The organism is Arthrobacter sp. NPDC092385 (genome assembly GCF_044755105.1).
GTDB lineage: Bacteria > Actinomycetota > Actinomycetes > Actinomycetales > Micrococcaceae > Arthrobacter_D.
This window is the reverse complement of sequence record NZ_JBIVQL010000006.1, coordinates 225,315-267,934: the sequence shown is the minus strand read 5'-3', so window position 1 is coordinate 267,934 and position 42,620 is coordinate 225,315. Positions and strand designations below refer to the sequence as shown.

Here is a 42,620-nt window from a genome sequence, read left to right as displayed (position 1 = left end):
AAGACCTCTTAGTCGTTGGCGTGTGTGGTAACCACCAACCTAAGAGGTCTTCACCCTTTCACCCTGCAACCAACGTCCTGTCTCAGTACACCTAGTCCCGCAGGAAGCGGGCCGGGGCCGTCTGCGTCATGACCCGCGCCACCGTGTCCTGCTGGCGCTTGGACGCCTCCAGCAGGCGTTCGAGGACCCGGCGGTCGAGGACGGCCTCGCCCGCTGTGGGCGACGCCTCGGGGGACAGGGCGAGCAGCGTGGACCACAGGGCTTCCTTGCCCTTGAGCAGTGACTGCAGGGCCTCGAGTTCCAGCTGGGCGCCTGCGCTCTTCCTGCGCCGCATCGGATTCAGGGGATCGAGGTCGGCGACGACCGACATGGCGCGGGCGAAGACCATCTTCAGGACGCTCGGCCGGTGTCCCAGGGATTTGATGAGCCTCTTGAGGAAGGTGCGTTCCTCGCCGATCTCCTGACGCAGCCCGGCGAAATCCTCCTCGTAGGGCGTTCCCGCCCAGGAGATCCGGGCCGCGTTGAACAGCCGGACGCCGTTCGTGGCGCCGACGAGGTGCAGATCGAGGTAGGGCAGAAGGGTGTCCAGGTCGAGCTGGCGTACCGGGATCCCGTTCGCGGCGCGCATCATGAGAGTTCCTTCCGTGACATGTTCAGCCCATCACCCTACGGCAGCGTGATCGAGCAGCGGTAACGTGATGGCGACGGCCGTCCCGACTCCCAGGCTCGACTCGATCGTGATAGTCCCGTGGTGCGCCTCGAACGTCTTCTTGGCGATGGACAGCCCCACACCGGCGCCGGGCAGCGACTGAGTGGCATTGGCTGCCCGATGGAACGAGTCGAAGAGGCGCGGCAGGTCGTCCGCCGGGATGCCGATCCCGGTGTCGCGCACGACGACGACGACGTGCCCGTGGTCCGGCTGGTAGGTCAGCCCGACGAAGACGCTGCCGTCCTCCTGCGTGAACTTGATGGCGTTCGACAGCACGACCGCGAGCGCCGCCGACAGCTGTTCGCGGTGCCCGGAGACCGTCACCGCCTGGTCGGGCAGCGTGCAGTCCAGCGTGATCCCGCCGGCCGAGGCCTGGAGCACGGCCCGGCTCGTCAGCTCCGAGACGAGGTGGACGATGTCGACCGGGCTGTGTTCGGACGCGTCGGTCTCCCGCGCGGACAGTGCGGAGATGTTCTCGATCAGCTGGCTGAGCTTGGTGGTGTTGCGTTCCACGGCCTGCAGCATGGTGTTCGCCTCGGGCGGCAGTTCCCCACCGACGCCGTCGAGGATCATCTCGAGGTAGCCGGCGATGGACGCCAGCGGCGTCCGCAGCTCGTGGTTGACGGTGCCGACGAAGTCGCTCTTCGCCTGGTTGAGGGCGCGCAGCTTGCGGACGGCCTGCTGCTGCCGTGAGATGAGCTGCGCCTGGATCAGCCCGTGCGCGAGGTTGCCGAGGACGTGCTGCGTCAGCGCGCCCTCCACGCCTGACCACGCCAGGGGGGTCTCCTCGCTGATGATCCACAGGAGGCCGAAGGGCGTGTCTCCCTCGCCCAGTGCCGCGACGACACCGCTGGCCGTCCTTCCCTTCCCGAGGCCCTCCCGAAGCCACTCGGGAGCAGGGACGTCGCCGGCCTCGGGCTCGCCGGCGGGGCCGACCCTGAACGACTCGGTGCGCGAGTCCTCCCACAACGTGAGGGCGAGGGCGAGTGCGGCGTCCTGGTGGACGCGCAGAGGGGCGGTGATCGGCATCCTCGCGACGCCGGGCTCGCCGGTCCAGACACTGCTGCGGGCGGCGACGCGCTCGTCGTCGAAGATCTGCAGTGCGACATGGTGAGCTCCGAGTGCGCGTCCCAGGCCGGGAAGGAACTCGTTGACCATCACGGCCGGATCGTTCGTCGCCCGGATCCTGGCGGAGAGGCCGCGCATCTCCTCGCGCAGTCGAGCCGAGGACGCGCGCTGCACCTGGTGGCGCCGTCGCCGGGAGATGGCAGCGTGCGTGCGGTGCAGCAGTTCCGTGGGGGTGACCGGCCGGAAGAGGACGTCCGAGACGTACGGCGCGATATGGCGTGGAAGGGCGCCTACGCCGCCTTCGGGGAGCAGGAGGATGACCGGGAGTCCGGCCAGGCCCGGATGCGCGGCGACGAGGTCCACGAGTGATCCCGCGTAGGCGACGGCGACGTGCAGGTCCACCAGCAGCACGTCGGGCCGCGTTGCGAGCACCTCCTCGAGGAGGAGATCCGCACTGGTGACCGCGCTGGACAGGTAGCCCCCGTCCCGGAGCATCCGCTCCAGGTCGGCGCAGTCCGCGACGGAGGGACACGCGACGACGGCGAATGATCCACCGCGAGTCCCTGCTGCTTCATCCTGCGCCACGGCGTCCTCTCCGACCCTCTGCTGCGATGTTCATAATATATGCCGCAGTCGGAGGGCCAGGGAGGCCGCCGGAGCGCGTCAGTCGGTCGCGAGCCCTGCGACCGGCGAGAGGCGTGCTGCCCGCCGCGCCGGCAGCACGGAGGCCACGAGGCCGGCGGCGACGGCCACCGCGATCACGGCCCCGATCTGGCCCACCGGTACCGAGGGGCTCACGGGGGCGATCCCGCCCAGGGCCGATTGCGCCCCGAGCCAGCCGTAGAGGACGCCGAGGGCTGTCCCGAGCAGGGCCGCCACCCCTGCGATGAGCACGGCCTCGACGGCGAGCATCCCGCGCAGCTGTGCCCTGGTGAGGCCGAGCGCACGGAGCAGCGAGTTCTCCCGGCGCCTCTCCAGGACGGAGAGTGACAGCGTGTTGGCCACCCCGATCAGCGCGATCAGCACGGCCACGGCGAGCAGCGCCGTCACGATCAGCAGCATGACGTCGATGATCCCGTCGTACGCCGTGCGTTCGATCACCGCTCCCGTCACCTGGTACTCGGAGACGCCCGTCGCCGCGACGATCCGCGACTGCACGTCAGCGACCGCCCCGCCGTCCAGGGCGTCGTCGAGCTTCAGCCAGACGGTGGTGCCGAGGAAGCCGGCGAGGGTCGCGCCCACCGCCTCATCTCCCGCCTCATCTCCCGCGCCGATGGTGCCGAGGTAGGCGGACACGGCCTCCGGCGGGGTGGCGCCGAGCTCCTCCGCGGTCGCCGTGGTGATGAGCGGCAGGAAGAAGGTGGCATCCGTCGGGGTCACGGGCAGGGTCACAGGGCCCCGGCCGGTCTCGAGGGAGACCTCGCTCTGCGTCCAGGTCTGGGGGGCGAGAACCATCCCGTCTGCCAGGACGACCCCCTGGGACCGCAGCACGCGGGCGACCTCCTCCGGATCCGCGGAGTAGACCACCGTGCCCCCGTCCTCGGCGCTCGTGAGCAGGACCGGGGTGAGCTCGACGGCCGACTGCACGCCGTCCACCGCCAGGAGCGTCGGGGCATCGACGCGCGACGGCGCCGCTCCCGGTGTGTCCGGTGCGGCCGGTCCGGCCGGTCCGGCTGAGCCGGTGCCGAGGCCGGCGACCGCGAGGTCGACGGCGTAGTTCTGGTCCAGCTCGCGGTCGAAGGACGTCCGGGCGCTCTGCGCGCCGACCATCATCATGGTCACGAGCGTCACACCGATCATCAGTGCGGCCGATGACGCCGTAGTGCGCGCCGGGTTCCGGACGGCGTTGACGGACGCGAGCGTGCCGGGCACGCCCAGCGGACGGGCGATCCGGCCGACCGCCGCGACGCTGGCCGGCACGAAGAACGGCGCGAGGAGGACGATCCCGAGGAAGGAGATGGCGCCACCGGCGACGGCAGTGCCGATCGCGACCGAGACGGCGCCGAACAGCAGCAGGGCGCCGCCGCCGACGAGCGTCGCCAGGCCGGCCAGGAGCCGCACGCGGCCGCTCCTGCTGCCGGCCGCGGTGTCGGTGGGACGGAGGGCGGCCAGCGGCGCGACGCGGGTGGCTGCCCGCGCGGGGACGAGTGCGGCGAGCAGCGTCATCAGGACTCCGACGGCGATGCCGGCGATCCCGGCCGACGGCGGGACGGCCAGCACGGCGAAGGAGCCGACGTCCGTCTGCCGTGCGAGGCCCACGAGCGCGGCCATGACCGCGATCGCGAGCAGCACGCCGAGCACCGACGACGCCAGGCCGACGACGGCCGCTTCGACGAGCACGGAGGCCCGGATCTGCCGCCGCTCCGCGCCGATGCAGCGCAGCAGGGCGAGTTCCCGCGTCCGCTGGGCCACGAGGACCGAGAACGTGTTCGAGATGACGAGCCCGGCCACGAGGAGCGCCACGGCCGCGAAGGCGAGCAGTATCCCCGAGATCACGTCGTTGCCGTTCGAGAGCTGGGCCACCTCCGCGACCGTCTGGTCGGTGGCCGTCCGCACCACGAGGTCTTCCGCACCCGGCGTCTGCGACGTCCCGAGGGCAGTGGTGGCGGCTGCCGCGACCGCTGCCGGATCGGCCGCGGGCGCCAGGGCGAGCTGGACGTTGCGGAAGACCGCCTCGCCACCGCTGAGCTCCCGCAGCACCGCGGGGGAGGCGAGGACCTGCACCGCGCCGGACAGCGTGGGATCGGCACTCGCCCCGGTGAGGCCCGAGACGGTCAGCGAGCTGCCGATGGCGGCGGAGGTGGAGCCGGGCGAGGACAGGCCACTGGGATCGAGGGCGACCGTGTCGCCGGGCACGACGTCGAGCCGCGCTGCGGAGGCCTCGTCCAGTGCCACCTCGTCAGGCCGCGACGGGTAGGAACCCCTGGTCACCGTCGCGGTCTCCAGGCGCTCCGGAGCCGTCGCGGTCAGTGCGGCGAGCGAGGTCTGCGATCCGGTGGTGAGCTCGGAATAGGCGCGTTCGAGGCCGTGGACGAGGTCCACGCCCGGCACGGCCGCCAGTTCGTCGGCGACGGCGGCGGGTACGGAGCCGCCATCCTGTCCGGCCACCACGAGGCCGGCCTTCGCATAGGAGGCCCCGATGCTCCGGCCCAGGCTGGCACTGGTGGTCGCGCTCACCATGAGTGTCGCCGAGAGGAAGGCGACACCGAGCATCACGGCGAGGCCGACGGCGACGAAGCGGCGGGCATGGACGCGGACCTGGGCGAGGGCCACCTGCAGCACGTCAGGCCCCCAGCTTCGCGAGGGCGCCGAGGATGGCGTCCGGGGTGGACTGCTCGAGCTCGCCGACGAGGGCGCCGTCCTTCAGGAGGACCACGCGGTCGGCGTAGGACGCCGCGACCGGATCATGCGTGACCATGATGATGCTCTGGCCCATCTCGCGGCAGCTGCAGCGCAGGAGGGACAGCACTTCGGCGCCCGTCGCGGAATCGAGGTTGCCGGTCGGCTCGTCCCCGAAGATGACATCGGGCCGCGTCAGCAGGGCGCGCGCGACGGCGACCCGCTGCTGCTGGCCGCCGGAGAGTTCGTGCGGACGGTGGGACAACCGGTCGGCCAGGCCCAGGGAGGCGGAGATCTGCCGGAGCCAGGCGGTGTCCACCGTGCCTCCCGCGAGGGCGACCGGGAGCGTGATGTTCTGTTCCGCCGTCAGGGTGGGTACGAGGTTGAAGGCCTGGAACACGAATCCCACGCGCTCGCGCCGGAGCCGCGTGAGGGCGGCGTCGGGTAGGTCCGTGATCGCCGTCCCGCCGATCCAGAGTTGCCCTGCGTCGACGCTGTCGAGGCCGGCGAGGCAGTGCATCAGTGTCGATTTCCCGGACCCGGAGGGCCCCATGATGGCGGTGAAGCGTTCCTTCCCGAACTCGAGGGACACATCGCGGAGGGCGTGGACGGCGGTCTCACCGCGGCCGTAGCTCTTGGAGACGCCCCGGGCGGCGACGGCCGCGGTGGTGGCGGGCAGGGCAGAGACCGGGAGGCTTTCCGGCAGGGTGGTGGGGACATTCGTGGAAGGTGTCATGCTTCCACGCTATGGATCCCGGCCGCGGGGCGGATCGGCGCCAGGGCCGGGGTTCCCGCGCCGGAACTCATACCGCGGGATGAGCTACAGCGGCACCGCCTACGACCGACCGTGGCGGCCCGTCCTCGCCCGGCAGTCCTGCGCGTCAGGGGCGGACGATTCCCGTCTCGTACGCGATGACGACGGCCTGGACGCGGTCGCGGGCCTCGAGCTTCGCCAGGATGTGGCCCACGTGCGTCTTCACGGTCGCCTCGGACAGGAAGAGCCTGAGGGCGATCTCCGGGTTCGAGAGCCCCTGCGCGATCAGTTCGAAGACCTCGCGCTCGCGGGCCGTCAGGCGTGCGACCGCGGCAGCATGGGCGTGCTGGGCAGCCGTGGGTTGGCGTAGCAGGGGTGCCACGTGGTCGAGCAGGCGGCGCGTGGTCGACGGCGCGATGACGGCGTCGCCCCGGTGTACGGTGCGGATCGCCTCGAGCAGCTCCTCGGGCGGGGCGTCCTTCAGGAGGAAGCCGCTGGCACCGGCGTGGATCGCGGACAGGGCGTACTCGTCGAGGTCGAAGGTCGTCAGCACCACGACGCGCGGCCCCGCGGAGCTTCCGGCGGCCACGGTGGCCCCGGAGTGCGCGAGGATGCGGCGGGTCGCTTCGATGCCGTCCATGCCGGGCATGCGGACATCCATCATGACGACGTCGGCCCGTGTGAGCGCCAGCGCCCGGACCGCTTCCTCACCGTTGGCCGCCTCGCAGACGACGTCGAGGTCGGGCTGCGAGTTGATGAGCATGGCGAAACCGCTGCGCACCAGGTGCTGGTCGTCGACGATGCCGACGCGGATCGGTCCTTCGGGGCCGATCTCCCCGCCGGACCCGGTGTCCGGTGCCTGCACGGCGCCGATGGTTCTGGTGGTGCTCTCCATGGTGGTTGGTCCTCCTGCTCGTCGTACCGGCTGTCGTGTCGTGCTGCCCGCGGTGGCGCTGCCGATGATCGGGAGGTTCCCTAGGCCTCGGTGTACGGGATGAAGGCGTCCACACGGTACCCGCCACCGGCCCGGGGGGCGGCCGAGACGGTGCCGTCGTAGAGGCGCACCCGCTCGGTCATCCCGGTGATCCCCTGGCCCGCGCCCGCCGTGGCGGGATCCGGTGCCGCGCCGCGCCCGTCGTCGTCGACGGTGATGGTCAGGCCACGCGGCCCGTAGTCGAGCACCACCTCCGTGGAGGTGTCCGCCCCGGCATGCTTGAGCACGTTGGTGAGGGACTCCTGCACCACGCGGTACGCGGTCAGCTCGGCGCCGAGGGGGAGCTGCCGCCGCGGGGCACCGACGCGCCGGCAGGCTACGCGCACGCCGGAACGGCGCACCGACTGGATCAGGGCGTCGACGTCCTCGAGTGTCGGAAGGGGCCGCGTGGAGGCATCCTCGTCGCCGCGCAGCACTCCGAGCAGGCGCCGCATCTCTCGCAGGGAGCCGCGGCCCGTCTCGGCGATCGTGCCGAGCGTCCGGACGGCGAGCTCGGGCGCCTGGGCGCTCGCGTACCGTGCGCCGTCGGCCTGCGTGATGATCACCGAGAGCGAGTGCGCCACGATGTCGTGCATCTCCCGGGCGATATGGCTGCGCTCGTCCGCCGCCGCGAGGTCCCGCTCCTGCTGGCGCTCGACCTCCAGCCGGCGGGTCCTGTCCTCCAGCGCCTGGTACGTCAGCCGCCGGGACCGGGCGAGGTCGCCCATCGTCCAGGCCAGGAGCACGAGCGATTCCACGAAGAACAGCAGGATCAGGAAGAGCGGCACGGTGGTGAGGACCGAATCGCCCGCGCTGACGCCCAGGAGCTCCGCGTACCGCACCAGGCCGACGGCGGCGCCTGCGATCGCGAGTCCGAGTCCCCCCAGGCTGGCCCACCTCGGGGCGTAGGCGGCCAGGGTGTAGAGCGTGATCAGGATGACGAACTGGACCGGGACGGGCTCCGTGCCGGTGATGAGCTGCAGCACGGAGATCCCGGCGATGGCGGCGGCGGAGAGGATCACCCGGGAGCGGCGCCAGACCAGGGGGAGGACCAGGGCTGCGGACACGACGACGATCAGGCCGTAACCCTGCACACCGCCGGCGGCGAAGGGCAGGACGAGCAGGACGAAGGCTGCCAGCGCGAGGCAGGCGTCGACGGTTCCCGGGTGTGCGCGCACCCGGCGCGCGAGCCGCAGGTGGAGGTCCATGGGGACCAACTCTAGGCGGGCCCTCGGCCGTCGCACATCCGACCCAGGGTGGAGCACGCGTCTCACCCTGCGGACCGATTGTTGCCCGTCGGGGCGCTTTCCTACGCTGGGACCATGACTGATGCCCCGCACCGTATCGACCTCGCCGTCATCCCGGGAGACGGGATCGGCCCCGAAGTGACCGCCGAGGCGGTCAAGGTCCTGCGTGCGGTGGTGGGCGACGACGTCGAACTCGCGCTGACGGACTACGAGCTCGGCGCCGAGCACTGGCTCGCCACGGGGGAGACCCTGCCGGATGCGACGCTCGAGCAGCTGCGGCGGCATGATGCGATCCTCTTCGGTGCCGTAGGGGCCGCCCCGGGCGACACCCGCATCCCCTCCGGGCTCATCGAACGCGAGTTCCTGCTGAAGCTCCGCTTCTCGCTGGACCACTTCGTGAACCTGCGCCCGTCCCGGCTGTACCCCGGCGTTCCCAGCCCCCTCGCCGATCCCGGCGTCATCGATTTCGTCGTCGTGCGCGAGGGGACGGAAGGCCCCTACACGGGGAACGGGGGGACGCTGCGGGGCGGCACCCCGCACGAGGTCGCCACGGAGGTCTCGCTCAACACGGCGCACGGCGTCGAGCGCGTGGTCCGGGACGCCTTCGTGCGGGCGGCCGGACGCCGAGGGAAGCTGACGCTCGTGCACAAGCACAACGTCCTGGTCTACGCAGGCCACCTGTGGAAGCGCACCGTCGAGGCCGTCGCGGCCGAGTTCCCCGAGGTGACCCACGACTACCTGCACGTGGATGCGGCGATGATCTTCCTCGTCACCGACCCCTCGCGCTTCGACGTGATCGTGACCGACAACCTGTTCGGGGACATCGTGACCGATCTCGCCGCCGCGGTGACGGGGGGCATCGGGCTCGCAGCCTCCGCGAACCTCAACATGGACCGCACCGCTCCGTCCATGTTCGAGCCCGTGCACGGCTCGGCACCGGACATCGCCGGGAAGCAGCTCGCCGACCCGACCGCGGCGATCCTCTCCGCGGCACTCCTGCTCCGGCACCTCGGCCTCGACGAGCAGGCCAGGCGGATCGAGCACGCCGTCGAGGCCGACATCGCGTCCCGGAGCGGTGCACGTCCTACCTCGGCCGTCGGCGATGCTATTGCCGCTGCCGTGTCCTAAGGTGGTTACACATCATTAACCCAGTGCCGGTGCACTGACCAACGACGGGCGACGGCGGGCACGCCGCACGTTCAGCCCGTTCCAGCGCGGAGGAACCATGACAGCCACCGATACCCAGTTCGCCCAGCACCTGTCGACGCGGCGGGCGTCGGTCGAGGAGCGGGAGGCGGTGCTGGCGAACCCGGGCTTCGGCAACTTCTTCACCGACCACACGGCCGTCGTCGACTTCAGCGTGGACGAGTCCGGGGTCGGAGGCTGGCACAGCGCGCGGCTGGAGCCCTACGGTCCCATCGCCCTCGATCCCGCGGCTGCCGTGCTGCACTACGGCCAGGAGATCTTCGAGGGCATGAAGGCCTACCGGCACACGGACGGCTCGATCTGGACCTTCCGCGCCGATGCCAACGCCGCCCGTCTCAACCGGTCCGCCGCCCGTCTCGCACTGCCCCAGCTGCCCGAGGAACTGTTCCTCGAGTCGCTGCGCCAGCTGGTCTCCGCCGACTCCGACTGGATCCCGTCCGGCGACGGCGAAAGCCTGTACCTCCGTCCGTTCATGATCGCCACCGAGGCGTTCCTCGGTGTCCGGCCCGCCCGGGAGGTCTCCTACCGCGTCATCGCGTCTCCGGCGGGCAACTACTTCGGTGGTGAGGTCAAGCCCGTGGACATCTGGGTCTCCCGCAACTACGCGCGTGCAGGGCGCGGCGGTACCGGTGCGGCCAAGGCCGGCGGCAACTACGCCTCCTCGCTCGCGGCCCAACTCGAAGCCGAAGCTCACGGCTGCAAGCAGGTACTGTTCCTCGACCAGTTCAACGACAACGCGGTCGAGGAGCTCGGTGGCATGAACGTGTTCTTCGTGTTCCGTGACGGTTCGCTCGTAACCCCTGCCCTGTCCGGGACCATCCTCGAGGGCGTCACCCGGTCCTCGGTGATCCAGCTCGGACGCGACCGGGGGCTGGACGTCAGCGAGCGCAAGATCACCCTGGACGAATGGCGCGACGGCGTGGCAAGCGGAGATATCACCGAGGTCTTCGCCTGCGGTACGGCCGCCGTCATCACGCCGATCGGCCGACTGCGCGACGGCGACGAGTTCATCGGGACCGCCGATGCTCCCGCGGGCGAGGTCACCATGTCGATCCGCAGCCAGCTGCTGGGCATCCAGACCGGCGCCGTGGAGGATACGCACGGCTGGCTGACGCGCCTGGTCTGAGGCCCGGTCCGAGGATTCCCGGCGTCCGACCGGCCCCTGCGGGGGTCGGACGGGCGCCGGTTTCCGTGGGCGGCGTTTCCGTCGGAGCCGGAGCGGGCCGGTCGCCGTTTCAGCGGGAGGGAGTGGCCTCCGTGCCGTCGATTCCCTCGCCCAGCCGCAGGTGCCGTGTCGTCGCGAGCAGTGCTGCGGTCTCGTCCGCGGGCATCGGGCGGCTGAAGTAGTAGCCCTGGCCGCTCGCGCAGCCCATCGCCCTCAATTGTTCCGCCTGCTCGCGTGTCTCGATGCCTTCGAACACCGCTTCGAGGCCTGCTGCCCGGATGAGCTGCAGGATCGCCGCGACGAATTCGAGCTGCCCCGCCCTCGTGTTGAGCTCGACGAGCAGCGACCGATCCACCTTGACCATGCTGACGGGAAGTTCGCGCAGGTAGCTGATCGACGAGTAGCCGGTCCCGAAGTCGTCGATCTCGATGCCGACACCGAGCTGCTGAAGGCTCAGCAGCGAATACATCTCCACCTCGCCGCGCGTCACGATCGCCGTCTCGGTGATCTCCACCACGAGGTTGTGGGCGGGCAGGTCGAGCTCCCGGAGCAGGCCCCGGATGTAGTCGACCAGGTCGAGCTGCTTGAGCTCGACGGCGGAGAGGTTGACCCTCAGCTGGAAGTCCTCGTCCAGCTCGATGTCCTTGCGCCACCGGGCCAGTTGCCGCAGGGACGCGGACATCACCCAGCGGTCCAGGTCGTGGATGACGCCGATCTCCTCGGCGAGCGGTATGAAGGTATCCGGCGGGATCAGCCCGCGCAGGGGGTGCTGCCACCGGACCAGGACCTCCACGCCGAGGACCCGGTTGGTGGCGAGCTCGACCACGGGCTGGTAGTGCAGCACGAGCTCGTCCGAGCTGATCGCCCCGCGCAGCTCGGTGGCCATCTGGCTGCGGAGCTGCCGTGAGTACAGCATGACGGGTTCGAAGACCTTGATGATGCTGCGGCCCTCGCGCTTCGCCGCGTACATGGCCGTGTCGGCGTCCAGCAGGAGCTCGTCCGCTGTCTGCTCGGGCGTACCGAGGCGCACGCCGATGCTGGCCCTGGAGGTGACGTAGAGCGAGTCGAGGCGGATCTGCTCCCCGAGGACATCCAGGGCGCGCCGCGCAACCTGCATCGCGATGTCCATGGTCGCGCCGGGCAGCAGGATGGCGAACTCGTCGCCGCCGAGCCTGGCCACCAGGTCCGTCTCGCGGACCACTCCGTTCAGCCGGGACGCCACCTCCTGCAGTACACGGTCGCCGGCGTCGTGGCCGAAGCGGTCGTTGACGTTCTTGAAGCTGTCGAGGTCGAGGAGCAGGAGTGCCGGGGGCGGTGCGCCGTTCACGGCCTGGCTGAGTGCCTCCTCGATGCCGTCCATCAACGCGACGCGGTTCGCGAGCCCCGTGAGGGCGTCGGACATCGCCATCTTCATCATGTCCAGGTGTGCCTGGCGGAGCATCGCGGTGCGGCTCTCGACGCGTTTCTCGAACTGCTCGTAGACCTGCTCGAGTTCTTCCGCGAGCAGGTTCACTCCCGTGATGACGGCGTCGACCTCGTCCCGCGCGCTGGACGGCTCGATCCGGCTGCTGAGTTCTCCCCGGGACAGCCGGACGATGCTCTCCACCAGCATCGCGAGCCGGGGGTCCTTCTGGTCAGCGCTCATTGGTTCCAGAGTACATTCCGGAGGGCCACTCGCCGGGACCCTTCGGGGGCGGCGACGTCACGCATGGAGGAGCCCCGGTCGGGGCGGGAGTAATGGGGGAAAACGCCCGGCCCGACCGGGGCCTGTCGATGACGCTACCCCACGTGCTCCACCGATGGCGGCTTTCGACGCGGCCCTTACTTCTCCTTGACTTCCCGGTTTGCGTCCGCCGCTTCAGCCCTGCGGCTCCGTGATGCTCTGGAGAAGAGCCGTTGCCATCGAGGCCCTGTCCTCCGCGCCGGACTGGAGGAAGAGTTCCTCGCTCAGTTCGAGATTCGAGATGGCGTCCGCATCGACGCCGCGCGCGGAGAGCGCCTGTCCCAGGAGGAAGTGGGCCTGTGCTGCGGTGTGCACCGCCAGGAGGTGCTTCTGGTCGATGATCGTGGTGAGTTGCTCCACGGCGGTATCGAACTGTCCGGTGAGGACGAGCCATTGCGCACGAATCAGTTTTAACTCGACACGGTCTCGTTCGGTACCGCCGACTATCGAACTCGCGAGTTCCGCCCGCTCGATGCACTCGAGGGTCTCGGGCTCGATCACCCCGGCTGCGAGGCGGAAATCCGCTGAACCTCGGTTGAAGCGGGCCCAGAGATCGAGGTCGTTCGTCGGGGACAGGGTCTTCGCCGCCAGCTGGTGGTAGGACACCCCCTCGGGGATGCGTTTGAGCAGGAACGCGACATTGCCGATGGCCCAGTAGGACTGTCCCGCGTACTTGTTGTCCGGGTCCCTTTGTAAGAGATCGGCCAGGACGAGGCACTCGTGCCAGGCGTCTTCCAGCGAACCACTCTCGGCTAGTGCGGCGATGAGGGCGTTCTCCGCCTCGATGGCAAGGGCGTTGTGGTCTGGCTCGGTTAACAACTCGGTGACGGCGCGCCGTGCCACCTGCACCGCGGCGGTGAGATCACCGCTGCCCTGCAGGGCGAAGGCGCGCAGCGTCAGGACTCGAGCCCTCAAAGCAGCAGATCCGCGGGTAAGTCGATGGGCCTCGAGCGTTTCGGCCACTTCCCGTGACTCGTGCATGTGGCCCTGTCTGCGAAGGCATTCGGCAGCGAGGAACGAGGCATTCCACCAGCCCTCTTCCTCTCCATCCGAGAGGGACAGGGCAGCCCACTGCTCTGCGAGCTTCTGTGCGCCGGCGTAGTCCCTTTGGTTCCACGCCTCCCGCGCGCGGAACTCGAGGAGCATCCGCTGGCCGGAATCGCCCTGATGTGACATGCATACCTACGACTTTCGGTGACCGATGTGAATACTCCATTTTCCGCTCCAACGCCTCAGCGAACAGTCTGCCGGATAAAACCGGAAAAATATGACCGGAGATGTTACTAAAGTTACCGGTGTGGCTTACGATGATATTCAGATCGCGCATGGTATCGCGCGGCCTGCCTTCTACCACTGTTGCTCGAACCTAAGGACGTACATCATGAAGCGCATCACCTCCGCCCTCCTCCTCGCAAGCCTCCTCGTGACGGGCGGCGCCGCTGCAGCCAATGCGGCGCCCGCCAAGTCGGGAACGACCGCGCCTGTTTCCTCGACCGACCGCGTGGGTTCCTGGCCTTTCTAGGCTTATCTGCGCCTACTGACTTCCTGGTAGGAATGTGAGCCATTCGGCTCGAGCCAGTACCGATACCGCGGGCACCCTCGTCTTTGGGGAGGGAGTGCCCGCGGTATCGGCGTTAAACGGACCCTGATGCCCCTCAGGTGCAGCCGTCCTGGAAGCTGAAGGCTCACGCTAGGCTTGGCCGCATGCGAATTGCACGCTTTGTCCTAAATGATGACCCAATGTTCGGCGTCGTGGAAGGTGCGGCCGGCAGCGAGGAAGTAGCGGTCATCCAGGGTGACCCGTTCTACGCCGGCGTCCAGCTCACCGGTGCCCGTCATGCCCTCGAGGACGTCAGGCTCCTCGCGCCCGTGATCCCCCGCAGCAAGGTGGTGGGAGTGGGGCGCAACTACGCGGATCACATCCAGGAGATGGGCAGTGAGACGCCGGCCGCTCCGCTGATGTTCCTCAAGCCCAACACGTCGGTGATCGGTCCCGGCGATCCCGTCATGCTGCCTTCCTTCTCGGACCAGATCTCCTTCGAGGCCGAACTCGCCGTCGTGATCGGCCGTATCTGCAAGGACGTCCCGCTCGAGCGCGTCGACGACGTCGTCTTCGGCTACACCTGCGCGAACGACCTCACGGCACGTGACGTGCAGAAGACGGACGACCAGTGGGCCCGCGCCAAGGGGTTCGACACCTCGTGCCCCATCGGGCCCTGGATCGAGACGGACCTCGATCCCGAGAACCTCAGCATCCGCGGCTCGCTCGACGGCGAACTGCGCCAGGACGGGTCGACGAGCGACATGATCTGGGGGGCCCGTGAACTCGTGGCCTACGTGTCGCAGGCCTTCACGCTGCTGCCGGGGGACATCATCCTCACCGGCACACCCGCAGGCGTCGGCCTCATCACGGACGGCCAGCGGTACGACGTCGACATCGAGGGCATCGGACGGCTGTCCAACCCAGCGCGCCGCTGACGGTCACCGCACCGCCGGACCTCCGGCCGGCCCGCGACGGCGCGCGCCGGTTGGAGGAGGGCCCATCTTCGGCAGCCGTGGTCCCCACTTAGACTGGGACCACCATGACTACTGCCGCTGATATCCCCACCGTCACTGATGCCACACCCGTCCGGGTCCGATTCTGCCCGTCGCCGACGGGAACGCCGCACGTCGGGCTGATCCGGACGGCGCTCTTCAACTGGGCCTATGCCCGCCACACGGGCGGGAAGCTCGTCTTCCGCATCGAGGACACCGACGCCGCCCGCGACAGCGAGGAGAGCTACCACCAGCTCCTCGAGGCGATGACCTGGCTCGGCATCGACTGGGACGAGGGTGTGGAGGTCGGCGGCCCGCACGCGCCCTATCGGCAGTCGCAGCGAGGGGACCTCTATAGGGACGTGATCCAGCGCCTCACCGAGGCGGGCCACCTGTACGAGTCCTTCTCCACCCCCGAGGAGGTGGAGGAGCGCCACCGCGCGGCCGGCCGCGACGTCAAGCTCGGCTACGACAACCACGACCGCACCCTGAGCGAGGAGCAGAAGGACGCCTTCCGCTCCAGCGGCCGTCCGGCGGTGCTGCGGCTCCGCATGCCGGACGAGGACATCACCTTCACCGACCTCGTGCGCGGGGACATCACCTTCCGCGCGGGCAGCGTGCCCGACTTCGCCGTCGTCCGTGCCAACGGCGCGCCGCTCTACACGCTCGTCAACCCGGTGGACGACGCCCTCATGGGCATCACGCATGTCCTCCGGGGCGAGGACCTGCTCTCCTCCACTCCGCGGCAGGTGGCCCTGTACCGGGCGCTGATCGACATCGGGGTGGCACGCTACATGCCGCTGTTCGGCCACCTGCCGTACGTCATGGGCCAGGGCAACAAGAAGCTGTCCAAACGGGATCCCGAATCGAACCTGTTCCTGCACCGGGAGCGCGGCTTCATCCGGGAGGGGCTGCTCAACTATCTCTCGCTGCTCGGCTGGAGCCTTTCCGCGGACGAGGACATCTTCTCGGTCGAGCAGCTCGTCGAGAAGTTCGACGTGCGGGACGTCCTCGCCAATCCGGCCCGCTTCGACCTGAAGAAGGCCGAGGCGATCAACGGCACGCACGTGAGGCTGCTCGATCCGGGTGAGTTCCGGTCACGGCTGCTGCCCTACCTCGCCGCGGCAGGGGTCATCGGCGCCGATCCGACCTCGGAGGAGCTGCGCACCGTCGCGGAAGCGGCTCCGCTGATCCAGGAGCGCATCACCCTGCTGGGCGAAGCGCCGGAGATGATCGGTTTCCTCTTCAAGGAGGACGACGCGGTGGACATCGCCGACGACGCGCGCAAGGGACTGCCGGAGAACCTGGGCGAGGTCCTCGACGCAACCCTCGAGGCCCTCGAGGGCGTCGACTCGTGGGACACCGAGTCTCTCCAGGCGGCCCTCAGGACTGCGCTCGTCGACACGCTCGGGCTGAAGCCGAGGCTCGCTTTCGGGCCCGTCCGCACCGCCATCTCCGGGCGCAGGATCTCCCCGCCGCTCTTCGAGTCCATGGTGATCCTCGGGCGCGAGTCCTCGATCACCCGGGTCCGCGCGCTGCGGGCCACGGTGGACTGAGATGTCGGATGAGCTGCCGGAGGTACCGGCCCCCGCGAACGAGGTGCAGGGCGAGGGCGTGGACGGCGTTTTGTTCGACATCGACGACACGCTCGTCGACCTCGCCCAGGCCATGGGCCGCACGCTGCAGGCCATCCCCGATCCGGCGCTCAGCCACCTCGGCGACGACGACTGGGTGCGGTACAAGGCGCTGTTCGCCGCCGATCCGCAGCGGCACTACGACCGCTTCCTGGCCGGTGAGCTGACCTTCGAGGAGCAGCGCGTGCACCGGGTGCGCCATGCGCGGGCGGGCTTCACCCCGGAGCCCTTCCTCGGTCAGGTGGCCGAGGCGTGGGTGCGGGAGTACGAGCAGATGCTTCCCCTGCACTTCCGCCCCTACGACGACGTCGTGCCGCTGCTCGACGAGCTCGATGCGCGGGGAATCCCCTACGGAGCCGTGAGCAACAACGTGCACGACTACCAGCGGGCGAAACTGGACCGGGCCGGACTGGAGCGAATCAGGGTGCTCGTCGGCATCGACACCGTGGGGGTGGCGAAACCCGACCCGGGCATCTACCTCGAGGGCGCCCGGCTGATCGGCACCCCGCCGGTGCGGACGCTGTACGTGGGGGACAACCGGCTGATCGATGCCGTCGGGGCGCGCTCGGCCGGGCTGGTCGGCGCCTGGCTGGACCGTGCGGGAACGGGCAGCGGAGCAGGGACCGACTCGGGGACCTGGGCCGGATCCGGAGGCGGGTCCGGAGCCGTCGTGGCTCCGTCGGAGGACGCAGGGGAGGGCGAGACGGAGGTGCCGCGCATCACCGGGCTGCAGGCCGTTTTGCAGTTCCTGCCCTCGGTCCGGTAGAGTTATTTCTCGGCGCGGAGCGGTTACGCGATCGAAACCCAGCAGGATCGGGGCTTCGGAAAGTGCCATTGGGGTATGGTGTAATTGGCAACACACTGGTTTCTGGTACCAACATTCTAGGTTCGAGTCCTGGTACCCCAGCGCACTCCCGTCCTCGCGGACGGGATGGCACGAGCAGTACAAAAGCAGTAGTAAGATGGAAAGTACTGGCCCCATCGTATAGCGGCCTAGTACGCTGCCCTCTCACGGCGGTAACGCGGGTTCGAATCCCGCTGGGGTCACAGCAGCTCGCAAGAGCGCAGGTCCGAAAGGACAGACGGAAATCCCGGACATCACCGATGTCCGGGATTTCCGTTTTTCTGCGTCCTCCTTCGACGAGGTCCCTTCTCCGGGTATCCGATGTCCCCGCTGGCGTTCCTGCGGCGCCCGCTTCGGAGTGCGCCGCCGTCACCAGGACAGGGGACTGGCATGATGGAGCCATGAGCGCACCTTCCCTGGCCGGCGAAGCCCGCGGGCTCTCCCCGCTGTTGCGGGAGGTACGCCTCGCCCTCGAGAACCTCGCGTTCCCCCTGGCCCTGCCGAGTTCGGTCGAAGGCAGGGGGGCGGCCGACGCCGCCCGGGCCCAGCTGAACGACTACATCCTCCCCAGGCTCGCCAGCCTCGACGCACCGCTGGTCGCCGTCGTCGGCGGTTCGACGGGCGCGGGCAAGTCCACGCTGGTCAACGCGCTCGTCGGACGGCCCGTGTCCGTGACCGGCGCCGTCCGGCCCACCACGCGGCAGCCGCTCCTGCTGCACCACCCCGAGGACGCCGCGTGGTTCGACGACACCCGCGTCCTGCCCTCGCTGAGTCGTGTCCGCCTCGCGGACGACAGCGGAGGCCTGGCCGCCGCATCCTCCCAGGCCCAGCACCAGCCGGCAGGCGGAGCGGAAACGCTCCTCCTGCGGCCCACCCCGACGCTGCCTGCCGGCCTCGCCCTGCTGGACGCCCCGGACATCGACTCCATCGCCGACGAGAACCGCAGGCTCGCGGGCCAGCTGCTCGCGGCGGCAGACCTCTGGATCTTCGTGACCACGGCGAACCGCTACGCGGACGCGGTGCCCTGGAAGCTCCTGGCCGAGGCAGGCCGCCGGGACGTCCTGGTGGCGGTCGTCCTGGACCGGGTGCCGCCCGGCGTCGAGGAGGAGATCAGGAGCGATCTGCTGACCCTCCTGTCCGAGGAGAACCTCGGGCACGCTCCCATCTTCGTCATCCCGGAAGTGCCGCTCGGCCCCTCACGCATGCTGCCCGCGGACACCGTGGAGCCGATCACCCGGTGGCTGCAGGCCCTGGCCGCCGACGCCGAGGGGCGGCGCGAGATCGCGCGGCGCACCGTGGGCGGCGCGATGCGGGCCCTCGCCGGACGCATCGATGCCATCGCCGACGCCGCAGGGCAGGAGCAGTCGGTGGGGGACGCGCTGCGCTCCTCCGTGGACGGCGCATACCGTGACGCGCTGGCCGACGTCATGGCCTCCACCGAGGACGGCACCCTGCTCCGTGGGGAGGTCCTCGCCCGGTGGCAGGACTTCGTGGGCACCGGTGAGTTCATGCGGGGACTCGAGACCAGGATCGGCTGGGCACGGGATCGCGTCACCGCCTTCTTCACCGGCAGGCCCGCGCCGGCCGCCACTGTCGCCGACGCCATCGGCAGCGGTCTGCAGACCGTCATCGTGGAACAGGCCGCACGCGCGGACGAGTCGGTCCGCAGGCGATGGCGGGGGGAGCGGGCCGGCACGGTGCTCCTGCAGGACGTGCCCGCCTGGGGGGCCGAGGACTTCGCCGCCGCGGTCGCACGTGAGATCCGGGCATGGCAGCAGGATCTCCTGGAGCTCGTCCAGGCGGAGGGAGCGGACAAGCGCTTCACCGCCCGCATGCTCTCCTTCGGCGTCAACGGGATCACGGTGGCCCTCATGGTGGTCGTCTTCGCGTCGACGGGCGGGCTGACCGGCGGTGAGATCGGAATCGCCGGGGCATCGGCGCTCGCCGGGCAGAAACTCCTCGAAGCCATCTTCGGCGACGACGCCGTGCGGCGCCTCGCCACCACCGCCCGCCACAACCTGTCCCAGCGCGTGGAGGAACTGTTCCGCAGCGAGCGCGCACCCTTCGACGAGTGCCTCGAGCCCCTGGTCCGGCAGACCCCGGCCGAGACGCTCCAGGTCCTGGCACGGCGGCTCCGCCAGGCGCTGCCCACCGGGCAGCGCCTCGCGGAGGACGAGGCGTGAGCCGACACGAGGGAGCGGCGTCCGAGGCGCTGCTCGCCAGTTCCCTCGCGACCGTGCTCGATCAGCTGCGGGCAGCCTGCGAACTCGGTATGGACCGGTTGCCGCAGGACGACCTCGACCGCCTGCACGGGACGCTCGAACACGCCGGAAGCCGCCGGGCGCTGTCGGCGGACCACACGGTGGTCGGCGTGTTCGGGCCGACCGGCAGCGGGAAGTCGTCCCTCGTGAATGCGCTGAGCGGAACCGATGCGGCCCGCGTGGCCGCCAGGCGGCCGACGACGTCGGAACCACTCGCCCTGGTCTGGAGCCGCCGTGGAAGCGAGGAGCTCCTCGACTGGCTCGGAGTCAGCCGGCGCGTCGAACTGCCGGACGGGGCGCCGCTCGTCGGCGGGGTGACCGGCGCTACGCCGCGCGACGGTGCCGCCGGCGCACGCCGTACGGCCGGCCCCGTAGTGCGAGCGGACGACGGATCCCCCGCATCGGGTGGGGCGGCCGCCGAGGAGACCGGCCGCCGTCGCCTGTTCCGCTGGCGACGGCGCCCTCGTCCGGCGTCGCCGGAGGACCGTGCGGAGTCGCCCGCCCCAGCCCTCCCTGCGCCGGGCGGCGACGCCGGCCTGATCCTGCTGGACCTCCCCGACTTCGATTCGACCGCGCTGGCGCACCGCGCCACCGTGGAGCGCCTCGCGGGGCAGGTCGACGTCCTACTCTGGGTGGTGGACCCGCAGAAGTACGCGGACGCCGCCCTCCACCACGGCTTCCTGCGGGGCCTGGCGGCGCACGGGGCGGTGACCCTGGTGGCCCTCAACCAGGCGGACCGGCTGGAGCGCGGGGATCTCGACGCCGTCAGCGCCTCGCTGGGGGAGATCCTCGCAGCCGAGGGTCTGCGGGGGGTCGACGTCATCGCGGTGTCGGCGCGGACGGGCGAGGGCGTGGCCCGACTCGCCGAGGCGATCCGGACGCTCGCCGAGACGCGCGCGGCAGCTACGCGGAGGCTCGCCGCCGACGCCGAGCAGGCAGCGGCAGCGCTTCTCCCGTTCGCCGTGGAGCAGGCGGTGGCGCTGCCGTCGGAGGATGCGCTGGACGCGCTGTCCGGAGAGCTCGGGGCGGCCGCGGGAGTTCCCGTGGTGGTCGACGCGGTCCGCAGTGCCTACCGCAGGGACGCGCACGCGACCATGGGCTGGCCCGTCACCCGCTGGCTGGCCGGGCTCCGTCCGGATCCGCTGCGCCGGCTCAACCTGCGGCAGCAGGACGTCCTGCCCGAACTCCGGAGGTCCTCGCTTCCCGTCGGGCAACCGGCGCACCGGGCGAGGGTGGACCACGCCCTGCGCGTCTTCGGCGACGCAGCCTCCCGAGGGGCTGTGGAGCCATGGCACTCGTCCATCCGGGATGCTGCCCGCGGAACTGCCGGTGAGCTCACGGACGCACTCGATTCCGCCGTCACCGGCACGGACCTGGAGACAGGACGGCGGAGGTGGTGGGGGATCTTCGGAGCACTGCAGTGGATCACCTTCGCCGGGCTCGTCGCCGGACTGGGCTGGCTGGGTGTCCTCGCCGTCCTCGGATTCCTCCAGCTACCCGCCATCGACGTCCCACGGGTCGAGGGATTCCCGGTTCCCACCCTCCTGATCCTCGGCGGGCTGGCAGCGGGCATCCTGCTCGGAGTCCTCGCTGCGCTCCTCGCCCGGCTCGGGGCGTCGAGGCGGGCCGGCAGGGTGCGCCGGCGGCTGCTGGGCGCGTGCTCGCAGGTCGCGCGCGACGTGGTGGTGGGGCCCGTCGCGGTCGAGGTGGCCCGCTGCAACGATTTCAGCACGGCAGTGCTGGCGGCATCGCGCCACCGCTGACGGGAGTCGACCCGGGAGGCGACGTCGCTCTCGACGGCGACGGCCGGGCATGCCTTCGCGTGGCTCAGCCGGCCCGGTCCGCCACCCGGGCGATGGCACTGTGTCCGGAGCAGACCCACTCGACGGAGCCCGTGCGGATGTGCTCGGCCAGGAGCTGGACCGTGCGTGCCGCCACCGGCTTGTCGTTGATGGTGATCGCGTAGAAGTCGCTGACCCCGCCGTCGCGGGACACCTTCGCGGCATCACCGGTGAACAGGACGCCACGCCACTGATACGCGTAGTGGCCCGGCGTATGCCCGGGGGTCGGGAAATACCGGAGCCCCGGGAAGATCTCCCCGGAGCCGCCGAGTTCCCGCGCTCCCTCGGGGAACGGGACGCGCGCGACCCTCTTCAGGAGCTTCCGGAAGACCGTCTTCGGCGCGGTCCGGCCGCGGAGGACGTCGGCGTCCGCAGCGCCGATCCACACCGTCGCCCCGAGGGCCTCCTGGAGGCGCCGTGCCACCTGTGCATGGTCGGCGTCGTGGTGCGTGAGGACGATGTCGGTGATCGGCCCCGTCGTCGCCTCGTTGGCGCGGAGTTCGGCGATGACGCCGTCGAAGCCGGAGGCCATGCCGGGGTCGATGACAGCGGCGCGACCGGCACCGACCACCACGAAGCCGTGGGAGCCCTTCTGCTGTTCGAGCTGGTGGCAATCCTGGGCGATGAGGCGCATGGGTGTCCTTCGGCTGGTGCTGCGGGTTGTGCGAACACTACCAACGCGACGAGCGCCCGTCCTTCAGGCGAGGAGGCGCAGTACCTTGTCCACCGTGTTGATGTTCCGCGTGGTGGTCGTGGCGGCATAGCGGGCGCGGGCCAGCAGCCTGGCGACCGGCACGTCCGTCGACCGGCCCTTCGGCGAGAACCACGCGATGGCGGCGCCTCCCGCCAGCACCGTGGGCTGTTCCGGCAGTCCGTGGGCGTCGTCGAGGAAGGCCCTCAGTTCGCCCGGACCGGTGAAGAGCGTGACATAGGTGTGCACGGCCTCCGGAGTGGCCTCCGGGGGCCGCGGGACGGACCCGGCGATCGCGATCAGGTCCGCCAGGCCGACGACGATCACCCATGCGAGGTAGCCGAAGCGCTCCCGCAGCGCCGTCTCCACGCGGTCCTTGAGCTCCTCCGCGCCGAGGGCGGAGGAGCAGGTGACATTGCCGCTCGCCAGGACTGTGGCGACCCTGCTCACGGGAAGGCCCGCGAGCAGCTCGCGGAGATCCACCATCCGCACGGTGACGCCGCCGACATTGACCCCCCTCAGGAAGACGGCGTAGCGGTGGTCGTCCCCCGGTGTGCCGGCCGCGTCGATCGCAGGGCTCGGCATGTCAGTCGGCCGCCTTCGCGACGGCGAGCGTCAACTGGCGCGCCGCGTCCGAGACGACCTCCGCGTGGATGCGTCCCGGTTGCCGCGTGAGCCGCTCCATCGGGCCCGAGATGGACACGGCCGCGATCACGCGCCCGGACGGCCCCCGCACCGGAGCCGAGACCGATGCCACGCCCGCTTCCCGCTCGCCGAGGCTCTGGGCCCAGCCGCGCCGTCGTACGCCGGCGAGCACCGTCGGTGTGAACCGTGCGTTCTGCAGCCCCTTCAGCAGGCGGTCGTGGTCCTCCCACGCCAGCAGGCACTGGGCGGCGGAGCCCGCCTTCATCGACAGCTGGGTCCCGACGGGAATGGTGTCCCGCAGCCCCACGGGCCGCTCCGCGGAGGCGACGCAGACGCGCCAGTCACCCTGCCGCCGGAACAGCTGCGCACTCTCGCCCGTCGCGTCGCGCAGGCTCAGGAGCACCGGTCCGGCGGCCGCGATGAGCCGGTCCTCGCCTGCGGCTGATGCCAGCTCCACCAGCCTGCTGCCCAGGACGAAGCGGCCCTGGATGTCCCGGCCCACCAGGCGGTGGTGGGCGAGGGCGAGGGCCAGCCGGTGCACCGTGGGCCGCGCGAGGCCGGTCGACGCGACGAGTTGTGCGAGGGTCGTGGGCCCGGCCTCGAGGGCGTCGAGCACGAGGGCGGCCTTGTCGATGACTCCGACGCCGCTAGAATTGTCCATAAGATGATATTGACGTCTCATTATCTGAGACGCAAGCGGCTCGGCTGGCACTCGCCGTCGGGCGCTGGTTGAGTTGAAGGCACCAGAGGTCCTGCAACGGCCGCCCCCACCGGGGCCCGGCGCAGCGGGACGGAAAAGGACGATCGTCATGGGCAAGACACTGGCCGAGAAGGTTTGGGACGCACACATCGTGCGCAAGGGCGAGGTCGTCGGAGCGGAAGCGCAGCCCGACCTCCTCTACATCGACCTGCACCTCGTGCACGAGGTCACCTCTCCTCAGGCCTTCGAGGGTCTCCGCCTGGCCAACCGGCCGCTGCGCCGGCCCGACCTGACGATCGCCACCGAGGACCACAACACCCCCACGCTGGACATCGACAAGCCGATCGCCGACCTCACCAGCCGCACCCAGATCGAGACCCTGCGCGCGAATTGCAGGGAGTTCGGTGTCCGGCTGCACTCCCTCGGCGACGCCGAACAGGGCATCGTGCATGTCGTGGGGCCCCAGCTCGGACTCACCCAGCCGGGCCTCACCGTGGTGTGCGGCGATTCCCACACCTCCACCCACGGCGCGTTCGGCGCGCTCGCGATGGGCATCGGCACGTCCGAGGTCGAGCACGTCATGGCCACGCAGACGCTCTCGCTCAAGCCCTTCCGGACCATGGGCATCACGGTCGAGGGAACGCTCAAGCCGGGCGTCACCTCGAAGGACATCATCCTCGCCGTGATCGCCAAGATCGGGACCGGCGGAGGCCAGGGCTACGTCCTCGAGTACCGCGGTTCGGCCATCCGCTCGCTGTCGATGGAAGCGCGCATGACCATCTGCAACATGTCCATCGAAGCGGGCGCGCGCGCAGGGATGGTCGCCCCCGACGAGACGACCTTCGACTACCTGCACGGCCGGCCCCACGCACCGCAGGGCGCGGACTGGGATGCCGCCGTCGCCGACTGGCGTGAACTGCGCACCGACGACGACGCCGTCTTCGACGCCGAGGTCTTCCTCGACGCGAACGAGCTCGAGCCCTTCGTGACCTGGGGTACCAATCCGGGCCAGGGCGTCTCCCTCTCGCAGGCCGTTCCCTCGCCCGACGATTTCGCCGACGAGAACGACAAGGCAGCGTGCAACCGGGCGCTGGACTACATGGCGCTCGAGCCGGGGACCCCGATGAAGGACATCCGGGTGGACACCGTCTTCCTCGGCTCCTGCACGAACAGCCGCATCGAGGACCTCCGCATCGCCGCGGACATCATCCGCGGCAGGGAGAAGGACCCCGCGGTCCGGATGATGGTCGTCCCGGGTTCCGCCCGCGTGCGGCTGCAGGCCGAGGCCGAGGGACTCGACCGCGTGTTCAAGGATTTCGGCGCTGAATGGCGGTTCGCCGGCTGCTCGATGTGCCTCGGCATGAACCCGGACCAGCTGGCACCGGGGGAGCGCTGCGCCTCGACGTCCAACCGCAACTTCGAGGGACGGCAGGGCAAGGGCGGGCGCACGCACCTCGTCTCGCCCGTCGTGGCCGCCGCGACGGCGGTCCGGGGGACCCTCAGTTCGCCGTCGGACCTTGCGCCCCTGCCCTCCGGCGCCGGGACCCACGCCGCCGATCCCACCGTTTCAGCAGCCTAGGAGAGCGCCATGGAGAAGATCACCACGCACACCGGCATCGGCGTCCCGCTGCGCCAGAGCAACATCGACACGGACCAGATCATCCCCGCCGTCTACCTCAAGCGCATCACCCGGACCGGCTTCGAGGACGCCCTCTTCGCGGGCTGGCGCAAGGAAGAGGACTTCATCCTCAACCGCGAGCCGTACTCGCGCGGTTCCGTCCTCGTGGCGGGGCCCGATTTCGGGACCGGCTCGTCCCGTGAGCACGCCGTCTGGGCGCTGAAGGACTACGGCTTCAAGGCCGTGCTGTCCTCGCGCTTCGCGGACATCTTCCGGGGCAACTCGGGCAAGCAGGGCCTCGTCGCCGCGCAGGTCGCGCAGGACGACATCGAGCTCATCTGGAAGATCCTCGAGAACGAGCCGGGCGCCACGGTCACGGTGGACCTCGAGGCGCGGATGGTGCAGTGCGGCTCGGTCAGCGCCCCGTTCCAGCTCGACGACTACACGCGCTGGCGCCTGCTCGAGGGCCTCGACGACATCGGGCTCACGCTCCGGCAGGAAGAGCACATCACGGAGTTCGAGGCCCGCCGCCCGTCCTGGAAGCCGACCACCCTGCCCGTGCGCACCTGACACCGGGCCGCACGCGGGGTGCGCGACGGCGTCCGCTGTCGCGCACCTCACGCCGTGTACCCGGGTACGGGAGGAATGACGACGCACCCGCGCGGGTTCCTATCAGGGAACAGGGAGTGCACCAAGTACCCTTGTATTTCTGTCTGCTCCGTGGTGCTCCTATGCTTGGAACGAGCATTTTCGAGTCCGCGGGGGTTCATCGTATGAGGAAAATAGGTATTCATGGGTAGCGTTCTGACCATCCGCGGCGGCATTCCGTTGACGGGCAAGGTATCCGTCCGCGGTGCGAAGAACCTGGTCCCGAAGGCCATGGTGGCGTCACTGCTGGGCAACACGCCGTCCGTCCTGCGCAACGTCCCGGAGATCAAGGACGTCGACGTCGTCACCAGCCTCCTGCAGCTGCACGGCGTGAAGGTGACCAAGGACCCCGTCACCGGCGACCTCACGATGGACCCGAGCGATGCGAAGATGGCCCGTTCGAAGGACATCGACGCCCATGCCGGCGACTCCCGGATCCCCATCCTCTTCTGCGGTCCGCTCATGCACAGCATCGGCGAGGCCTTCATCCCCGACCTCGGCGGCTGCAAGATCGGCGACCGCCCGATCGACTACCACCTCGAGGTGCTCCGCAACTTCGGGGCCGTCGTGGACAAGCGTCCCGGGGGCATCTCCATCTCCGCCCCCAAGGGCCTGCACGGCGCGAAGCTCACGCTGCCGTACCCGAGCGTCGGCGCCACCGAGCAGGTGCTCCTGACCGCCATCCGTGCCGAGGGCATCACCGAGCTGTCGGGTGCCGCCGTCGAGCCCGAGATCATGGACCTCATCGCGGTCCTGCAGAAGATGGGCGCGATCATCACGGTCCAGACCGACCGCGTCATCCGCATCGAGGGCGTCGAGGAGCTGACCGGCTACAACCACAAGGCCATCTCCGATCGCAACGAGACGGCGTCCTGGGCGTCCGCCGCGCTCGTCACCAAGGGTGACATCTACGTGGAGGGCGCGCGCCAGCTCGACCTCACGGCGTTCCTCAACACGTACCGCAAGATCGGCGGCGCCTTCGACGTCGACGACGAGGGCATCCGCTTCTACCACCCGGGCCGCCCCCTGAAGCCGCTGGTCCTCGAGACCGACGTGCACCCGGGCTTCATGACGGACTGGCAGCAGCCGCTCGTCGTGGCGCTCACCCAGGCCTCCGGCGTGTCGATCGTCCACGAGACGGTCTACGAGAACCGCTTCGGTTTCACCGAGGCCCTCATCCGCATGGGCGCGAACATCCAGGTGCACCGCGAGTGTCTCGGGAGCGTTCCGTGCCGCTTCGGCCAGCGCAACTTCCTCCACTCCGCCGTGATCTCCGGGCCGACGCAGCTGCGCGGCGCGGACATCGACATCCCCGACCTGCGCGGCGGCTTCAGCCACCTCATCGCGGCCCTGGCGGCGGACGGCGTCTCGCGCGTCACGGGCATCGAACTGATCAACCGTGGCTACGAGCGGTTCCAGGACAAGCTCGAAGGCCTGGGCGCGGACTTCGACATCACGGAGGACGCCCCGGCTGTCGCCGTGGCAATCTCCTAGGGCTCCGCGCACATGGGGGAGTCACGGGGCTCACGCGCCATGTTCGCGTTCCTCGGCACCTGGGTGAGGCCGGTCATGAACGCGCTCATGGACAAGGAATGGCACGGGCAGGAGAAGCTGCCGCGTGATACGGGCATCATCGTCTGCCCGAACCACGTCACCGAGATCGATCCGGTCGTGGTGGGGCACTTCCTGTACAACCAGGGCATCATGCCGCACTTCCTCGCGAAGGCGTCACTGTTCGAGGTGCCCGTGATCGGATCCATCCTGCGCACCATCAAGCAGGTGCCCGTGGAGCGCAGTTCGGCCGGAGCGAACCGCTCGCTCGAAGCCGCGCGGGACGCACTGGCCGACGGCGGCGGGATCATCATCTACCCCGAGGGCACCCTCACGCGGGATCCGGACATGTGGCCCATGAAGGGGCGCACCGGGGCTGCACGCCTCGCCCTCCAGACCGGCGCGCCGGTCGTGCCGATCGCCCACTGGGGCGCCCACGAGGTCTTCCCGCGCTACGCCAAGCGCTTCTACCTCTTCCCGCGCAAGTGCTCCCGGGTGCTCGTCGGCGACCCCGTGGACCTCAGCGAGTTCCGCGACGCGCCCCTGACGCGGACCACGCTCGACGCGGCGACGGAGCGCATCCTCGACGCCATCACGGAACTGCTGGCGGAGCTGAGGGGCGAGGAACCTCCCGCCGAGCGCTGGGACCCGTCCCAGAAGCAGCAGAAGCGGACAGGCCGGGACTTCGAGGCACAGGATGACGGGAATCCCGGCGGTCCGCAGCCCGGGGGGCAGCAGTGACGGCCGCCGATGCACTGCGTGCCACGCCGGCGAAGATCGCCGTCCTCGGCTCCGGCAGTTGGGGGACCACGTTCGCCAAGGTGCTCGCCGACGCCTCCGGCGGCACGCGCGTCATGCTCTGGTCCCGGCGCCCCGAGGTCGCCGAGGAGATCACCGCCGAGCACCGCAATTCCCGGTACCTCGGCGACACACGGCTCCCGCCGAACGTCTCCGCCTCGGCCGACGTGGAGGAGGTCCTCGTCGGAAGCGACCTCGTGGTCCTCGCGGTACCCGCCCAGACCCTCCGCGCGCAGCTCCCGGCCTGGCGGCCGCTCATCCCGGCACACGCCGTCGTCGTGTCCCTCATGAAGGGACTGGAGGTCGGTACCGATGCCCGCATGAGCGAGGTGATCGCGGAGGAACTGGCGCTGCCCGCCGAGCGGATCGCGGTGCTGTCCGGGCCCAACCTCGCCATGGAGATCGCCCGCGAGGAGCCGACGGCCTCCGTCGTCGCCTGCCCCGACCACGACATCGCCGCGTGGATCGCAGCGGCCTGCACGGCCTCCTACTTCCGGCCCTACACCTCCACGGACGTGATCGGGGTGGAGATCGGCGGGATCGTCAAGAACGTGATCGCCCTGGCCGTCGGCATCTGCGAGGGCCGGCGCATGGGCGACAACACGAAGGCCTCCGTGATCACCCGAGGCCTCGCCGAGACGACGCGCCTGGCCGTCGCCCTCGGCGGACAGCCCGAGACGATGGCGGGACTGGCCGGCATGGGTGACCTGATCGCCACGTGTTCCTCCGCGCTGTCCCGTAACCACACCGCCGGCCACCTGCTGGGCCAGGGCCTGACCCTCGACCAGGTGACGGTGAGGATGAACCAGACGGCGGAGGGCATCAAGTCCGCGCAGGCCGTCCTGGACTCCGCCATGAAGCTCGGCGTGGACATGCCCATCACCGAGAGCGTGGTGGCCGTCCTCCAGGGGCGCCTGTCCGTCAACGACCTCGGGCCGCGCCTGCTGGCCCGCAACCTCAAGCCGGAAGGCGATCCCGTACCGTGACCACCGTGATGACCGCGACCACCGAGACCCCCCTTCCCGCCCGCAAGCCCCGCGTCCTCGTCCTGTTCGGCGGCCGTTCGAGCGAACACGCCGTCAGCTGCGTGACCGCGGCCGGCGTGCTCGAGGCGATCGACCGCACGCGCTACGACGTGGTGCCCGTGGGCATCACCAAGTCCGGCCAGTGGTCTCTGGTGTCGGCGGATCCGTCCGCGTGGTCACTGCGCTCCGACGTGCTGCCGGAGGTCGCCGCGACCGAGCAGGCCGTGGTCATGGGCACGCCGGCGGACGGCAGCGAGGGGCAGGAACTGCTCGTCGCAGCACCCGGGTCCGTCCCCGAGAGCCTGGGCGGCGTCGACGTCGTCCTGCCGCTCCTGCACGGCCCGTTCGGTGAGGACGGCACGCTGCAGGGCATGCTGGAGATGGCCGACATGCGCTACGTCGGCGCCGGCGTGCTGGCGTCCGCCGTCGGCATGGACAAGCACTACATGAAGGTGGTCTTCGCGGCCGCCGGGCTCGAGGTGGGCCCCTACGAGGTGGTGACGGACCGGCAGTGGCGCACCGACGCCGAGGACGGCATCCGCCGTGCCGCCGAGCTCGGTTTCCCGCTCTTCGTCAAGCCCGCCCGTGCCGGGTCCTCGATGGGGATCAGCCGGGTCGAGGATGTCGAGGGAGTCCGCGCGGCGGTCGAGGCCGCCCGCGCCTTCGACCCCAAGGTGGTGATCGAGGCCGGGATCGAGGGCCGCGAGATCGAGGTTGCCGTCCTCCAGGGACGGGGCATGGATGCGCCGCGCACCTCGCTGCCGGGGGAGATCGCGATCCAGCCCGGGGAGCACGCCTGGTACGACTTCGAGGCCAAGTACGTCGACGGCGCCGCTGCCGAGCTGTCCTGTCCCGCGGACCTCCCGCCGGAGGTCATCGACCGCGTGCGGCGCCTCGCGGGCGAGGCGTTCGACGCGATCGGCGGCGAGGGCCTCTCCCGCGTCGACTTCTTCTACACGCAGGACGGGCGCCTGGTCATCAACGAGATCAACACCATGCCCGGCTTCACCCCGATCAGCATGTACCCGCAGATGTGGGCGAAGTCCGGCCTCGGCTACACCGAGCTGATCGACGAACTGATCGGGCTCGCGCTGGAGCGCGGTACCGGCCTGCGCTGACCGCGAGGTCCTTGCCGGGGCCGCCCGGGACGCGGCAAGGACCTGGACGCCGACTGATGTCGGTCACCCGGCGGCCGTGACGGCGCCGACTCGACGCGTGGTGTGCACCGGCCTGTCGGGGACGTGCGCGGGGCGCCGCCTGGCGAATTCTGCACGCAGTTCCGGCAGCACGAGTTCGCCGAAGAGGTCGAGCTGGTTCAGCACGGTCTTCAGTGGCAGGCCGGCGTGGTCGATGAGGAACAACTGGCGCTGGTAGTCGCCGAAGAACTCCTGGAAGGAAAGGGTCTTCTCGATGACCTCCTGGGGGCTGCCGACCGTCAGCGGCGTCTGGGCCATGAAACTCTCCATCGTCGGCCCGTGGCCATAGACAGGGGCGTTGTCGAAGAACGGACGGAATTCCTTCACTGCATCCTGTGACCTACGTGCCATGAAGAACTGTCCGCCCAGTCCCACGATCGCCTGGTCGGCATCGCCGTGGCCGTAGTGGGCGTAGCGTTCCCGGTAGAGGCCGATGAGCTGCTGGTAGTGCTCCTTCGGCCAGAAGATGTTGTTGGCGAAGAACCCGTCGCCGAAGTAGGCGGCGACCTCCGCGACCTCCGGCGTGCGGATGGAACCGTGCCAGACGAACGGTGCGACGCCGTCGAGCGGGCGCGGGGTCGAGGTGAAGTTGCGCAGCGGCGTGCGGTACTTGCCTTCCCAGTCCACGACGTCGTTGTCCCACAGCTGGCGCAGCAGGTTGTAGTTCTCGACGGTCAGTTCCAGGCTGTCCTGCTGGTTCTTGCCGAACCAGGGGTAGACGGGCCCGGTGTTGCCGCGGCCGAGGATCAGGTCCACGCGACCGTCGGCGAGGTGCTGCAGCGTGGCGAAGTCCTCCGCGATCTTGACCGGGTCGTTGGTGGTGATCAGGGTGGTGCTGGTGGACAGCGTGATGCGCTCGGTCTGGGCGGCGATGTAGCCGAGGAGGGTGGTCGGGGAGCTGGCGTAGAAGGGCGGGTTGTGGTGCTCGCCGGTCGCGTAGACGTCCATGCCGATCTCTTCGACCTTCTTGGCGATGGCGACGGCGGCCTTGATGCGCTCACCCTCGGTGGGTGTCTCACCCGTGAGGGGGTTCCGGGTGACGTCGCTGACGGTGAAGACACCGATTTCCATGATTCTTCTCCAGAAAGGTTATAGGGATGGTGAAAGGCGGGAGCCCGAGGGCTCAGGACGTCCGCGTCTGAATCCTTGCCAGGAGCTCCTCGAACGGCGCGGATGGTTCGAGCTGATGGGAAGGGCGTGCCGGGGACTGGCCGACGAGCATTCCAGCCACTTCCCGAGCGGCACGGCGTGACCTCTGTTCCAGGGCGGGTTCATTGTCGGCGCTCGCTCCCCAGTCCTGGGGCGCCGCGTAGACGGCGGTGGGAGCTACCCGCGCCCGCAGGTAACTGAAGAGGGGCCGCATGGCGTGCTCGAGGACCAGGGCGTGCCGCGGACTGCCGCCGGTCGCCCCCAGGAGAACGGGCATGCCCTCGAGCGCGGTGTTGTCGAGGACATCGAAGAAGGATTTGAACAGTCCGCTGTAGGACCCCGAGAAGACAGGACTGACAACGATGAGCGCGTCTGCGTCCGTGACGTTCCGGCTGGCGGCGGCCAGGGCGGGCGGCGCGAACCCGCTCACCAGGTGGTGCGCGATCTCCACGGCGTAGTCGCGAAGCTCGAGGACGTCGATGGTGACGTCCTGGCCGGACACGGACAGTTCACCCTCGAGGGCGTCCGACAACACATCGGCAAGCATTCGACTGGACGACGGGACGCCGAGCCCCGCTGTGACAACTGCGACTTTCGTCATGGTGCCTCCTCTAGTAGATGCATATGCATCGATCTGTTCAACGCGCCGATGCGTCGGGTCATTCCCGGGGAGACATACCTAGGCCAGGACGACGACGCCGAGCAGCGAGACTCCCGCGAGCAGCAGCGTCGAGGCGGCGCCCACCGCTGCGAATCGTCCACCCGTGCGCAGCAGGCGGCGGATGTCGATCCCCGCACCGAGCCCGAACATCCCTGCTGCCAGCAGGACGGTGGTCACCGTGCGGCCGGCGTCGAGCACGGGCTGGGGCAGGAACCCGAGGGACCGCAGGACGACCATCGCCAGGAATCCCAGCACGAAGAGGGGCACCAGGGGAGTGGTGCGCCGTGCGTCCCCCCTCCCGTCCCGGCCGCCTCCCTGCGGTGCGCCGGTCGCCGGGCCGGCCGTGGACGCCGCTGCGCGCCGTCGCTCCCCGAGGCTCGCCACGGCGGCGACCGGCGCCAGCATCAGCACGCGCCCGAGCTTGACCACCGTCGCCGATGCCAGCGCCGTGGCCCCCGCCGTACTGGCCACCGCCACCACCTGTGCCACTTCGTGGACGGCGAGCCCGGACCAGATGCCGAAGCTCGTGGCGTCGAGCCCGAGGGCGGCGTTCAGGAGGGGCAGCGCCACGATCATGAGGGATCCGTAGAGGGTGACCATCGCGACGGCGGAGGCCACCTCGTCGTCGTCGGCGTCCACGATGCCCTGCATCCCGGCGACGGCGGATGCACCGCAGATGGAGAACCCGGCTGCCATGAGCAGGGCGCCCGCCCTGCTGAGGCCGAGCCGCCGGCCCATCCAGAGGGTGCAGTAGAAACTGAGGGCGACGCACGCGACGATCAGCAGGATGACCTGCGGGCCCAGGGCCAGGATGTCCGGCAGCGCGAGCTGGAGCCCCAGCAGGACGACGCCCGCGCGGAGGAGGCGCTTGGTCCCGCCGCCGATGCCCGTGCGGAGGGCCGTCGTGTACAGCCCCGAGTTGCCGAGCAGGATCCCGAGGACCAGCGCGATGACCAGGGCTCCGAGCACGGTCTGGAGGCCGGCTAGGAGCATGGACACGCCGACGCCGGCTGCCAGGACGAGAAGACCCGGGACCCACGCGCGGAGCGGGAGGTCCCGGGTGTTCGGGGCGGTGCTGCGGCTGCTCATCGGTGGCACGGTCCTCCCGGCCGCCCGCGGGCAGCCCGTGGCGCTGTCCGGACCGTGGACCGATCCTCCATGCGCCAGCTTACGGGGGAGCCGGACATCTCACCGGCGCCCCTCCTTCCGCGCTTGCAGCGTGGATCCCCCGCCCGGGAAGACAGGGACGACCGGTTCCCTGTGCGTCGGTCTTGTCTGCCTTCTCCGCGGGGGCGGGGAGGGGAGGTGCGGAGGCCGACCCTAGAGGATACCGTCGGTCAGCGCGTTCGGGGTGCCGAAGCGGTGGGCGGTGACGCTGATCGCCTGCTCCTGCAGGAACGGCAGCAGCTCGATCCGGCCCGATTCGGTGACGGGCTGCGCGTAGATGGCCAGGTCCGGGCGTCCGCCCGTCGCGGCTGCGAGCGCGGACGCGCCGCCGCCGATGAGCCGTACGCGGCTCACCGTCAGCGACGATGCGCGGGCCAGCCAGGCGTCGTCGTCCTCGACGGCCACGCCCTCGGCGTGCGTCGAAACGACGGAGCGGAGCGCTGCCGGGAGGTCGACGGCGGCCGAGACCGTGACGGGGGCTCCGGCGGCCCTCGCCGCGAGGAGGACGCGCACCAGGTCGGTGAGGGGGGCACCCGCCGCGAGGCGGACCGTCACGGGATGGGCGAGGTAGCGGAAGAGGTTCCGCTCGGCCGAGAGGGCCGAGACATCCCGCACGCGGCCGAACTCGCTGTTCCACGCCGCGGCGTCCGACGCGGCAGCGCGGGCCAGGCGGGCGACGTCGTCCCCGGGCAGGCCGGCCGACCGTGCGGCCGCGAGCAGCGGGGCGACGACGGGCAGGGGCGCCTCCTGGGCGGCGGATTCCCGGGACACCCAGGAACCGAGGCCCACGAGGTAGTTGGGGCCTCCCGCCTTCGTCCCGGCGCCGACCGCGGACTTCTTCCACCCGCCGAAGGGCTGGCGCTGGACGATCGCGCCGGTGATCCCGCGGTTGACGTAGAGGTTGCCGGCCTGCACGCCGTCGAGCCAGGTAGCGATCTCGCGGCTGTCGAGGGAGTGGATGCCGGAGGTGAGGCCGTAGTCGATGTCGTTCTGCAGCGCGATGGCCTCCTCCAGGGTGGCCGCGGTCATGATGCCGAGGACCGGCCCGAAGTACTCCGTGAGGTGGTAGGTCGATCCGCGCTTCACGCCGTCGCGCACGCCGGGGCTCCACAGGCGGCCCGACGCGTCGAGCTGCCGGGGCTCGGCGAGCCAGGACTCGCCCTCCCCGAGCGTCGTCAGGCCGTCGAGGAGCTTGCCGGCGGCCGGTTCGATCACGGGACCCATCTGCGTGGTCGGGTCCTCCGGATAGCCGACGGACAGGGACGTGACGGCGTCGAGGAGCTGGTTGCGGAAGCGCTGCGACGTGCTCACGCTGCCCACGAGGATCACCAGGGAGGCGGCCGAGCACTTCTGGCCCGCATGTCCGAAGGCGGACTGCGCGACGTCCTTCGCGGCGAGGTCGAGGTCCGCGCTCGGGGTCACGATGATCGCGTTCTTGCCGGAGGTCTCGGCGAGCAGCGGCAGGTCCGTGCGGAAGGAGCGGAACAGCGCGGCGGTCTCGTACCCGCCGGTCAGGATCACGCGGTCCACCCGGGGGTCGGAGACGAGCCGGCGACCGAGGTCACCCTCCTCGAGCTGCACGAGCCGCAGGACCTCGCGCGGCACACCCGCTGCCCAGAGGGCCTCGATCATGACCGAGCCGGACCGGCGGGCCTGGGAGGCCGGCTTGATGATGACGGCCGAACCCGCGGCGAGGGCGGCGAGCGTGGAGCCCGCCGGGATCGCGACGGGGAAGTTCCACGGCGGGGTCACGACCGTGAGCCGCGCCGGGGAGAACGAGGCGCCGTCGACGTCGTCGAGCTCGCGGGCGCGCTCGGCGTAGTAGTGGGCGAAGTCGACCGCCTCGGAGATCTCCGGATCGGCCTGATCGAGGGTCTTGCCGGTCTCGGCGGCCATGACCTCCATGAGCTCGGCGCGGCGGGCCTCGAGGGCGTCACCTGCCCGATGCAGGACCTCGGCGCGCTGCGCTCCTGTCAGCGAACCCCAGGACTCCGCCGCGCCTACGGCACCGGCGATGGTGGCTTCGAGGTCCTCGGCACGCGTGAGCGTGGTGGCGTCCACGATGCCGATCCCCAGCTCGGAGGTGGGCACCCGCTCGAGGATCGCCCGTCCCCAGGCGCGGTTCGCCGGGAGCGAGGGGTCGGTGTCCGGGGTGTTCTCGAACCCGATGCCCGGATGGGCCGGGGCGGGGACGGTGCGGTCCTGCCGGCGATTCGGTGCCGGGATGGAGGTGTCGAGCTCCCGCAGCGACGCGAGGAAGCGGTTCTTCTCCCGCTCGAAGAGTGCCTCGTTCTCGGAGAGTTCGAAGACGGCCGACATGAAGTTGTCCTGGCTGGCGCCCTCCTCGAGGCGGCGGATCAGGTAGGCGATGGCGACGTCGAACTCGCGCGGGTGCACCACCGGCGTGTAGAGGAGCAGCGACCCGACGTCGCGACGGACGGCCTCCGCCTGGCCCTGGGCCATGCCGAGGAGCATCTCGAACTCGATGCCGGAGCGGACCCCGCGCTCCCCGGCGAGGAGCCAGGCGAAGGCGAGGTCGAAGAGGTTGTGGCCCGCGACGCCGATGCGCACGTTGTCCACATGCCCGGGCTGCAGCGCGTAGTTGAGCACGCGCTTGTAGTGCGTGTCCGACTCCTGCTTGGAGCCCCAGGTGGCCAGCGGCCAGTCGTGGAGGTCCGCCTCCACCTGTTCCATCGGCAGGTTGGCTCCCTTGACCACGCGGACCTTGATGCCGGCACCGCCCCGGGCACGCCGGGCGGCCGCCCATTCCTGCAGCCGGATCATCGCGGCCAGCGAGTCGGGGAGGTAGGCCTGCAGGACGATCCCGGCTTCGAGGTCCACGAACTCGGGCCGGTCGAGGATGTCCATGAAGACCGCGATCGTCAGGTCGAGGTCCTTGTACTCCTCCATGTCGAGGTTGATGAACTTCGGCTTCTCGGATGCGGCGGCGAGTGCGTACAGGGGGGCGAGCTTCTCGGCGACGTGCCGTACGGCCTCCTCGAACGCCCAGGCGGGGTGCGGGGCGACGGTGGAGGACACCTTGATGGAGACGTAGTCGACGTCGGGGCGCTCGAGCAGGCGGACCGTCCCGGCGAGGCGGCGTTCCGCCTCGTGCTCGCCGAGGACCGCCTCGCCGAGGAGGTTGACGTTCAGGCGGATGCCGTCACGCCTGATCCTGCTGATGGACCGTCCGAGCTTCGCGTCGGAGGCGTCGATGATGAGGTGGCCCACCATCTCCCGCAGGACGCGCCGGGCGATGGGGATGACGACCTGTGGGAGCACGGGGGCGACGGCGGCGCCCACCCGAACGGCCGAGCGCATGTACCAGGGGAGGAACGCGGGTACCTTCGGGGCGATGATGCCGAGGTTGCGGGCCGCGACGGTGAGGTCCTCGGGCCGGATGACGCCGTCGACGAAGCCGACGGTGAAGGCGAGCCCGTCGGGATCCTTGAGGACACCGGCGAGCTGCCTGGCCGAGGAATCGACGGGGACCTTCGAGGCCTCCGTCAGCCACCGCCGCACGAGGGCGATCGACGCGTCCGGCAGCGTTGCCGGGATAGCAGTGGTGCCGCCCTCGGGGGCCGTAAATCGCCGGGACGCGCCGTCGGACCCGGGGTTCGGGGTGGCGGGCAGGTCCTGGGGGGCCGGGGTGGCGGCGATGCCTTCACGAGGCGGGATCTGGGTTGTCATGGCAACGGCTTTCGGTCGGACGGCTCTCGCCGGGCACAGGGTGAAGCAGCTACTTCGACCTCAGTATCCGGCTCGCCGTACGATTAGGAAAAGCGATGATTACCGAAGGGTATTCATCAGCGGAACCGAATCCTGGAGGCCCCATGCTCGATCTACGCAGGCTCCGCCTGCTCCGGGAACTGAAGATCCGCGGCACCCTCGCCGATGTGGCGGCCGCGCTGAGCTACAGCCCGTCCTCCGTGTCACAGCAGCTCGCCCTGCTCGAGAAGGAAGTGGGCGTGGAGCTGCTGCGCAAGACCGGGCGCCGCGTGGTGCTGACACCGCAGGCCGAGGTGCTCGTCACGCACACGGCGGAACTGCTCGAGACCCTCGAACGGGCCGAGGCGGACCTCGCGGCCTCGCTGACCACGGTGTCCGGGACCGTGCGGGTCGCCGTGTTCCAGTCCGCGGCGCTGGCGCTCATGCCGGACGCCCTGACGGCGATCATCCGGGACTACCCGGACGTGCGCGTCGAGATGGTGCAGCGTGAACCGGAGACCGCCCTGTACGAGACGTTCGCCCGCGATTTCGACCTCGTGATCGCCGAGCAGTACCCGGGCCACGCGGCGCCCCGCCACCCCGAACTCGACCATGTGGCGCTGACGGAGGACGCGATCCGCCTCGCCGTCCCGCTCGTGGGCCCCCATCACACCGGCATTTCCTCCGTGGCAGAGGCAGCGGGAGCGGCATGGGTCATGGAGCCCAGGGGGGCCGCGTCACGGCACTGGGCGGAGCAGGCCTGCCGACGGGCCGGGTTCGAGCCCGACGTGCGCTACGAGACCGCGGACCTCCAGGCGCAGATCCGCCTGATCGAATCCGGCAACGCCGTAGCGCTCATGCCCGACCTCGTCTGGACGGGCCGGAGCGTGCCGGTGCGCCTCCTCGAGCTCGAGGACGACCCCCGGCGCTCCATCTTCACGTCGGCCCGCCGCGCCGGTGCGCGCAGGCCCGCGGTGCTGGCCTTCCGTGAGGTCCTCGGACAGGCTGCGTCCGACGTGCGGCGCCCCCGGCCGCCGCAATAAAAGGCCGCCCCTGCCCGTTGATCCCTCAGACGGGCGTTTCGCCCCTTCCCGCATCGCTCCTAAGGTTGTTCCATGTCCAGCCAGTCCATCCAGTCCACTGCGTACCCGCAGCTCGAGTCCGCCCCCGTACCCGCCACCGTCGAACGGGTCGCGGAGACGGTGCTGCCCACGAGGTACGGGACGTTCCGCATGGTCGGATACCGGGATGGTGGGGGAGTGGAGCACGTCGCCCTGGCGCAGGGGATCGAGGACGACACCCATGGCGGGCCCACTCCGGCGCCGCTGGTCCGCGTCCACAGCGAATGCCTCACGGGTGACGCCTTCGGATCCTGGCGGTGCGACTGCGGGGACCAGCTCGCGGCGGCGCTCTCCGCGATCTCCGAGGAGGGCCGCGGCGTGGTGGTCTACGTCCGCGGGCACGAAGGCCGCGGGATCGGCCTGCTCGCCAAGCTGAAGGCCTACGCGCTGCAGGACCAGGGGGTGGACACCGTGGACGCGAACACCGCCCTGGGGCTTCCCGTCGACGCACGCCGCTACGACCAGGCGGCCGAGATCCTGCAGGATCTGGGCATCAGCGCGGTCCGCCTGCTCTCCGGCAATCCCGCGAAGGAGGAGGCGCTCGAGGACCTCGGGATCGCCGTCGTCGAGCGCCGCGGCCTCCCGGTGTCCGAACGGTCGGAGAACGCCGGCTACCTCGCCACCAAGCGGGCCCGCATGCGGCATGACGCCGCGCCCTCCGCCGACGCCTGGGCCGCGCTCCTCGACGGCACCGTCCCGGCCGCCCCTGCGCCGGGTGAGGCGGAGGAGCTGACCCACCGCTACGGCTACCTGGCGGGAGCGTCCGGGCAGATCGTCGTCGGACAGCTGCGCCAGAGCCTGGACGGCTTCATCGCCTCGCGCTCCGGCGACTCCGGCTTCCATGAGGACCGCGGCGACCACGGCCACCTCCAGAGACTCCGGGCCCTCGTGGACGCCGTCGTGGTCGGGGCGTCCACCGTCCTGGCCGAGGACTGCGCGCTCGCCGTCGAGGACGTACCCGGCAGCAGTCCCGTGCGCGTCGTGCTCGACGCGGCGGCCAGGGTCGGCCCGGACGCTCGTGTCCTGGACGGCGACGGCGTCTCCACTCTCTGGATCGTGGCGCAGGACGCCGCTGTCCCCGAGGCGCTGCCCTCCTCCGTGGAGGTGGTGCGGCTGCCCGTGGAGGACTTCGCTCCGCGGCGTGTCCTGGACATCCTGCAGGCGAGGGGCCTGGAGAAGGTGCTGGTCGAAGGCGGCGGGAACACGGTCTCCCGGTTCCTCGAGGCCGGCCTGCTCGATCGCCTGTACCTCACCACCGCTCCGGTCCTGGTGGGCGACGGCGTTCCGGGTATCCGCTTCTCGGGGTCCGACGCCCTCGCCGAGGCCCGCACGGCACCGGTCCGGCGCTTCGTATTCGGGCAGGACATCTGCACGGAGTTCAACTTCGCCGCGGTGCGGTAGCTCCGGCAGACGTCCTGCGACCGGGGTCAGGAATCGTCGCTGAGCCTCTTGCTCTTGCCCTGCAGCCGGTCGATGTGTTCGGAGGCCTCGGCCTTGGTGATGTCCGCCGGGATCTCCTCGCCCGCCTCGCGCGCGAGGGTGTCCAGGTAGCTGCGCTGTGCTGCGGTCATCGGCTCGTCGCCGGTGACCCAGTCGGAGGGATCCCGCTCGAATCCGCCCTCGGGCTCGGAGTTCGGACTTCCCAGTGTGTCTGCCATATCGGTTCCTCTTCGGTCGTTTCCAGCCTGAGCCATCAGTGTACTTAGTTTCCCGGGAGCTCCACGCCCCGCTGGCGTCCGGTCCCGTTCGCCCTCAGCCTGCGCTCCGAGTGCGCGGCGAGTCGCATCCTGCCGCCGGCGTACCGGACACCATCGCGGGCCCTGCTGGCGACGGCGAGCCAGCTGCACACGGCCCGCTCGAGCAGCCACGCGGGGGCCCACAGCGGGGCTGCGGGACCGAAGACCGCGGCTCCAGAGTGCCGTCGTCGTCCCAGCTCCGCGAGCGCGACGACGGCGAGGCCCGCCGCGGCGAGCTGCCGGGCCGTCGGCCGGGCGAGGAGGATGGCCGGGAGCAGGCTCAGCTCGACGGTGAGCCGGCCCGGTTGGGCGAAGCTGTCGTACGCCTGCCGGACGCGCTGCCCCAGGAAGTGCCGCGAGGAGCAGGGCAGGCGTGCCACGAAGAGGTCGTCGGCACGGGTCTCGACGCCGCCGGCGGCCCGCACCGTGCGGATCAGTTCGAGGTTCTCGAAGAGTGCGTGCGCACAGTAGCCACCCGCCGAGAGGAGCGTGCTGCGCCGGACGCCGAGCGTGCCCGGGTAGTCGGAGGCGAACGCCCTGTTGAGCAGGGTCCGCCCGGTGTCCCAGCGGGCATGCCACGGCAGCCGTGCGAAGTAGTTCTGGGGGCGCACCACGTCCGCGTCGTCGAGGAGCCCGAGGAGGCGCTCCGCCTCGTCGCGCCCGTACCGGACGTCGTCGTCGGCGATGATGACGCGTTCATGCCGTGCCGCGGACAGGCCCGTCAGGACGCCCTGGACCTTGCCGTTGCCCCCCTGGCGCACGGCGCCGGGATCGGGCCGCAGGTGGCGCACCCCGGCCGGGAAGGCGTCCGCGTGCCGCTCGAAGAACGGATCGGCCGAGCCGTCCACCACGGTGACGTCCATCCAGCGCACGAGCTCGCGCAGGTAGGAGGCCAGTTCCGTCACGGGCCCCTTGTCGGTCCACTTCAACGGCAGGATGTACTCGGCTGCGTACCGCATGAAAGGTCGGTGTCCTCCCTGTGCAACGGGTTTCCGGACCGGCTGTCCGCTTCCCTTCAATTACTAAGGGTGCTTACGGTGAGGGGGCAAGGAACCCACGGGTGCAATTGCCCGTAGACACCAGGAGGAACAGTGAGCCAGCCAGCGCAGCAGCAGGAGCCGCCCGGAACCACCGATGCCATGGACCCGACGCCCGACCACGGCGAGCAGTCCTACCGCGGTTCGGGACGACTGACCGGCAAGAAGGCGGTGATCACCGGTGGCGACAGCGGAATAGGCCGTGCCGTGGCGATCGCCTACGCGAGGGAGGGCGCCGACGTCCTGATCAGCTATCTCGATGAGGACGACGACGCCCGTGAGACGGCCCGATGGGTGGAGGAGGCCGGCAGGCGGGCGGTCCTGTTCCCGGGCGACCTCGCCGACCCGGCGACGTGCCGTGCGGTGATCGACAGGGCCGTCGAGGAGTTCGGCAGGGTGGACGTCCTCGTGAGCAACGCCGCGTTCCAGATGACGCACGAGACCATCGAGGAGATCCCGGACGAGGAGTGGGACCGCACGCTCGCGATCAACCTCAGCGCGTTCTTCCACCTCACCAAGGCGGTCCTGCCCTTCATGCCGCCGGGCGGGTCGATCATCGGCTCGAGCTCGGTGAACTCGGACAACCCCGTACCCACGCTGCTGCCCTACTCGGCGACGAAGGCAGGGATCGCCAACATGACGGCCTCCATGGCGCAGCTCCTGGCCGAACGCGGGATCCGGGCCAACTCCGTGGCCCCTGGTCCCATCTGGACACCGCTGATCCCGGCCACCATGCCGGAGGACCAGGTGGAGAGCTTCGGCCAGCAGGTGCCGATGCAGCGCGCGGGCCAGCCGGCGGAGCTCGCGCCGGTGTACGTCCTGCTGGCGTCCGACGAGGCGAGCTACGTCTCGGGAGCGCGCATCGCCGTGACCGGCGGGCAGCCGATCCTGTAGCCGGCCCCGCGGACCGGGCGGCGGACCCATCCGAGGCCCCTCCGGGCACGAAGAATTCCCGCACTCCTTCCGTGGGCGCATGACAGTGGTCGTCCGCGGAAGGAGTGCTTCCCGGGTGTCGGGCCTATCCTCCGAACATCGGCAGGGGAGCGCCGGCGATCCCGGCCTCGACCGCGAAGAGCGCGCCCGCGTTCGGCTCCGATCCCGCCGGGATGTTCTCCTGCGTGGTCGTGATGAAGAGCGTCGACAGGTCCTTCCCGCCGAACGCGCACGCCGTCACATTGGTCACCGGCAGGGGGATGTGCTCGGAGAGCCTGCCCGACGCGTCATAGCGGGCGATCGCCCCGCCCCCGTAGAGCGCCGTCCAGATACCGCCCTCGGCATCGATCGCCATGCCGTCCGGCATCCCGAGCGCAGGCTCGACGACGGCGAACGTCCGGCGATCGGTGAAGCGTCCCGTCCCGACGTCGTAGCCGAGGGCGTCGATCCGGCCGGTCGGCGTGTCGCTGAAGAAGGCCGTGTCACCCGAGGGCGAGAAGTGCAGGCCGTTCGAGATGGTGATCCCGGTCAGGACGGTGCTCACACCGTGGTCGCGGTCCAGGGAGTAGAGGGTGCCGGCGCCGAAGCCGCCCTCCCAGCCCATCGATCCGCACAGGAAGCGGCCCGCGGTGTCGCAGCCGCCGTCGTTCATGCGGACGGTGCTGTCACGAAAGGCCTCCGGGCCCTGCTCGAGGGTCGAGAAGTCCTCGTCGGCGAAGACGAAGCCACGCTCGACGCCGATGACGTATCCGCCCGACGACCGGCCGCGGATGACGCCCGCGAGGCGGGGATGCACGTTCTGCCGGTCCAGGCTGCCGTCCTCGTGCCGTACCAGGACATCGCCCTCCTGCATGTCCACCAGCAGGAGCTCTCCGCGGCGCGGGTCCCAGTAGGGTCCCTCCCCGTGGAACGTGCAGACGTCGGAGATTTGTTCGGC

Annotated in this window: 35 protein-coding genes and 2 tRNA genes (1 of these 37 only partly in view); 19 read left to right on the top strand and 18 right to left on the bottom strand. The window is 70.3% G+C overall.

The genetic code is table 11. The features are described from left to right. Positions 1 to 91: 91 nt before the first annotated feature. From ACIQCY_RS10360 to ACIQCY_RS10335, 6 genes are all read right to left on the bottom strand, one after another. Positions 92 to 631 carry a hypothetical protein gene (locus ACIQCY_RS10360; protein ID WP_400483798.1) on the bottom strand — a complete coding sequence of 180 codons (540 nt, stop codon included), beginning with the start codon at positions 629 to 631 and terminating at the stop codon, positions 92 to 94. Positions 632 to 661: 30 nt separating this feature from the next. Continuing rightward, a complete protein-coding gene (locus ACIQCY_RS10355; protein ID WP_400483797.1) occupies positions 662 to 2,362 on the bottom strand; it encodes an ATP-binding protein in 1,701 nt (566 codons plus the stop codon). A gap of 78 nt (positions 2,363 to 2,440) precedes the next feature. Then, a complete protein-coding gene (locus tag ACIQCY_RS10350; protein WP_400483796.1) occupies positions 2,441 to 5,059 on the bottom strand; it encodes an ABC transporter permease in 2,619 nt (872 codons plus the stop codon). 1 nt (position 5,060) lies between these two features. Continuing rightward, complete coding sequence (locus tag ACIQCY_RS10345) at positions 5,061 to 5,852, bottom strand: ABC transporter ATP-binding protein (protein ID WP_400483795.1); 792 nt, start codon at positions 5,850 to 5,852, stop codon at positions 5,061 to 5,063. 145 nt (positions 5,853 to 5,997) lie between these two features. Beyond that, positions 5,998 to 6,765 carry a response regulator gene (locus tag ACIQCY_RS10340; RefSeq protein WP_400483794.1) on the bottom strand — a complete coding sequence of 256 codons (768 nt, stop codon included), beginning with the start codon at positions 6,763 to 6,765 and terminating at the stop codon, positions 5,998 to 6,000. An 80-nt stretch (positions 6,766 to 6,845) separates the two neighbouring features. Then, positions 6,846 to 8,051: a sensor histidine kinase gene (locus tag ACIQCY_RS10335; protein ID WP_400483793.1), complete on the bottom strand. Its 1,206-nt coding sequence runs from the start codon at positions 8,049 to 8,051 to the stop codon at positions 6,846 to 6,848. Between the two features lie 114 nt (positions 8,052 to 8,165). Between ACIQCY_RS10335 and ACIQCY_RS10330 the strand changes: the two genes are divergently transcribed. Together ACIQCY_RS10330 and ACIQCY_RS10325 are read left to right on the top strand one after the other, a co-directional pair. After that, complete coding sequence (locus ACIQCY_RS10330; RefSeq protein ID WP_400483792.1) at positions 8,166 to 9,218, top strand: 3-isopropylmalate dehydrogenase; 1,053 nt, start codon at positions 8,166 to 8,168, stop codon at positions 9,216 to 9,218. Positions 9,219 to 9,315: 97 nt separating this feature from the next. Next, positions 9,316 to 10,422, top strand: coding sequence for a branched-chain amino acid aminotransferase (locus ACIQCY_RS10325; RefSeq protein WP_400483791.1), 1,107 nt, complete (start codon positions 9,316 to 9,318; stop codon positions 10,420 to 10,422). 109 nt (positions 10,423 to 10,531) lie between these two features. On the opposite strand, the gene ACIQCY_RS10320 is transcribed toward ACIQCY_RS10325, so the two are convergent. Together ACIQCY_RS10320 and ACIQCY_RS10315 are read right to left on the bottom strand one after the other, a co-directional pair. Further along, positions 10,532 to 12,106, bottom strand: a complete 1,575-nt coding sequence (locus tag ACIQCY_RS10320; protein WP_400483790.1) for a putative bifunctional diguanylate cyclase/phosphodiesterase — start codon at positions 12,104 to 12,106, stop codon at positions 10,532 to 10,534. A gap of 213 nt (positions 12,107 to 12,319) precedes the next feature. Beyond that, the gene (locus ACIQCY_RS10315) at positions 12,320 to 13,360 is read right to left on the bottom strand and encodes a hypothetical protein (protein WP_400483789.1); all 1,041 of its coding nucleotides are present in this window, start codon (positions 13,358 to 13,360) and stop codon (positions 12,320 to 12,322) included. A 205-nt stretch (positions 13,361 to 13,565) separates the two neighbouring features. On the opposite strand from ACIQCY_RS10315, the gene ACIQCY_RS10310 reads away from it, so the two are divergent. The 8 genes from ACIQCY_RS10310 (at position 13,566) to ACIQCY_RS10275 (ending at position 21,221) form a co-directional block, all read left to right on the top strand. Continuing rightward, positions 13,566 to 13,706, top strand: coding sequence for a hypothetical protein (locus ACIQCY_RS10310; RefSeq protein WP_400483788.1), 141 nt, complete (start codon positions 13,566 to 13,568; stop codon positions 13,704 to 13,706). A 182-nt stretch (positions 13,707 to 13,888) separates the two neighbouring features. Further along, positions 13,889 to 14,662 carry a fumarylacetoacetate hydrolase family protein gene (locus tag ACIQCY_RS10305; protein ID WP_400483787.1) on the top strand — a complete coding sequence of 258 codons (774 nt, stop codon included), beginning with the start codon at positions 13,889 to 13,891 and terminating at the stop codon, positions 14,660 to 14,662. Between the two features lie 104 nt (positions 14,663 to 14,766). Beyond that, positions 14,767 to 16,275: a glutamate--tRNA ligase gene (gene gltX / locus ACIQCY_RS10300; RefSeq protein ID WP_400483786.1), complete on the top strand. Its 1,509-nt coding sequence runs from the start codon at positions 14,767 to 14,769 to the stop codon at positions 16,273 to 16,275. A gap of 1 nt (position 16,276) precedes the next feature. Beyond that, positions 16,277 to 17,119, top strand: a complete 843-nt coding sequence (locus ACIQCY_RS10295; RefSeq protein WP_400483785.1) for an HAD family hydrolase — start codon at positions 16,277 to 16,279, stop codon at positions 17,117 to 17,119. A gap of 69 nt (positions 17,120 to 17,188) precedes the next feature. Further along, positions 17,189 to 17,260: transfer RNA gene (locus tag ACIQCY_RS10290), tRNA-Gln, on the top strand. Between the two features lie 67 nt (positions 17,261 to 17,327). After that, a tRNA-Glu gene (locus tag ACIQCY_RS10285) sits at positions 17,328 to 17,400 on the top strand. Positions 17,401 to 17,598: 198 nt separating this feature from the next. Next, positions 17,599 to 19,380, top strand: a complete 1,782-nt coding sequence (locus tag ACIQCY_RS10280; RefSeq protein ID WP_400483784.1) for a dynamin family protein — start codon at positions 17,599 to 17,601, stop codon at positions 19,378 to 19,380. A gap of 89 nt (positions 19,381 to 19,469) precedes the next feature. Further along, the gene (locus ACIQCY_RS10275) at positions 19,470 to 21,221 is read left to right on the top strand and encodes a GTPase (protein ID WP_400483809.1); all 1,752 of its coding nucleotides are present in this window, start codon (positions 19,470 to 19,472) and stop codon (positions 21,219 to 21,221) included. 64 nt (positions 21,222 to 21,285) lie between these two features. Here the strand turns inward: ACIQCY_RS10275 and ACIQCY_RS10270 are convergent, their stop codons facing one another. From ACIQCY_RS10270 to ACIQCY_RS10260, 3 genes are all read right to left on the bottom strand, one after another. Beyond that, entirely contained in the window at positions 21,286 to 21,933 is a 648-nt protein-coding gene (locus ACIQCY_RS10270; RefSeq protein ID WP_400483783.1) for an MBL fold metallo-hydrolase, read from the bottom strand. A gap of 63 nt (positions 21,934 to 21,996) precedes the next feature. Further along, the gene (locus ACIQCY_RS10265) at positions 21,997 to 22,575 is read right to left on the bottom strand and encodes a DUF1697 domain-containing protein (protein ID WP_400483782.1); all 579 of its coding nucleotides are present in this window, start codon (positions 22,573 to 22,575) and stop codon (positions 21,997 to 21,999) included. A gap of 1 nt (position 22,576) precedes the next feature. Then, positions 22,577 to 23,296 (bottom strand): IclR family transcriptional regulator, encoded by a 720-nt coding sequence (locus ACIQCY_RS10260; protein ID WP_133080752.1) that lies wholly within the window; start codon positions 23,294 to 23,296, stop codon positions 22,577 to 22,579. A gap of 148 nt (positions 23,297 to 23,444) precedes the next feature. Between ACIQCY_RS10260 and leuC the strand changes: the two genes are divergently transcribed. The 6 genes from leuC (at position 23,445) to ACIQCY_RS10230 (ending at position 30,093) form a co-directional block, all read left to right on the top strand. After that, a complete protein-coding gene (gene leuC, locus ACIQCY_RS10255) occupies positions 23,445 to 24,914 on the top strand; it encodes a 3-isopropylmalate dehydratase large subunit (RefSeq protein ID WP_400483781.1) in 1,470 nt (489 codons plus the stop codon). A 9-nt stretch (positions 24,915 to 24,923) separates the two neighbouring features. After that, positions 24,924 to 25,523 carry a 3-isopropylmalate dehydratase small subunit gene (leuD, locus tag ACIQCY_RS10250; RefSeq protein ID WP_400483780.1) on the top strand — a complete coding sequence of 200 codons (600 nt, stop codon included), beginning with the start codon at positions 24,924 to 24,926 and terminating at the stop codon, positions 25,521 to 25,523. 222 nt (positions 25,524 to 25,745) lie between these two features. Continuing rightward, positions 25,746 to 27,095, top strand: a complete 1,350-nt coding sequence (gene murA / locus ACIQCY_RS10245; protein WP_400483779.1) for a UDP-N-acetylglucosamine 1-carboxyvinyltransferase — start codon at positions 25,746 to 25,748, stop codon at positions 27,093 to 27,095. Positions 27,096 to 27,107: 12 nt separating this feature from the next. Beyond that, a complete protein-coding gene (locus ACIQCY_RS10240; RefSeq protein WP_400483778.1) occupies positions 27,108 to 27,893 on the top strand; it encodes a lysophospholipid acyltransferase family protein in 786 nt (261 codons plus the stop codon). Beyond that, positions 27,890 to 28,936 carry an NAD(P)H-dependent glycerol-3-phosphate dehydrogenase gene (locus ACIQCY_RS10235; protein ID WP_400483777.1) on the top strand — a complete coding sequence of 349 codons (1,047 nt, stop codon included), beginning with the start codon at positions 27,890 to 27,892 and terminating at the stop codon, positions 28,934 to 28,936. The genes ACIQCY_RS10240 and ACIQCY_RS10235 overlap by 4 nt, the downstream gene beginning before the upstream one ends. Before the next feature lie 8 nt (positions 28,937 to 28,944). Continuing rightward, positions 28,945 to 30,093 (top strand): D-alanine--D-alanine ligase family protein, encoded by a 1,149-nt coding sequence (locus tag ACIQCY_RS10230; protein WP_400483808.1) that lies wholly within the window; start codon positions 28,945 to 28,947, stop codon positions 30,091 to 30,093. Positions 30,094 to 30,156: 63 nt separating this feature from the next. On the opposite strand, the gene ACIQCY_RS10225 is transcribed toward ACIQCY_RS10230, so the two are convergent. From ACIQCY_RS10225 to ACIQCY_RS10210, 4 genes are all read right to left on the bottom strand, one after another. Next, positions 30,157 to 31,242: a CE1758 family FMN-dependent luciferase-like monooxygenase gene (locus ACIQCY_RS10225; RefSeq protein ID WP_400483776.1), complete on the bottom strand. Its 1,086-nt coding sequence runs from the start codon at positions 31,240 to 31,242 to the stop codon at positions 30,157 to 30,159. A gap of 52 nt (positions 31,243 to 31,294) precedes the next feature. Then, positions 31,295 to 31,921: an FMN reductase gene (locus ACIQCY_RS10220; RefSeq protein ID WP_400483775.1), complete on the bottom strand. Its 627-nt coding sequence runs from the start codon at positions 31,919 to 31,921 to the stop codon at positions 31,295 to 31,297. A gap of 78 nt (positions 31,922 to 31,999) precedes the next feature. Beyond that, complete coding sequence (locus ACIQCY_RS10215; protein ID WP_400483774.1) at positions 32,000 to 33,070, bottom strand: YeiH family protein; 1,071 nt, start codon at positions 33,068 to 33,070, stop codon at positions 32,000 to 32,002. Positions 33,071 to 33,301: 231 nt separating this feature from the next. Then, a complete protein-coding gene (locus ACIQCY_RS10210; RefSeq protein ID WP_400483773.1) occupies positions 33,302 to 36,838 on the bottom strand; it encodes a bifunctional proline dehydrogenase/L-glutamate gamma-semialdehyde dehydrogenase in 3,537 nt (1,178 codons plus the stop codon). 143 nt (positions 36,839 to 36,981) lie between these two features. Between ACIQCY_RS10210 and ACIQCY_RS10205 the strand changes: the two genes are divergently transcribed. Together ACIQCY_RS10205 and ribA are read left to right on the top strand one after the other, a co-directional pair. Then, positions 36,982 to 37,899 carry a LysR substrate-binding domain-containing protein gene (locus ACIQCY_RS10205; protein WP_400483772.1) on the top strand — a complete coding sequence of 306 codons (918 nt, stop codon included), beginning with the start codon at positions 36,982 to 36,984 and terminating at the stop codon, positions 37,897 to 37,899. A 72-nt stretch (positions 37,900 to 37,971) separates the two neighbouring features. Beyond that, positions 37,972 to 39,378, top strand: coding sequence for a GTP cyclohydrolase II (ribA, locus tag ACIQCY_RS10200; RefSeq protein WP_400483771.1), 1,407 nt, complete (start codon positions 37,972 to 37,974; stop codon positions 39,376 to 39,378). 26 nt (positions 39,379 to 39,404) lie between these two features. Here ribA and ACIQCY_RS10195 read toward each other — a convergent pair whose 3' ends face one another. Then, positions 39,405 to 39,635: a DUF3072 domain-containing protein gene (locus tag ACIQCY_RS10195; RefSeq protein ID WP_400483770.1), complete on the bottom strand. Its 231-nt coding sequence runs from the start codon at positions 39,633 to 39,635 to the stop codon at positions 39,405 to 39,407. 44 nt (positions 39,636 to 39,679) lie between these two features. Continuing rightward, entirely contained in the window at positions 39,680 to 40,672 is a 993-nt protein-coding gene (locus ACIQCY_RS10190; RefSeq protein WP_400483769.1) for a glycosyltransferase, read from the bottom strand. 132 nt (positions 40,673 to 40,804) lie between these two features. Here ACIQCY_RS10190 and ACIQCY_RS10185 point away from each other — a divergent pair, with 132 nt between their 5' ends. Then, positions 40,805 to 41,644, top strand: a complete 840-nt coding sequence (locus tag ACIQCY_RS10185) for an SDR family oxidoreductase (protein ID WP_400483768.1) — start codon at positions 40,805 to 40,807, stop codon at positions 41,642 to 41,644. A 124-nt stretch (positions 41,645 to 41,768) separates the two neighbouring features. Here the strand turns inward: ACIQCY_RS10185 and ACIQCY_RS10180 are convergent, their stop codons facing one another. Then, positions 41,769 to 42,620: the 3' portion of an SMP-30/gluconolactonase/LRE family protein gene (locus tag ACIQCY_RS10180; RefSeq protein ID WP_400483767.1), read on the bottom strand. 6 nt of this gene lie beyond the right edge of the window; only the last 852 of its 858 coding nucleotides appear in the window; its start codon lies off the right edge, out of view — the gene reads right to left on this strand; it ends in the stop codon at positions 41,769 to 41,771.

Bases quoted from the DNA above. Each gene is read 5' to 3' on its own strand.
- ACIQCY_RS10280 (WP_400483784.1), top strand. From the start codon at position 17,599: ATGAGCGCACCTTCCCTGGCCGGCGAAGCCCGCGGGCTCTCCCCGCTG.
- ACIQCY_RS10215 (WP_400483774.1), bottom strand. From the start codon at position 33,070: ATGAGCAGCCGCAGCACCGCCCCGAACACCCGGGACCTCCCGCTCCGC.
- ACIQCY_RS10340 (WP_400483794.1), bottom strand. From the start codon at position 6,765: ATGGAGAGCACCACCAGAACCATCGGCGCCGTGCAGGCACCGGACACC.
- ACIQCY_RS10325 (WP_400483791.1), top strand. From the start codon at position 9,316: ATGACAGCCACCGATACCCAGTTCGCCCAGCACCTGTCGACGCGGCGG.
- ACIQCY_RS10330 (WP_400483792.1), top strand. From the start codon at position 8,166: ATGACTGATGCCCCGCACCGTATCGACCTCGCCGTCATCCCGGGAGAC.
- ACIQCY_RS10210 (WP_400483773.1), bottom strand. From the start codon at position 36,838: ATGACAACCCAGATCCCGCCTCGTGAAGGCATCGCCGCCACCCCGGCC.
- ACIQCY_RS10310 (WP_400483788.1), top strand. From the start codon at position 13,566: ATGAAGCGCATCACCTCCGCCCTCCTCCTCGCAAGCCTCCTCGTGACG.
- ACIQCY_RS10295 (WP_400483785.1), top strand. From the start codon at position 16,277: ATGTCGGATGAGCTGCCGGAGGTACCGGCCCCCGCGAACGAGGTGCAG.
- leuD (WP_400483780.1), top strand. From the start codon at position 24,924: ATGGAGAAGATCACCACGCACACCGGCATCGGCGTCCCGCTGCGCCAG.
- ACIQCY_RS10220 (WP_400483775.1), bottom strand. From the start codon at position 31,921: ATGACGAAAGTCGCAGTTGTCACAGCGGGGCTCGGCGTCCCGTCGTCC.
- ribA (WP_400483771.1), top strand. From the start codon at position 37,972: ATGTCCAGCCAGTCCATCCAGTCCACTGCGTACCCGCAGCTCGAGTCC.
- murA (WP_400483779.1), top strand. From the start codon at position 25,746: ATGGGTAGCGTTCTGACCATCCGCGGCGGCATTCCGTTGACGGGCAAG.
- ACIQCY_RS10195 (WP_400483770.1), bottom strand. From the start codon at position 39,635: ATGGCAGACACACTGGGAAGTCCGAACTCCGAGCCCGAGGGCGGATTC.
- ACIQCY_RS10360 (WP_400483798.1), bottom strand. From the start codon at position 631: ATGATGCGCGCCGCGAACGGGATCCCGGTACGCCAGCTCGACCTGGAC.
- ACIQCY_RS10225 (WP_400483776.1), bottom strand. From the start codon at position 31,242: ATGGAAATCGGTGTCTTCACCGTCAGCGACGTCACCCGGAACCCCCTC.
- ACIQCY_RS10315 (WP_400483789.1), bottom strand. From the start codon at position 13,360: ATGTCACATCAGGGCGATTCCGGCCAGCGGATGCTCCTCGAGTTCCGC.
- ACIQCY_RS10305 (WP_400483787.1), top strand. From the start codon at position 13,889: ATGCGAATTGCACGCTTTGTCCTAAATGATGACCCAATGTTCGGCGTC.
- ACIQCY_RS10265 (WP_400483782.1), bottom strand. From the start codon at position 22,575: ATGCCGAGCCCTGCGATCGACGCGGCCGGCACACCGGGGGACGACCAC.
- ACIQCY_RS10190 (WP_400483769.1), bottom strand. From the start codon at position 40,672: ATGCGGTACGCAGCCGAGTACATCCTGCCGTTGAAGTGGACCGACAAG.
- ACIQCY_RS10230 (WP_400483808.1), top strand. From the start codon at position 28,945: ATGACCGCGACCACCGAGACCCCCCTTCCCGCCCGCAAGCCCCGCGTC.
- ACIQCY_RS10205 (WP_400483772.1), top strand. From the start codon at position 36,982: ATGCTCGATCTACGCAGGCTCCGCCTGCTCCGGGAACTGAAGATCCGC.
- ACIQCY_RS10275 (WP_400483809.1), top strand. From the start codon at position 19,470: ATGGACCGGTTGCCGCAGGACGACCTCGACCGCCTGCACGGGACGCTC.
- ACIQCY_RS10345 (WP_400483795.1), bottom strand. From the start codon at position 5,852: ATGACACCTTCCACGAATGTCCCCACCACCCTGCCGGAAAGCCTCCCG.
- ACIQCY_RS10260 (WP_133080752.1), bottom strand. From the start codon at position 23,296: ATGGACAATTCTAGCGGCGTCGGAGTCATCGACAAGGCCGCCCTCGTG.
- ACIQCY_RS10270 (WP_400483783.1), bottom strand. From the start codon at position 21,933: ATGCGCCTCATCGCCCAGGATTGCCACCAGCTCGAACAGCAGAAGGGC.
- ACIQCY_RS10320 (WP_400483790.1), bottom strand. From the start codon at position 12,106: ATGAGCGCTGACCAGAAGGACCCCCGGCTCGCGATGCTGGTGGAGAGC.
- leuC (WP_400483781.1), top strand. From the start codon at position 23,445: ATGGGCAAGACACTGGCCGAGAAGGTTTGGGACGCACACATCGTGCGC.
- gltX (WP_400483786.1), top strand. From the start codon at position 14,767: ATGACTACTGCCGCTGATATCCCCACCGTCACTGATGCCACACCCGTC.
- ACIQCY_RS10335 (WP_400483793.1), bottom strand. From the start codon at position 8,051: ATGGACCTCCACCTGCGGCTCGCGCGCCGGGTGCGCGCACACCCGGGA.
- ACIQCY_RS10240 (WP_400483778.1), top strand. From the start codon at position 27,108: ATGGGGGAGTCACGGGGCTCACGCGCCATGTTCGCGTTCCTCGGCACC.